Raw genomic sequence first — 57,671 nt, forward strand, 5'->3', positions numbered from 1 at the left:
GTCAAGCAGAGCTTATGCATATTTATCAAAACGCATTTGCTAATTTTAGTTCATTTGTAGCACAAGTTTTACTAACTAAAGATGATTTTGAAATAGAGCAAAGAAAACAAAATACTGAAAACACTTTAAATACTTTATTAAAATACGAAATTATCCCGATAATTAATGCTAATGATACTATTTCAACTTATGAGATTGAATTTAGTGATAATGATAGCCTTTCAGCTAGTGTTGCTTGTCTAATCAAGGCTGATTTGTTAATAATCTTAAGTGATATAGACGCATTTTATACAGCAAATCCTAAGAACAATCCTAATGCAAAAAGAATTTCTTATGTAGAAAAAATCACAGATGAGATTATGCAAATGGGCGGAGATAAAGGTAGTGAGTTTAGTATAGGTGGTATGAAGACAAAATTACAAGCTGCAAGTAATTGTGCTAAAAATGGTGTAAGAATGGCTATTTTAAACGGCTCTAATCCTATGAATATTAGCGAGTTAATTAGTGGTGCTGATATAGGAACTATTTTTGATAAGGAGTAAAAATGATTGATATTTTATGCAAGAATGCAAAAAATGCAAAGACTAAATTAGCTAAGCTTAATTCAAGTATTAAAAAAGAAGTTTTAAATTCTTGTGCTGATGAAATACTTGCAAATATTGATGGTTTATTAAAAGCAAACCTTAAAGATATTAATGATAATTCAAATCTAAAAAGTGCTTTTGTAGATAGATTAAGACTTAATGAAAATAGAATAAATAATATGATAAGCACTTTAAGAAATGTCGCTTTACTTGATGATGTAGTGGGTAGGGTGGTATTTGGAAAGACTTTAGAAAATGGTCTAAAAATGCAGCAAATTAAGGTGCCTTTAGGAGTAGTTGCTATTATTTTTGAATCTCGTCCTAATGTTTGCGTAGATGCTTTTGCACTATGTTTTAAGAGTTCTAATGTAGTGATTTTAAGGGGTGGAAAGGAAGCTTTAAATACTAATTTATTTTTAGTTTCAATTTTTCAAAAGGTATTAAAAAGGTTTGATTTAGATGAGAATTTCGTTCAGATTGTAAGTGATACTAACAGGGATTTAGTAAAAGAGCTTTTAAGGGCGAATGATTATATAGATGTGGTAATTCCAAGGGGTAGTGCTAGTTTGATTAATGAAGTTAAAAATAATAGCCTAATTCCTTGTATTCAAACAGGAGTAGGGAATTGCCATATTTATGTTGATTATAATGCGAAAATAGATGATGCTATAAATATTATAAATAATGCTAAAACTCAAAGACCAGGTGTGTGTAATAGTGTAGAGACTTTACTCATTAATAAAAATATAGCTAGTGAGATTTTGCCTTTATTAGAAAGCAAAATGCCTAATGTAGAACTTAGAGTTTGCACTAAGTGTGAGAAATTTTTAAAAAATTATAAAAAGGCAAACGAGAGTGATTGGGAAGAAGAATTTGAAGATTTAATACTAGCTATTAAAATAGTAGATGATATTAATGAAGCTATACTTCACATTCAAAAATACAGCACAAATCATTCAGAAGCGATAATTTCTCAAGATTATACTAATATTAATAAGTTCTTAGATGAGATTGATTCAGCAGTTTTATATGTAAATGCTAGCACTAGATTTAGCGATGGTGCGGAATTTGGCTATGCGGCTGAAATAGGAATAAGCACTCAAAAACTTCACGCAAGAGGTCCTATGGGATTAAATGAATTAACAACTACAAAATATCAAATCATAGGAAATGCTCATATTAGAAAATAAACTTAAAGCCTAATTTTTAGGCTTTAATATAAGCGTCATTTTAATACCATCTTCATTGCTATAATAATTTTTTAAGATTTTTTCTTCTTTAAATTGAAGTTTTTTATATAAATTAATAGCATTTATATTGCTTACTCTTACTTCTAAAAATATCTTTTCTTTATTTAATACTTTAGCATTATTAATTAGTTCTTCGCATAATTTTGTGCCTATTTTTAAACCCTTAAATTCATCTTTTATCGCTAAAGAATATATTCTAATACTATTTTTATAAGTAAGCTTCATAATATATCCAGCTACTTTTTTATCACATAAAAAAATAAATATATTTTCTTTTTTTATGTGATATAAGAAATTATTTTTACTTAACTTAAAACAATCATTTTTAAAACATTCTTCTTCAATTAGCAAAAGGTCTTTTAAATGAGTTTTAGTAGCTTTTATAATCATAGTTTTTGATATATTGTGTATTTTGGTATGATTTTTTCTGGACGATATGACATTTTAACTTTTTTTAGGTTTTCAAAGCCCATATCATCTCCTACATTTATGTATTTACAATCATATTTTTCTTTTAAAACTTTTGAAAACTCTCTAAATATAAATTGAGCACAACCTAAAGTTTCAAAATCAGTTTTTTCAATCAATACACTTGCTGTATCGCTACATATTTTTTCGCCTATTGTAAAGCCTTTTAATTCATCATCAATATAAATTACTAAGCCATCTAGTCCTAATGTCTCGTAATCTTGTAAGCATTTTTTAATCGCTAATCTTTCTTGATAAATTCCATCTAAAAACGCATCTACTTCAGCTTTAGGAACATATTTAATCCTATCGCTTACCCATTTATCAAAAAGCATTTTTATATCATCGCTATGTTTTTTACAATCTAATGTCTGTAAAAAATAATTTGGATATACTCTTTTAAATTTATTAATTTCGGTTCTTTTAGTGTGATAAGCATTACCCCTAAGCTCTATTAAATCATCGCTTACATATATATAATCTGCTAATTTTTTTTCTATTATATAATTATCTAGTGAGCTAAACATAACTTCACCTTCATTTGTATGGGTAATAAATCCTTCTAAGAAGTTATCACAAACATATTCAATTTTAGAGTAATATGTAGAAGTATTGTTTTCATTCATAATCTTAAAGCATTCTGGTATGCTATCATAACAATCTTGAGGTTTTCCTAGTGGTGGTAATAACATAGATAATTCTCCACCATTCATAACAAATAAGCAAAATGTATTATTGATTATTGAATAAAATCCACTAGCTTTAGAAAGCCAAATATAGTTCGCACAAAATGAATAATCACTGACATTAACATCAAAATCCTTTAAGTATTCTTGCATAATTGGTTTTGTTTTTAAGTCAAATGATTTTAGTGTATGTCCTTGTAGTTTTATCTCTGCCACTTTAATCCTTTTTTTAAAAAAATGTCGCGATTATAGGTTATTAAAGTAACTTATTAGATATAATCAATTAGCTAAATTAATTATTTTCTAAGTGTTTTATAAATAGTTCAAATTAGAGAATTTGTTAATTTTTTACTTTTATATTTTTAGAAATATATGTAGATTTTGAATATGTTAAGTTTTTTATAAATTCTATTGTTGTGATTTAATCATATAAGTATATTTTTAAATTCATAAAATTAACTTTTTAAACATTTATAAATATTTAATGAGTATTTTTTCAATGGAATTCATTGATAAATAATTTTATATTTGTAATTTAATTTATCTTATTTTGAAAAATTTTGTTTTTAAATAAACATTTTAAATAGGTTTTAAGTATGATTTATTTTAAGTCTATATCACGATTATTATAAATTGTAATTTATTTATGAGTTTGGCAAAACTACAATAACTAAAATATTAGGCTATTTAAATACATATTTGTATTATTAATTATTTAAGAATAATGATTTTATTAATTATTTGAAAGTGTTTAATTATGAAATTTATTTTGAGTCTTTAATATATCATTGTCTAAAAGATATTCTAAAGCGTCTTTTGAATAATTTAAGAAGTTTTCTAATTCTTTTTTTTCATCTTCATTAAAATTGTCAAGAACATAATTAATAACTTCATATTTTAAATCAGGTTTTCCAATTCCTAATCTAATTCTTTCATAATCATTACCTATAAAGTTATCTATGGATTTTAATCCATTATGACCACCAGAACTACCACCTTTTTTAATTTTTAGCTTAGAAAAATTTATATCCATTTCATCGTGGCATACAATTATTCTTTCTGGTTTATAAAAATCTACGACTTTCTTTACACTTTCCCCTGAATTATTCATATAGGTTAGTGGTTTAAGTAGTAATATATTTTGTTTTTTATAAAGTTCTCCATTGCAGTTTAAATTTTGTTTAGTGTAAGAAGAGTTAAGTAATTTATCAATTAACATAAAGCCTAGGTTGTGGCGAGTATTTGCATATTTCTCGCCAGGATTTCCTAAGCCTACTACTAAAATCATCTAGCTTTTTCAACTCCAACAACAGCTACACGACCAGCGTCAATAATTTTTACATTATCAGCAACTTTAATATCTCTTACTAATAAAGCATCACCAACATCTAAATCAGTTACATCTAATTCAAAGAAATTAGGTAAATTTTCTGCTTTACATTTTACTTTTAAGCGGCGTTTTGATTGAATTAATACACCTTTATTTTTAAGACCTTTTGCAGTTCCTACAACTTTTACAGGAACCATATAAAAGCTCTCAACACCTTTTAGTGCTATTTTTAAATCAACGTGTTTAATTTCGCTAGTTACAGGATGGTGTTGATAATCAACAATTACAACTTCATAAGTTTTACCATCAACACTAACAGGGAAAATTAATCCGTCTTTTTTACGAACTTCTTTAATAAATTCGTTTGTTTTAAATACCGCATGGATATTTTCAACGCCTTTGCCATAGATATTAGCAATTAGCATACCATCTTGTCTAGCAGCTTTAGCTGACTTTCTACCAATACTCTGTCTAATTTGTCCTTCTAACATAAAATGTCCTTTCAAAAAAAATAAGTGTGAATAATACTATAAAAAGTTTAATAAAAATATTATTCTTCTTGAGAAGCAAGTTTAAATTGAAAACCAGTGCTTACATTAGATGATGATTTTTTTGCTTCTCCAAATTTATAACCATCAATTAATACTTTCAAGTCATTTGCATTACTTGCTTTATCATACGCTTCTTCTTCTGTAATTCTTCCTGATTTATATAGCATTAGCAAATGTTGGTCAAAACTTTGCATTTTCATTGTGCCTTCTTTTAATACATCGCCTATTGAGTTTTCTCTACCTTCTAAAATAAGTCTTTTTATACGCTCATTTCCTCTTAAAACTTCAATAGCAGCTGTTCTTTTTCCATCTGTGGTTTTACATAATCTTTGAGAAATAACAGCCTTTAATACTCCAGAAAATGAACTTCTAATTCTGTTTTGCTCTTCTTTAGGGAACATTCCTAAAACCCTATTTAATGTTTCTTGTGCATTAATTGTGTGAAGTGTGCTTAAAACTAAGTGTCCTGTTTCTGCTGCGTGCATTGCTACTTCAATGGTTTCTAAATCTCTCATCTCACCTACTAGAATAATATCAGGGTCTTCCCTTAAAGCTGCTCTTAGTGCATCTTGAAAGCTTAAAGCATCTTGTCCTATAGCTCTTTGATTTACTATTGATTTTGCAGGTTTATATTTAAATTCAATTGGGTCTTCAATAGTGATAATATGTCTATGGTAGTTTTGATTGATATATTCAATGATTGAAGCAAGTGTAGTCGTTTTACCACTACCAGTTGGTCCAGTAACTAATATTAATCCCCTTGTTTCTGTTGTTGTTATATCTTTAATAACTTCTGGCAGTTTTAATGCTTCAAAACTTGGCATAGTATCAGGGATTGTTCTAAAAACAGCACTAGGTCCATTCATTGTAAAAAATAAATTCACACGAAAAGAGCCTTTGTATTTAAATTTATCTTTATTTTTAGGCTCATAAGAGAAGTCTATATTTTTATTATCTACAAATCTTGTAAAATCTCCCCTTGTTAGGGCTTTACATAAATCTAACATATCTTCTCTTGATATAATATCAGGTGCTATTTCGCTAATTTCTCCATTTACTCTACCTTTTGGATTTAGGTTTGAGCTAAGGTGTAAATCACTTCCACCAACTTCAATTAAGGTATTTAACCAACCATCTAAATTATCTCTTAATTCCCAACGAATATTTTCTAAATCTATTTCCATTAATAACCTTTAAAGACTTTCTAAAATATCTATATATGCTTTTTCAAATTGGATTAATCCATCTTCTAAAAGTTTTTTGCAAGCGGCATTATACTCAATTTCGTTTATAGTTGAGAATATAAAATCTTTTGAATTTGAAATTATTTCTTGATTTAAATTCTTTATAGTTTTACTAGGTTTATAGGCATTTATAGCATTAATTGGAGCTGTATTTATAGTGTTATTAAATTCTAGTTCTTTTAAATAATAATCTTTACTTAAATCATTACTTTTTGTTCCTGTACTTGCAAATAAAGCTCTTATATTTTCATTATCTACTTTAGATGCTGAATAAATTGCGTTTTGAATTCCTATTTTGTTTTTAACGCTAAATCTATTATTTAATAAGCTATCAACTCTGCTTACAAAAATGCTAACTACACCTTTATTAATTATTCCATTAGGATTTTTTGCTTTATATTTTTTCATACCTTGTGCTATTGCATCATTACATTTTTTTGCTTGTTCGTAAGAAAAAATCAGTGTAGCATTTATGCTAATTCCATAACTTGCCAATGTATTCATAACTTCATATCCTGCATTAGTTGCCGGCACTTTTATCATTAAATTTGGCATATTTATCAAATTAGCAATTTTCAAACCTTCTGCAATACTAAGACCTGCATTATTGCTATTTAGTGGATTTATTTCAAAACTAATAAAACCATTATTGTTATCTTTTGCATATAAATAGCTCATTTTAATAGCTGCTTTTTTAATGTCTTCTAAAGCTAGAGTTAAAAATAATTCTTCTTTATTTTTTATATTTAATTGCTTAATTCTTTCTTTATAATATGCTGAAGTAGTAATTGCATTTTTAAATATACTAGGATTACTAGTAGCACCATTTATAGTGCCACTAGCTAGCATTTGTAAAAATTCATTATCTAAAAAACTATTTTCAATAAAATCACACCAAATGCTATATCCACTCATTAAAAATCCCTTTTCATTAAAGCTTCAACTTTTAATATAGTTAAAATACTATTTTCTTGCTTGCCAATTCCATCAATCATACCTTTTTCTTTAAGTAAAGTTTCAGGTGGTTGGTCAATATTACTTTCTTTAATTTTGATAGCTTCTGTTAATTTATCAATAACAAAACCGATATTTCCTTCTTCACCCTTTAAAACTATATATCTTGTATGTTGAGTATGTTTTGAACTACCCAAGCCAAAACGCTTTGCAAGGTCAATTAATGGAATTACATTACCACGCATATTGAATACTCCTAATACATAATCAGGAACGCTAGGAACTCTAGTGTATTCAATAGGCTTTATGATTTCTTGTATGCTTAGAATTGGAATTGCATACTCTTCTTCATCAATCATAAATCCTACTAATTGTCTAATTTGTTCTTCTTTTACATCTCTACCAGAAGCACCTTTAACTTGTTCTTGTTGTCTATTTAAAACTTGATTTAATCTTTCCATTACATTATCCTAATTTTAAATTCTTTCTTACTACATTTTCTAAATATTCATAAGAATAAGGCTTTGTAATATACTCAGTCATTCCTACTTCTACGCCTCTTAATCTATCACTCTTGCTAGTTCTACTTGTAACAGCAATTAGTGGTAGATTTCTATATTTTGCATATTTTCTAATTTCTGCTGCTAGTGTGTAACCATCCATTCTTGGCATTTCAATATCAATTAGCATTCCATCTATTGAATGTTCGCCGCTTTTTACTATATTTAAAGCTTCTACACCATTGCTTGCTTCAATTACTTTAATTCCAAGTGGTTCTAATGCTTTTTTCATAATTCCTCTATCAATTTGAGAATCATCAACAGCTAAAACTACATAATCACTTGGTTTTTCTTTTGAAACTTTAGCACCACTTTCGCTACTTGCTTTAATATCTACTTTAACATCTTTTGCCATATCCATCATTGCACCAACATCAACTATTAATGTAACATTACCATCTCCACGAATGGTCGAGCCTGCAATTCCTGTGATATTTTGTAAATAATATCCCATAGATTTAATTACAACTTCTTCTTGACCTATTAAAGTATCTACTATAATTCCAAGTTTAGAAGCTGCTGCACCGACAACAACTACATAAGCTTGTTCGCTATTTTCAAGTACTTGTTTTACTCCAAATAAATCACTAAGTCTTACAAGTGATAAAACTTCATCTCTAAGTCTTAAAACATTTTTGCCTTCAATTGTATAAATATCATCAATAGCAACTCTTACCGTTTCAAGAACACTAGCAAGTGGAATTGCATAGAATTCTTCTTGAGTTTTTACAAGTAGTGATTGAATGATAGCTAGTGTTAATGGGATTTTTAGTTTTATAACCGTTCCTTTTCCTAACTCGCTATCTACTTCAATAATACCATTTAGCTTATCAATGTTTGTTTTAACAACATCCATTCCAACACCACGACCACTTACATTTGTTACTTGTTTAGCAGTTGAAAATCCTGGTTTAAATATAAGACCATAAGCTTCTTTATCGCTCATATTATCAGCTTCTCTTTCGCTAATAATTCCTTTTTCAATACCTTTAGTTTTTAATACTTCAGCATTAAGTCCTTTACCATCATCAGCTATTTCAATTACTATGTGATTTCCTTCATTGTATGCTTTTAGCTGAACCGTTCCTCTTTCTGGTTTGCCTGCTGCAATTCTATCTTCTGCTGATTCAACTCCGTGATCGCAAGAATTTCTAATCATATGCATAATAGGATCGCCTATTTCTTCTACGATTGATTTATCAAGTTCTGTTTCTTCACCTTCAAGTTCAAGCTCAATTTGTTTTCCTAAATCACGGCTTAAATCTCTAACAACCCTTGGGAATTTGTTAAATACTTTTGCAATTGGTTGCATTCTTGTTTTCATTACAGCTAATTGAATATCAGTTGTTACTACGCTTAATTGATTTACAACTTGATTTAATTCTTCTATGAATTTTTCGCCTTCATATCTTTCTTCAACATCATCATAAATTTTTAAAAGTCTATTTTTACCCAATACAAGTTCGCCTATTAAGTTCATTAGGTTATCAAGTCTTTTTACTTCAACCCTAATAGTTTGCTCCATATTTGATGAGTTGCCTTTATCAGCAGCTACAGGTGCTTGTTTCGCATTTCTAGCTTCTCTTGCATCTTGTTTTTCACTAGCTCTTTCAGAGATTTTTTCTACCGGCTTTTCAACAGGTGTTTCAACTACTTTTTCAACTTTTTTAGTCTCTACCACTGCTTCTTGTTGTTTTTTCTCTTCTCTTCTTGCTTTATCTTCAGCTTTTCTTTGTTTTAATAATCTTTCAATTTCAGCTTCTACTTCATCAGCACTTAAAGAATTTACATCTACTTCTTCTTCATTACTATTTGAATCTTTTTCAATTAATTCTTCAATTTTTTCATTTAAACTTTTTGGCTCAGCCTTAACTTCGCTTAAAATTTTACCCTCGCTAATTGCAGTTAGACGGCTACAAATTGAGCTAATATCCATATTTATTGCTGTATCATTGCCATTATCTTTAATACAATGTAATAAGTCTTTCATCATATCAATTGATTCAAGCACAACATCCATAATATCAGGAGTTATTAGTAATTCGCCGTGACGAGCTTTGTTTAAAACATCTTCCATATGATGAGTTAGTTTTGTTAAAACATCAAAGTTTAAAAAGCTTGAACTTCCTTTAACTGTGTGAGCAACACGGAAAATGCGGTTTAGTAATTCTAAATCTTCAGGATTACTCTCAAGCTCAACTAAATCGTGATCTATTTGTTCAATTAATTCAAAAGCTTCTACTAAGAAGTCTTCTAATATCTCTTGCATATCTTCCATATTTACGCTCCTTACTTATTAATATATGATTCAATTACTCTTGATACTTCTTTGTAAAATACATTAGCATCAAATTTGGTTAAAAAGGCATCTCCACCTACATCTTTACTCTTCAGAGTTGAAAATTCGTTGCTTAAAGATGAGTTGAAGATAATTGGAATACCTTTAAATCTAATATCTTCTCTAACTCTTGAAGCGAAGTGAAATCCGTCCATTTGTGGCATTTCAACATCACTAATAATAACTTTTACTTGATTAGCAATATCGCCTTTGTATGCTTCATAAAGTTCATTCATTTTATTAAGTCCATCTACACCATCTTTTGCTTCAATTACTTTAAAGCCCATTTTATCAAGTGCATCGCGAACTAATTTTCTAGCAGTTGAGCTATCATCTAATACAACTGCTGTTCCTGTCATTTTTTTGATTTCTTTTTCTTCTATATCAATTTTTGGAGAGTAAATTCCAAGCTCTTCAACAATTCTTTCAAGGTCTAAGATTAATAAAACTTCATCATTTTCAATCTTAGCAATTCCTGTTATTTGACTTTTATCAAATCCGCCTGTATTTGTTGAAAAATCAGAACCTCTAATATCACTTGCATTAATTCTTCTAATTCTTTTTGCTTCATGAACTATAAAACCTATCATAATATTTGAAAATTCAGCAATAATAATTCTAGGTTTTAATACCATATCTTTTGGCTCAATTATATTCATCCATTTAGCTAAATTTATTACAGGAATTACAACTCCTCTTAAATCAAATACTCCTTCAATATATTCAGGAACACCTGGTAATTCTGTAAGTGCAGGTATTTTTATGATTTCTTTAACTTTAGCAACATTAACTCCATAAATTCCTTCATAGACTTTATGTTGTCCTTGTTTATAGATACGAAAATCTACAAGTTCCATTTCATTAGAATCAGCCTTTAAGACTTTATCTTCTGCCATATTTACTCCTTTCTGGGTAAGTTATATTTTTTTATAAAGCCATATTCTAGTATAAAAAAACTTCGGTCATTTGCAAAAGCTTCTAAATTCTTGTATTTTATATTTTCTAAGCAATACTCATCTCCTTGATGAAAGTGCCCTTCTATTATATAATCAATATTTACGCCTTTTTTTATAAAAAAACTTTTATATTTTTTAATTCTAAATTCCATTAATTTTTTAAAAAAATCTAATTTTTTATATAGCTTTTTTACCTTTTGTTGATTGCAAATCTTTTGATAAATTTTATCAAAACTTAAAATATTTAATAAATTTAATATAAAAATTACAAAGCTAAATCTTAAAAATCTTAAAGCTATTTGAGTGATGATTGGCAAGAATATATCTCCGTGAGATATAGCAAAAATCTTATTGTTATAAGTTGCTAAAATTGGTTGATTTTTAATGATTTTTACATTGTTAAAAAGCTTAGTTAAATTAAAATCATGATTTCCTTCAAAATAAATAATTTCTATTTTTAAAGCTAAATCATCTAATGCTTTTATAATATCTAAATTATCGTTTTTACAACTTGAAATTCCACCTATTAAAAGATTAAAAATATCTCCTAGAAGTATTACTTGTGGTGGATTAGTCTTTTTTAAAAAATCTATAAAATCTACAAAATCAAGCCTAGTGCTATCATAATGCACATCGGCTATAAAAATTGCTCCTTCTTTTAATACAAGCATTAAATATCAAGCTCTTTATAATAAATTTCAAGTATTTCATAACTAGCTTTACCTTTAGGTAATACTACATTAAACTCATCGCCTTCAACTTTACCTATCATAGCTTTTGCTATAGGTGAGTTTATACTAATATAACCTTTATCTAAATCGCTTTCGCTATTTCCTACTATGCTAAATGTTTTTTCTTCTTCTGTATTTAAATCCATTATCAAAACGGTGCTACCAAATCTTACTTTATCGTGATTAAATTCTGCTGGATTTACTATCTTAGCATTTGCTAAAATTTCGCTAAGTTCTGCAATTTTGCCTTCTAAAAAGCTTTGTTTTTCTCTTGCTGCGTGATATTCAGCATTTTCTTTTAAATCTCCGTGAGATCTTGCAATATCAATTTCTTTTACCACATTAGGACGCTCAACTACCTTTAAATGCTCTAATTCTTTAAATAATTTTTCATATCCTTTTTGTGTCATCATTTCCATATTATTACTCCTTGATTAATTTTGCTAAATTATTTGCTATTTCACCTTTAGTTAATTCTCTTAATTTTTTTGATTTTTCTAAAAATTCATCTTTATTCGCATTTTCAAATGCTTTTAATAACTCTGTCTTATCTAAATTTTGAATGAATTCTTTATGAAATTCGCCCAAATTAAGCTTATCAAAAATAATATTACAAAGTCCAATAAATTTGATTTTTACTAAAGTTTTTGCTATGAAATAATCAATCATTTTAGCCTTATAACATAAACAAAAAGCATTTCCAATAAGCCCTGCTTCAAGACTTGCAGTCCCGCTACAAATATAAGCAAACTCGCATTCTTTTAAAGTAGCCTTAGTATCATATGAGATAGTAAAGCCGCTTAAATCCCCATATAAATCTAATCTATCTTTTAAAAAATTTGGCACACAAACTACGCATTCATAATCTTTAAAATCTTGTTTTAAATTCCTAAAAATCGGCATTAAAGATTTGATTTCGCTTTTTCTTGAACCTGGTAAAAAGGCTATTAATTTTTTAGAATTTGAGTTTTCTTTAAAATAATCTTTCAATGCTTCATTACTTGGATTTCCAAAATAATGAGATTTTTTAAAATACTGATTTTCAAAAGGTAAAATCCCAACTAATTCATCACATAAACTCTCAACTACCTTAATCCTACCTTTTTTCCAAGCCCAAACTTGTGGCAAGATAAAATAAATAATTTTGCCTTTAAAACCTGCTTTTCTTAGGGCTTTTGCAAATGGTATATTAAAAGCAGGAGAATCAATTAATAAAATCTTTTCAATTTTGTCATTAAGTGCTATTTGAACCAAATCTTTTATAGCTTTTTTTGCTTTTAAAATAAGTGGTAAAATCTGCACAAAACCCATAGCATTAAATTCTGTAAAATCACAATAATTATTAGAATTTAAAATAGGAATTTCATTTTTTAAATTAATATCATAAATCCCGTATAATTCTATATTATCTAATTTTTTTAATATATGTTTTAGATGAGAATTTGCAGAATTTTCTAAAGCTATGCTTAATAATTTCATATTTTTTCCTTTAATAAAAATTATTCTTTAAAGAGAATTTAAAGTATATTGATATTATTATAAAACATAATTTTAATATAAGGAGCCACTATGAAAATCAAATATAGTGCCATTTTACTTAGTGTTAATTTATTTGCAGGTGTTGTAAATCCTAATTTTGCTTATCAAGATTATTTAGATTTTGGAAATAATAAAGGCAAATTTAAAGTAGGTAATAATATAGAAGTTACAGATATTTATGGAAAAACTATTGATTTGAAAGTTCCTATGCCAAGTTTTAATGCAGCAAATACTACAGGAGATTTGATGGGTGAGCTTACTAATATAGGTGGCTCTTTTGCAATCACTGCAGCTCATATGATTAGTCCTACATATAGAAAAGATTTAATACAAAAAGATAAAGAATATGAATTTGGCTTAGTAAAATCAAAAGTAGTAGCAAGTGATACAAATTTTAAAGATTATTTTAAATGGAATACATCGTGCGATGAATTAGTTCAAGTTGATGATTTAAAAGATTTTGCTGTAATTAAAATGAGCAAATTAAATATCAATGAAAGTGCAAAGCTAATTGATAAAGAATTTTATTTTAAAACTACAAATGTTAAAGATAACTTAAAAAACGACCAAAATGTAATATATCAAGATAAGTATTTTGCTAAAAATAGCATTTATGAGTGGGATACTAATGCTTATAAAGAATATATTAAAACAAGCGGTGAGAAAGATGATGATAATATAGGAAAAGGTGAAATTTTAAATAATCCAGAAAGATTTAGCGTATATGCAAGAACTGGCAGTGGAATTCAAAAAATTGGTAGTATTGATACAAGTATTTTTCCTAAACAAGTGGCTGGCTCTTCAGAGTTTTTAACCGGTGGAGTTTTATATATTAATGAAGATGAAAGTAAAAGAGAGACTGGATATTTGCATTTAAGTGCAAAGGATTATTATAAAGATATAAGGCTTGATTTTTCAAATACTTCAGCTCCAGGAGATAGCGGAAGTGCTATTTATGTATGGGATAATTTGAAAAAAGAATGGTTAGTGGTAGGAGTAGTTAGTAGAAGTAATTGTGGTGATAATAATACAACTTGCTCTTATACAAAATATGCTCTTATAAATAGTTTTATAATTAATGATTTTAAGAATGATTTTACTGCTACTTTAAGTGGTAATTCTTACAATTCAAATACAATTAATCAAAATATAAAAGATAAATATGGTGCTAATAATAAAGATTTAGTATTTAGTAAAGCTGCAAGTATTGCTCTAGATAAGAATGAAAATTTTGGCTCAAGTGTGTTTTATTTTAAAGATAATTCTACTTTAAATGGCGAAGAAGTTTTATTGGGCGGAGTTGTGGTAGATGATGGTAAGACACTTAATTTTAATGCAAAAACAGCAGCTAATGATAATTTGCATAAAATGGGAAAAGGAACGCTAGAAATTAGCAAAGAAAGTACAGGTGGATTAAGAAGTGGCGAAGGGCTAACGATTTTAAATACAAGTAATAAAGCGTTTAGTTCAATTTATCTTCTAAACAATGCAGGGCTAAAAATCACTAATGCAAATCAAATTAATAATGCTAATTTAGTTTTTAATGGTGGATATTTGGATTTAAATGGAGTTGATTTAAGTTTTGATAAAATTCAAGCAAATGATTTTAGAACTAAGATTATTAATTCAAATTCTAAAAAATCAACTCTAAGTATAAATAACACTAATGATATAGGTATTTATCACGGACAAATTAGCGATAATATTGATTTAAAACTGAATAATTCTAAGACTTTTGTATTTGATGGAGAAATAAAAGCTGATGAATTAAGTGTAAATGGTGGAACTACGATATTACAAGGTCATCCTTTAGAGCATTCTTATTTTCTAAATCAATCTTTAGCTAATTCTTTAGGTGTAAATACTGCTCCTAATACAAATACTCAAGATGAATACGAAAATAGAACAAGCAAAATAAATAATATAAATCTAAGTAATTCAAACTTTAAAATATTAAAACATAGTAATTTAACATCAGGTAATATTACTTTAGATAAATCAAATCTTAGCATAGGAGAGAATTTGATTTATCTTGATAGATACGATGCAAATCATATAAATAGCTCTTTAGTATTTACTTCTTTTGCTAATGAATTTAATTCAATTGCAAAAGATATTGAAGTGACTGCAAATGTGAAATTAAAAAATAATTCAACTCTTAGTATTATGAATAATTCTAATTTTAGTGGTTCTATAATCACAGAAGATGATAATTCTACTTTAAACTTAAATAATGCAAATATTGATGCAAATATAAATGTAGCTAATTTAAATGCTAGCAAGACTAATTTTATGTTTAGTTTAAACAATACTCTAACATCAAGTATAAGCACACTAGGTGGGCAAAATACTTTTATGATTAAACCTGATTTAGCTAATGCTAATAAGTTTTTATTAGCAAGTCTTGTAAATACTAATAACACTATTAATAATGATTATTTAAAAGCACTTGATTATAAAGAAAATATCAGTATTTATACACCTAATGTTGAGTTTGTTAATGAAAATGGCAAAGCTAATTGGTATTTAGTAAAAGTAAATAAAGAAGATATTGAAAATACAACTCCTATTGTGCCAGAAACAAAGCCAGAAACAAAGCCAGAACCTACTAAACCTAACGATGATTTAAATAAGCCTAGTGTTAAAGATTATTTCTTCGTTCAAGAAAATAAAGAAGTTACACAAATGATTGATAGCTCGTTAAATCAAGTATTTTTTAGCTATGTGTTAGAATGGAATAACTTGCAAAAAAGAATGGGGGAATTAAGAAATAACACAGATGCAAATGCTGGAATTTGGTTTAGAGCTTATACAGGTCAAAGCTCTTACGAACACGCAAACAAGACTAAGTTTTATGAAATGCAATTAGGTGCTGATAAATTAAATCAAGGCAATAATTATGTAAATTACACAGGGCTTATTTTTAATGCTAGTAAATATAGTTTAAGTGATAATTTAGATGGCAGTATAAAAGGTTATGGTTTTGGAGCATACTCTAGCACTATATATGATAATGGATTGTATTTTGATGTAATAGCAAAATATATAAATTATAAAAATGATTTTAATTTATATGTTAAAAATCAAAACGAAGTTACAAATTCTTTAAAACCAAATAATTCTTATACTTTTTTAGCTAGTGCTGAGATTGGATATAGAAAAGATTTTAATAATTTTTATTTAGAACCACAAATTGAATTAATAACAGGTTATGTAAGTAAGCAAGAATTAACAAGTAGTGATAAAAAATTATATTTACAATCAGATTCTTTTATCCCACTTAATTTAAAAACAGCTATCTTTACAGGTTTTAATAAAAATGATTTATCACTTAGAGCAGGCGTTGGACTTGCTAGCGATTTGGTAAATAATTCTAAGAAAACTATAAAAGATTTAGATACTATAAGTATTAATAATGGTAAAAGAGATTCAAGAGTATTTGTTAATTTATCAAGCTCTTACAGACTAAATAATCTTTCAAATATAGGCTTAGAATTTGAAAAAACATTCGGTGGTAATCTAAACATAGATTATAGCTTTAACCTAGTATATAGATATAACTTCTAATCTTCTTTCATCACAATAAGATAACAATTATTGTGATGAATTATTTATAAATTTATTATTTTATAAATAAAATTTACTTTTGATTATATTTTTTATTTAATATATTTTTAATTTATAATTAAAGTTAATATCATAAAATCACTGATTAAATCTTAAAAAAGGACTTATTATGCGTATTTTGCTTTTATTGGTGTTTTTTTCAATTTCATTAGTTGCTAATGTTGGAAGTATTGTAAATTATGTAGGAGATGTTGAGGTTTTAAGAAATCAATCAACAATTAATGTAAATCATAAAAATTATGAGCTATTAGAAAACGATATTATTCTTACTAAAAATAATGCAAAAGTTCAAATAAGATTTATAGATAACACTACTCTTACTTTAGGTAAAAACTCAACTTTACAAATAAATAAATATTTAATTAATGGAGCAAATTCTAAAGTGAATTTGAAAGCTAAAAAAGGAAGTTATGATTTAGTAAGTGGAGATATTTCTAAGCTAGCTAGACAAAACTTTACTTTCCAAGCAAATACAGCGACCATTGGCATTCGTGGAACTAGATTTAGTGGAGATGTTAATAATGGTTTTGTTGATTGTGTTTCAGGAGAAATTGAAGTTGGAGTAGGCGGTAAAAAATATAATTTAAAAAAAGGAGAGAGATTACACTATAAAAATTTAGGAATTATCAAATTAGAAAAATTAAAACCAAGTAGTTTTAATGTAATCAAATTATAAAAATAGGAGAAAATATGAACAAAATAGCTTTAATTGTGTTTTTAGCAAGCTCACTTTTCGCAAATATTGGAAAAATAGTTACATTAAGAGGAGATGTTGTAATTTTAAGTGACAACAAAGAAAGAATTGCAAAAACAAATGATATTTTAGAAGAAAATGACAAAATAATCACAAAAAATAATGCAAAATTACAAATTAAATTCATAGATAATACAATAGTTACGCTAGGTAAAAATACAACTTTAAATATTAAAGATTATGTAATTGATGGTAAAAAATCAAAAGTAAGTCTTGAAGTAAATAACGGACATTTTAAAGTAATATCAGGAAATATTTCAAAAATAGCTAGAAAGAATTTTGAATTTCAAGCAAAAACAGCAACGATTGGAATTAGAGGAACCGTGTTTGTTGGAAGTCTTGGAAAGGTTGATAAAGTAGGTTGTTTAGAAGGTGCAATAGATGTTAAAGTAGGTAATAAAACTTCTTTAGTTCAAGCAGGAAATCAATTAAGATTTGATAATGATAAGGTTATTAAGATTGAAAAGATAGTGCCTAAGGAATTTGAAACTATTAATACAGGTAAAGAAAGTCAAGTAAATACTAAACAATCTTATAAAAATAACGAAAGTTTTAATGAGTTTTTAAATTCTAAAGAAGAAATGATAAAAGCAAAACAAGAATATTATCAAAATAAAAATTATCAAGATTATAAAAATAATTATAAATACAATAATGAAAGAATAAAGGATTTAGATACTAATTCAATATCTAAAGATATTATTAAAATATGTAATGGCAATACTTATTGCATACAAAATAAAATAAATTATGCAAATAAGGGATATTTAAATGGTAAAGACTATCAAAATAATAGGCAAAGAAATTCTACTTACGGGGTTCAAAAATGATAAAAAAGATTATTTTATCATTTTTAATAAGCTCTCTTGCTTTTGCTAATTATATAGATGAATTTAATAAGAAAAATTATAAAAAAGCTTTAGAATTAGCTAAAGCTCAATGTGAGATTGATTGTAGTGATGAAAAACTTAACCTAATTTTGGCAAAAAGTGCTGAAAAATTAAAAGATACAAAAGAAGCAATTGCAGCTTACGATAGGGTTTTAATTATTAATGAAAACAATATTGAAGCTAGATTTTCAATAGCTAATTTGTATTATGAAAATAATAATCCAGAGCTTATGAGAGATGAATTAAATTATATGCTAAATAATTTGGATTTAAGTTCTACTCAAAAAGTTAGAATTAATAATATGCTAAATAATTTAGATAATTTTACAAAAGAAGTTGCTAAGCCTTATTTTATAGGACTTAATTTGGGTTTTGCTTATGATACAAACCCGCTTTATGGCAATGATAATTTCACTGATTTTGTTGGTGAGAAGATTAGAAATTTTAAAAATGAAAAAGCAAGTGGTTCTTTAAGTTTTAATTTTAATATAGATGGTGCTTATAATTTAGATTTAGGAAATAATTATTTTGCAGAGCTTTATGCGAGTTTAAATAATAAAAAATATTTAAAAAATAAAAGCGAAAATTATCCTGATTTAAATGTATTAACATTAGCAATTAATCCAAGCTATATAAGGGATAATCACAAAATTACTTTAAATGCTAGTTATGATTTTGTATTACTTAGAAGAGCTGCGTTTTTGCATAGCTTAAATATGGGTATTAATTATGAAAATAATGTAAATGATAATTATTTATATTTAATTTCTTATGATTTATCTAAAGGAATATTTGCTGATAGTATGGATAAAGATTCTAATTTTATTCATCATTCTTTAGGTCTTAATAATGTTTTTGCATATAATGATAATATTTATTATTTTAATTTAAATTATGATTTAGAAAATGCAAAAGATAGTTTTAGTGCTAATTCTGATTTTAAAAATTATGGTATAAAAATCGGGGCTATTATTCCTATATTAAATAAAGTTAGTTTTAAGCCAAGTTTTGGTTATAATCATACAATTTATAAAAAGGTTGATTCATCTTATTATTCAAAAAGAAAAGATAATGAAATAGTTATTTCTAGTATTTTTGATTATAAATTAGATTATAATCAATCTTTGAGTTTCGCTTTGATTTATGATAAGCAAAATTCAAATCATAATTTTTATGATAGTTTAAATTATACAAGTATGATTAATTATAGATATGAGTTTTAAAAGGAAAATAGTATGAGAAATATTTTATTATTAAGCAGTGATAGATATAAAAACTTAGATTCTTTTGATTGGTGTGCTAGTATATTAAATGATTTTTTTGCTAAAACTAAACAAATAGCTCTAGTTCCTTATGCTCAAGTAATTGATGGATTTGATGAATACGAAAAAACTCTTAAAAATAAAATAAACTCAAAAATAGTTTCTATACACAATGACCCTATTAATATATTAAACGATAGCGATGGGATATTAGTAAGTGGCGGTAATTTATTTGTTCTTTTACATAGATTACAAAAGCTAAATTTATTAGATATTTTAAAAGATAAAATAGAAAATTCTATAACCTATGCTGGCTGGGGTGCTGGGGCTAGTGTATTATCAGAAGATATTAAAACTTGTAATGATTTACCTATATTATATCCTAGTAATTTGCAAGCTTTAGGTATTTTAAAATACCAAATAATCACTGAATATATCCCTCAAGATAGGGAATATTCAATGAAGCTTTATGAATATTTTAAGCTAAATCAAAATTCTTCTGTTTTTGCTCTGCCATATGGTTCTGCTCTTAAAATTCATAATGATAGTGCCTTAGTAATGGGTAATGAAGGGGTTTTAAAATTATCTGAATATTATGAGCAATACTTTAAAATTGGTGATTTTATCAAGCTTTAATACATATTTTTAATCAAAAGAATTTAAATTATGGATTAAATTTTTATCTAAAAAGGATTTTTATTATCCGATTTGCTATTTTTAACAACATTTATTAAAAAAAGTTTCGTAATATTTCATAAAGGAAAAAAATGATTAAAATTATGAAAACTAAGGCTATTTTAGACTTTAGCCAAGATGAATTTTTACAAACTAATAAAGCTTTAGTATTTGATGAAGAGATTATTAAAATATGTGATTTTAACAAGGCTTTAAGTGAATACAAAAACGCTCAAATAATTGATAAAAGCGAATATATTTTAAGCCCAGTATTATGTAATTTGCATTCACATTTAGAGTTTTGTCTATCTAAGCTTTATTATGGAGATTTTGCAAAATGGCTTGAGAGCATTATCAAAAATCGTGAAGCGATAAATAAAGATTTATTAAGTAAAGAGATTAATAGACAAATTGAAATTCTAATGCAAAGCGGGGTAGGGTATCTAGGCGAAATTTCAAGTTTTGGAGCGAACCTAGAAATCCTATCAAATAGCAAGATAAAAAGCATTATTTTTCACGAGATTTTAGGTGCTAATGATGAAACTTTAAAAAATAATATTAAGAGTTTTGAAGAGAGATTTTCAAGATTTTCAAACCTTAATAATCATATATCATTGCATAGTCCTTATTCAATTTGTGATAAGACTTATGAATACGCACTTAATTTTGCTAAGAAAAATGATTTATTAATCAGCACACATTTTTTAGAAAGTGCTTATGAAAAGGAGTATTTGCAAGGCAAAAGTAACGCTTTAAGCAATTATTTAGCTAGATTTAATCCTAGTTTAATTACTAAGGATTTTTTAAGTGGATTTGATGATTTAAGAGCTATTTTTACTCATTGTAATTATGTTGATGATTTTAGTATTTTTAAATCTCATCATATAATTACGACTTGTCCTAAATCAAATAGATTTTTAGGCTCTCGTGCAATTAAGCTTAAAAATCTTTTAGCAAATGATTTAAATCTTAGCATAGGCACAGATGGGCTTAGCTCAAATAATAGTTTAAATATGTTTGATGAGCTAAGAGCTTTTATATTTACTCATAACGAATTTGAATTAAACGAATTAGCTTACATAATTTATAAGGCGGCTTGTTTTGATAATTCTCATTTATTTTTAAATGGCTTAAAGCCTTTAAGTAATGGTGCTAAGGCAGATTTTATCTTACTAGATGATTTTGGCTATGATAAGGATAATGTATTAGCTCAAATAATTTTAAGAACGAATAAAATAAAAAATATGTATTTAGATGGAAAGGAAATTATATGAATGTAGTTTTAGCAATGAGTGGTGGGGTTGATAGCTCTTATACAGCTCTTATGCTTAAAGAAAAAGGTTTTAATGTAAGTGGTGTTTATATGAAATTACACAATCGTTTAAACTATCACGAAAAAAATATAGAAAATGGACAAAGAGTGGCTGATTTTTTAGGAATTTCTTATGATATTATTGATTTTACTGATGAATTTAGCAAAGCAGTTTTTAATCCATTTATTAAGACTTATGAAGATGGACTTACTCCAAATCCTTGTGCTTTATGCAATCAAAAAATAAAACTAGGAGCATTATTAGACTATGCTAAAAGCAAAAATGCAAAGTTAGCGACAGGACATTACGCTCAAATAGAAAACAATATGCTTAAAAAAGCCGTAGATTTAAGCAAAGACCAAACATATTTTCTAGCAAATGTAAATAAAGAAAGTTTAAATGATGTGCTTTTTCCACTAGGGGATAAATTTAAAAAAGACATAAAAGAACAAGCACTAAAAATCCCTATGTTAAAATCAATCAGCGAACAAAAAGAAAGCTCTGAAATATGTTTTGTAACCACAAATTACACCGATATTTTAAAAGATTATGTAAAAGTTAATCAAAAAGGCTTAGTAAAAAATACTAAGGGCGAAGTTGTAGGAGAGCACGAAGGCTATATGCATTATACTATCGGTAAAAGGCGTGGTTTTAGTGTAAAAGGTGCATTAACTCCACATTATGTATTAGAAATTGATGCGAAAGAAAATGTAATAATAGTAGGTTCAAAAGAAGAATTATTTGTAAAAGAATTTCAATTAAAAAATGTAAATGCTTTTTGTGATTTTGATGAGATTGATTGTAAGGTAAAAATCAGATATAACACTAAAGAAGTGCCTTGTAAATTGCTAAAAAATGAAAAAAAGGTTTTATTAGAAGAAAGCGTATATGCTTTAGCAAAAGGACAATTAGCAGTATTTTATCAAGGTGATTTAGTAGTAGCAAGTGGTTTTATAAATTAAGGATAATTAATGAAGAAGGAATTGGTTTTTAATAGAGAATTATCGTGGCTTAAGTTTAATTCAAGGGTGCTTGATCAGTGCAATAAAAAAATACCCTTATTAGAAAAATTAAGATTTATTAGTATATATTGCACGAATTTAGATGAGTTTTATATGATTAGAGTTGCTGGACTTAAGCAACTTTTTGCAGCAGGAGTAGTGCCACAAAATGAACTACCACCATTAGAGCAATTAAACGCTATTCGTGAATATTTACACGCAGAAAAAGACACTTTAGAACAAAATTATTTTTCTATAATGAGCGAATTAGCAAAAGTGGGTGTGGAGCTTAAAACTTATAATGATTTAACAAGAAATCAAAAAGGCAAAGCTAAAGAATATTTCTTTAGCACCATAATGCCAGTAATTGTTCCTATTGCAGTAGATTCAACGCACCCATTTCCGCCACTTAATAATCTATCTTTCTCACTAGCTGTTAAGTTAAAAAGCGAAGATGAAAAGCACGATAAATTCGCTATGGTTAGAATTCCTAGAGTATTGCCTAGATTTTTTGAAGCTGATAGGGGGCTTTTTGTTCCTATTGAAAGCGTGGTAAAAGAGCATTTAGAAGATATTTTCCCAGGTTTTACTATGGTAGAAAGTGCAGCTTTTAGAGTAACTAGGAATGCTGATATTATAATTGAGGAAGAAGAAGCAGATGATTTTATGATGCTACTTGAGCAAGGCTTAAAACTTAGAAGAAAAGGTGCTTATGTTAGAATTCAAATTGAAAGTGGTGCTAGCGAAGAGATTAAAAACTTTTTAAGCATACATTTAAAAGTATTTAATAAAGATATTTACGAATACAAAACCCCATTAGCCCTATCATCAATGCTACAAATCGTAAATAATAAGCAATTAAGTCATTTATGCAATGCTTCTTATGTGCCTAAGATTTTGCCACCATTTGATGAGAATGTAAGTGTATTTGAAGTAATTGATAAGCAAGATATTTTATGCTATCAGCCTTATGAGAGTTTTGACCCAGTTGCAAGTTTTATCAAAGAAGCTAGTAAGGATTCAAAAGTAATATCAATTAGAATGACCCTATATCGCTTAGAAAAAAACTCGCAAATTATTAAGGCTTTAATGGACGCAGCTAATGATGGAAAGCAAGTTACGGTTATGGTTGAATTAAAGGCTCGTTTTGATGAAGAAAATAACCTTTATTGGGCAAAAGAATTAGAAAACGCAGGAGCTCATGTAGTATATGGAATAGCAGGGTTTAAAGTGCATGCAAAAATTACTCAAGTAATTCGCCAATTAGACGATGGCACGCTTAAATTTTACGCACATTTAGGCACGGGTAATTATAACGCCGCTACTGCTAAAGTATATACTGATATTAGCTTTTTTACATCTAATTTTGATATAGCAAATACTGATATTACAGCGTTTTTTAACATACTTACAGGCTATTGCAAAAATAAACGCTTAAAAACTCTATCAATGAGCCCATTTCAGATAAAAGAGCAGATTTTAAAAATGATAAAAACTGAAAGCCTAGCAGGTAAAAAGGGCGAAATTATTATGAAGATGAACTCGCTTGTTGATGAAGACATTATAAAAGCACTTTATGAAGTGTCAAACAAAGGTGTAAGCATTGATTTAATAGTTCGTGGGATTTGCTGTCTTAAACCAAATCTTAAAGGATTTAGCGAAAATATAAGAGTAAGAAGTATAGTTGGAAAATATCTTGAACACGCTAGGATTTTTTATTTTAAACACGCAACTCCGCAATATTATATAAGCAGTGCTGATATGATGCCAAGAAATCTTGAGCGTAGGCTTGAACTAATGACACCTATATTAAATGAGAGTTTGCACGCTAAATTAGCAGAGATTTTAAGACTTCAATTAAGTGATAATCAATTAGCTTACACGCTTGATGAAAATGGAATTTATACCAAGATAGAAAAAGATGAAAAGGCTCTTGATTCTCAAGAAACTTTTGAAAACTATGTAAGTGGAATTTATAAAAGCTTTAAAAAAGGTCGTGATAAAGCAAAAGCCAATCAAATGGCACAAAAATTCTTTAGAGAGAATTAAATATTTTAGGAATTTAAATTCCTAAAATATATTTTTACTAAAATTTATAAAAATTAATTTTATTTTAAGTTTAAAATATTATTATTTACAGATTTTTTTGAACTTCGCTTATACAATCCCCTTTATTTAAAATTGTTTTCTAATGGCGGTTAGGCCTTACTCTCGTGGGAGAAGGACAATGCGTGATTATTTAACAACTAAAAATCTTAGCAATGATGATTTTTATACGCTTATAAAAAAAGCTTTGTATTACAAACAACACGATGGCTTTTTTAAAAATTATGAAAATCAAATCATAGCTAATTTATTTTTTGAAGATTCTACAAGAACAAGGACAAGTTTTGAAGTTGCTGAGCTTAAGCTTGGCTTTAGAGTGCTTAATTTTTCTGCTAGTAGTTCAAGTGTAAATAAAGGCGAGAGTTTATATGATACTTGTAAGACTTTTGAAAGTCTTGGAACTAGCGTTTTAGTAATTAGACATAAACAAAATAATTATTTTGATGATTTAGTAGGACTGAATGCTAAAGTGGTTAATGCAGGTGATGGAAGTGGAGCACACCCATCTCAATGTTTGCTTGATTTAGTAACGATTTATGAGCATTTTAATACTTTTAATGGTTTAAAAATAGCAATAGTTGGAGATATAAAAAATTCTCGTGTAGCAAAATCAAATAAAGATGCGCTTGAAAGACTTGGAGCTAAAGTATTTTTAGCTGCACCTCCTATTTATCAAGATAATTCTTATAATGAATACTATAAATTAGATGAAATTATAGATGAGGTTGATGTTTGTATGCTTTTACGCATTCAACACGAAAGACACGATAAAAACGAATTAGATTTAGAAAAATATAGAAAATCTTTTGCACTTACAACTAATAATTATAAAAGATTAAAAAATGATGCAATCATAATGCATCCAGCCCCAATTAATCGTGGAGTAGAGATTGATAGTTGTTTGGTTGAATGTGAAAAATCAAAGATTTTTACCCAAATGAGTAATGGTGTATTTGCTAGAATGGCAATACTTGATTATGTATATGAAAGGATTTAAAATGCTTCTTAAAAATTGTAATGCATTTATAGATAATAAATTTGTTAAAACTGATATTTTAATTGAAGGTAAAAAAATAGTAAAAATAGCTCCTAATATTGATTATAGTGGAGAAATAATTGATGTTAAAGGTAAGCTTGTTAGTGCGGGTTTTGTTGATATTCATCAGCATTTAAGAGAGCCAGGATATTCACACAAAGAGAGCATAAAAACAGGCTCAATGGCGAATGCAAAAGGTGGAATTACTACAGCTTGTGCTATGCCAAATCTAAAACCTGTGCCTGATACTTTAGAGAATTTAAAACTTGAATTAGATTTAATTCAAAAAGATTCTTGTATGAAAGTTCTTCCTTATGGAGCTATTACTATGGAAGAAAAAGGTCAAAGCTTAGTTAATTTTAGCCAATTAGCTCCTTTTGTTTTTGCGTTTAGCGATGATGGAAGAGGTGTTGCAAATGCAAAAATTATGAAAGACGCAATGAAAGAATGTGCGAAATTAAATAAATATGTAATTGCACATTGCGAAGATTTAGACCTAGTTGAAGGCGGTCATATGCACGATGGAGTTCAGTCTAAAAAATTAGGAATTAAAGGAATTTCAAGTTCAAGCGAGAGCGTGCAAGTTGCAAGAGATATGCTGCTTTGTAAAGAATGCAATTCAAATTATCATGTATGCCATATAAGTGCTAAAGAAAGTGTTGCGATGGTTGAGTTTGGCAAAAAACTTGGAGTAAATATAAGTTGTGAAGTAACTCCACATCATTTAATTTCTTGTGATGAAGATATTAAAGAAGATAATGGAATGTGGAAGATGAACCCGCCTTTAAGAAGCAAAGCTGATAGAGATTATTTAATAAATGCTTTAAATGAAGGCATAATTGAAGTAATAGCAACAGATCATGCACCACATTCAAAAGACGAAAAGCAAGGTGGATTTAATAAGGCTTATTTTGGAATTATAGGAAGTGAGTTTGCGTTTTCATTGCTTTATACAAAATTAGTAAAAACTAATTTAGTAAAACTTGAGACAATTCTAAACGCTTTTAGCACTAATCCTAAAAAAATATTTAATTTAGAAAATGCAGGGGAGCTTAAAGTTGGTTCGATAGCTGATATTGTAGTAATTGATTTAGATAAAACTTGGGAATTAAAAGAAGATGAAATCGTTAGTTTAGGCAAGAATACGCCTTATTTAGGAAGTGTATTAAGCTCAAAAGTAGAGCTTACAATTTGTGATGGAAAAATTATTTTTAAAGGAGAATAAAATGCAAGATGTAAATAAAATTTTAGTTATAGGAAGTGGTCCTATTATAATTGGTCAAGCAGCAGAGTTTGATTATGCAGGAACTCAAGCTTGTTTATCGCTTAAAGAAGAAGGTAAATATGTAATATTAATCAATTCAAACCCAGCTACTATTATGACTGATAAAAATATTGCTGATGAGATTTATATAGAGCCAATTACTTTAGAATTTGTAACAAAGGTTATTAAAAAAACTCGCCCTGATGCAATCTTGGCTACCTTAGGCGGACAAGTTGCTTTAAATATGGCAATAGAATTAGATAAAGCAGGGATTTTAAAAGAATATAATATAAAAGTATTAGGTTCTAGCTTAGATACTATTAATAAGGCTGAAGATAGAGAATTATTTAGGGCATTAATGAATGAATTAAATGAACCTGTTCCACCAAGTGTTATTGTAAATAATACAAAGAGTGCAATTTCTTTTGCTAATGAATGTGGTTATCCTGTTGTTGTTCGTCCAGCATTTACTATGGGTGGAACTGGCGGCGGAATTTGTGAAAATGAAGCTGAACTTAAAAAAATAGCTAGCGAAGGCTTAATTTATTCTCCTACTAGACAATGTTTAATTGAAAAATCAATAGCAGGATTTATAGAACTTGAATATGAAGTTATAAGAGATAGAGCTGATAATGCTATATTAATTTGCGATATGGAAAATATTGACCCTGTTGGAATTCATACAGGTGATTCATTGGTTGTTGCACCAACTCAAACACTTGAGCCAAAAATCAAACAACAAATGATAGATGTTGCTATTAAATTAATAAGAGCATTAAAAATTGAAGGTGGTTGTAATGTTCAAATAGCTTTAAACCCAATTACAAAAGAATATTTTATTATTGAAGTAAATCCTAGAGTTTCACGCTCAAGTGCTTTAGCTAGTAAAGCAACTTCATTTCCTATAGCAAAAATCGCAGCAAAAATCGCAATAGGCAAAACTTTAGATGAGATTAAAAATGAAGCAAGTGGTTTAAGCTATCTTGAGTATAAACCAAATCTTGATTATATAGTTACTAAAGCTCCTAGATTTGCATTTGATAAGTTTAAAGATGCTAATCGTTATCTAGGCACTCAAATGAAAGCAACGGGTGAAGTAATGGGCTTAGGAACTAGCCTAGCTGAAAGTATTTTAAAAGCTATTAAATCACTTGAATATGGAATTTGTCATCTAGGTCTTAAAAACGGCGAAACATACACAGATGAAAAAATCAAAAAGCGTTTAATTAAAGCTGGAGATGAAAGAATATTTTTCATAGGAGAAGCTTTAAGGCGTGGAATTAGTGTTGATGAGATTATGAATCTTACTAAAATGCAAAGATTATTTATAGACACATTTAAGCAAATCATTGATACAGAACACGAATTAAAAGAGAAAAAATTTGATATTCAAGCACTTACAAAAGCTAAGCAAATAGGACTAGCTGATAAAATTATCGCACATCGTTGGGAATGCAAGCAAAAAGAAGTGTATGAACTAAGAGCTAAAAATAATATAAGACCTATTTATAAATGCGTTCAGCCGATGGATTATAAAAATCTAATTCCAAGTTTTTATTCAACTTATAATAAAGAATTTAAAGACACAAATGAAATTAGCAATAAGCAAAAAATCATAGTTTTAGGAAGTGGCCCTATTAGAATTGGTCAAGGAATTGAGTTTGATTATTCTAGCGTGCATGCTATTTGGGCTATTAAAGAAATGGGCTATGAAGCAATAATAATTAATAACAATCCTGAAACATTATCAACTGATTATAGCGTAGCTAATAAGCTTTATTTTGAGCCTTTAAGCAATGAAGAAGTTTTAGAAATTATTAATATTGAAAAACCTTTAGGAGTAATTGTTAGTTTTGGTGGTCAAACTGCTATTAATTTAGCCGAGTTTTTAGAAGCAAATGGAGTTAAGATTTTAGGCACAAGTTTAGATAGCATAAATACTGCTGAAGATAGAAAATTATTTGAAAAATTAATGAGTGATTTAGGCTTAAATCAACCTAAAGGAATTACTGCAATTAGTGTTGATGAAGCTATCAAAAATGCTAATTTAATAGGCTATCCTGTATTAGTTCGTCCATCGTTTGTTTTAGGTGGTAGAGCTATGCAAGTTGTATTTAACGATGAAGAACTTAAAAAATATATGCAAGAAGCAACAGAAGTAAGCCTTGATAAACCTATATTAATTGATAAATATTTATGCGGAAAAGAGCTTGAAGTAGACGCTATTTGTGATGGAGAAAATGTTTATATACCAAGTATTTTAGAGCATATTGAAAGAGCAGGTGTACATAGTGGAGATAGCACAGCAATAACTCCTAGCGTTAGTATAAGTGATGAGGTAAAAGAAGAAATTATTAATTACACTAAAAAACTTGCACTTGCTTTAAAAATTAAAGGACTTTTAAATATACAATTTGTATATTTTGAAAATAAACTTTATGTATTAGAAGTAAATCCAAGAGCTTCAAGAACATTGCCGTTTTTAAGTAAAGTAATTAATAAAAACCTAGCAAATATAGCTTTAAAAGCTGCTTTAGGAATAAGCTTAAAAGAGCAAGGAATTACTAAAGAATTTGAAGAAATACAAGGAATGTATTATGTAAAAGTTCCTGTATTTAGCTTCTCAAAATTATCTTTAGTGGATACAGTTTTAGGGCCTGAGATGAAAAGTACTGGAGAAGTTATGGGAACTAGCACAAGTGCTAATAAAGCACTTTATAAAGGTCTTGTTGCAAGTGGCGTTAGGATAGAAGAATTTGGCGGAGTATTATTTAGTATTGATGATAAAAATAAGGCTGATTCACTTGAGCTTGCTCGTGGATTTATGAACTTAGGTTATAAAATCTTAGCTACTAAAAATACAGCAATTTATTTTAATAATCACGGAATTAATGCAATTAGTGTTAATAAATTAGGCGATGAAGATGACATAATTTCAAAAATTGTTAATGGAGAAATTACATTAGTAATTAATACTCCAAGAGATGCAAAAAATAGCCTTAGTGATGGATTTAAAATAAGACGTGCAGCAAGTGAGAGTAAGGTTGCAAGCTTTACAAATCTTGATATTGCAAAAGCTTATTTAAAGGCTTTAGAAGAAATATCATTAAGCGTGTATTCTTTATAATTTTTAAGAATTTAAACTCATTTTTTGAGTTTAAATTCCTTTTTAATTTTAGTATAAAATAAATATTTTTTAAACTCCTAATCAAGAATGATTATTGCTTAGTCTATGTATTAAATAAAAAAAGTTAAGATTTAAATAAAAATATTTTAAGGAAAACAATGTTATTTACAAGAGCTAGTGAATATGCTTTAATTAGTTTAATTTACATTGCAAAACATAAAAGTCCAATAGATGTAGATACTTTAGCAAGTGAATTAAATATACCAAGAAGCTTTTTAGCAAAAATATTACAAAATTTAGCAAGAGCGCATATTTTAAAATCTTATAAAGGTATTAATGGTGGTTTTATTCTGGCAAAAGAACCAAATTTAATAAATATAAAAGATGTCATAATATCTGCTGAAAAAAAAGAGCCTTTAGTTTTTGAATGCACAGGAGATGATAAATGTCCTAGTAATAGGCACGATACTTGTAAAATATATCCTATAATTACCAACTTACAAGATAAAATAAATTCTTTTTTAACTGATATTACCTTAGAGCAGATTTTAAAATAATGGCAAAACAAAAAAATACTATGCTAAGCCTAGTAGCTCCTTATTTAGAGCCACTTGTAAAATTTAAAAGTCTTTCTATGGTAGGTTTAATAGTTGCTATTTTAGCAATTATTATCGTTCCTTTACCATCTGGAATACTTGATTTTTGCTTAGCACTTAGTATTGCTATATCGGTTTTGATGATTTTAATAGCTATGTATATTCCAAAACCGACTGATTTGACTACTTTTCCAACATTAATTTTAATAATTACTCTTTTTAGACTAAGCCTTAATATCGCAACCACTAGAATGATTTTAAGCAAAGGGCATGAAGGTCCTGCTGCGGTTAGTGATATAATTGCTAGTTTTGGAGAATTTGTTGTAGGCGGAAATTATGTAATAGGGGTTGTTGTATTTTGTATCTTAGTATTAATTAATTTTATGGTTGTTACAAAGGGTTCAACTCGTGTTAGTGAAGTTCAAGCTAGATTTACGCTAGATGCAATGCCAGGAAAACAAATGGCAATTGATGCTGATTTAAATGCAGGGCTTATTACTGAAGAGCAAGCTAGAGAAAGGCGTCAAGAAATAATAGGCGAAGCGAACTTTTATGGAGCTATGGATGGTTCTTCTAAATTTATTAAAGGTGATGCAGTTGCAGGTATAATCATCACTATTATTAATATAGTTGGCGGACTTTTAATAGGTATGTTTCAGCACGATTTAGAATTAAATGCTGCTGCTTCTAGTTATACTATTTTAACTATAGGAGATGGACTTGTATCTCAAATCCCAGGATTAATCACTTCAACAGCAACAGCTATAATTATTACTCGTGCAAGTAAAGAAGAAAAACCATTTGCTGAAAAATCTTTAGAGCAATTATTTGGAGATTATAAAACTTTATTTATAGTTGGATTTATTTTGTTCGTATTTGCTTTAGTTCCTGGTCTTCCTACTATTTCACTAGGTTTTATGGCTTTTGTATTTGGTGGGCTTGGCTTTTTACTTATGAAGACTAAAGATGAAGATTTATTAAGTCCTAAACCAAAGCAAAAAGGAGCAGCTCAACAGCCAAATACAAGTGGAACAGCACCAGCTCAAAGCACAACACCACCTAGAAAAAGTGAAGCTGAAATTGCAGCAGAGCGTAAAAAGAAAAACGAAGAAAGCTTAAATCTTGAAATGCTTGAATTACAAATCGGATATTCTTTAGTAAAAGTTGCTGAAAGTGATTTAATAGATAGAATTCCAACAATGCGTCAAACAATAGCTAAAAATCTAGGCTTTTTAATGCAAGATATTAGAATAATTGACAATATTCAGTTAGACCCTAATGAATATGATTTTAGAATTAAAGGAATTTCAATTGCAAAAAATATTATATATCCTGATAAATTTTTAGCAATTGATAATGGTTTTGATGAAACCGATGAAATAGAAGGAATAGAAGTAATAGAACCTGCTTTTGGTTCAAAAGCTATTTGGATTGACCCAAGTGAAAAAAATAAAGCTACAATGAGTGGTTATGTAGTGGTTCATCCTGGTGCAGTAATTAGCACGCATTTAAGTGAATTGGTTAAAGAACACGCAGCCGAACTTTTAACTAGGCAAGAAGTAAATTCTTTATTAGATAGATTAAAGCTTACTCAAAGTGTATTGGTTGAAGAAGTATTGAAAATCACTTCAATAGGTCTTATACAAAAGGTATTAAAAGAATTATTAAAAGAGCAAATTCCAATAAAAGATATGATAAGTATATTAGAAACAATATCTGATTTAGTGCCTTATACTCAAGATATTGATACAATAACAGATCATGTAAGAGCTAGTCTTAATAGAGTAATTACTAATATGTATTTAGATGATAATAACAAACTACAATTTTATGCACTATCAATGCAAGTGAATAGGCGTTTATTGGAAATGCTAGTAACTAATAAGAACGGCACAACAACCCTAGCAATCAATACAGAGCAAACCCACGCTTTATATACAGCAATTAGCGATAAAGTAAAAGAGCATTATAATATGCATTCAAATACTTTTATATTATTAGTAGAACCTAGTCTTAGAAGAAAGATAAAAGAGATTTGTGAAAGATTTGGATTAAAACAAGTTGTTGTTCTTGCTTATAGCGAGATTGCAAATAACGCTGATTTTGATAATATAGGTAATGTTGATGCAGCAATTTAGAAAGGAAAATAATGAAAATATATCACCTAAGCCACACTGATTTAGATGGATATGGTTGCCAATATGTGGTAGCTAATTATTTTAAGGATTGTGAATTTTATAATTCTAATTATGGCAAAGAAATTGAAGAAAAATTTGAAGAAATTATGATAAAAGTAGAAGCAAATCCTGATGAATTTGCTCTTATTTTAATAACTGATGTAAATCCTATTGAAAGTGTTTGCGAAGAATTTACTTCTAGGGTTGCAAGGCTAAATCACGCAAAATTATTATTGCTTGACCATCATCAAACAGGCAAAGCTTGTATGGAAAAATATCCTTGGTATTTTTTAGATAGTTCAAGGTGTGCTACTAAGATTACTTATGATTTTTTTAGTAAAATTTTTGGAGAAAATAAAGAGCTAAGCCTAATGGTAGATATTATAAATAGCATTGATATTTGGCTAAGTGATAGCAAATATTTTGAATTAGGCAAAATCTTAATGCAAATAATTGCTAGTAGTAAGGAGATAAATAGAACTATGTTTGCTAAGCAAAATCACGCTTATATGTTCTTTTTATTAAACAAAGCTAGAGAATATTTTCATCTTGAAAATCCAAATATTGCTTTAGAAGATGCAACTCATAGTATTAAAAAAGAGTTTTTTAAAAATGACAAAAACGATACTTTGTGTAATTTAATAAGCGATTATTTAGTAAGGATTTTAAGCGAAAACAAGCAAGATTATACGATTTATTATAAAGATAAAAAAGGCTTATTGGTCTATGATATAGGAAATGTTAGCGTTATAGGAAATGATTTTTTAGTAAAAAATCCTGAATATGATTTCTTTTTAGAAATTAATCCTGGCAAGAAAATCTCTCTTAGGGCTAATAATAAAATTGATGTTAGCTTATTTGCAAAAACGGCTTTTAATGGTGGCGGTCACGCAAATGCTAGTGGTGGGATATTTACAAGTTATAAAGATAGTAGTGTATATTCTAAGATTTACGAACAAACTAAAACTTATTTGGAGAAATTTAATGAAAAATGAAGAAATTGAAGATTTAATGTATGAGATTGCTTTAATGCACAAAGCTGCTTTGTATTATGCAGGAGTTAAGAAAAATTGCTTAGAAAAGGCTGCATTTACTTATCTTGAGCTAATTGATGAAGCTAAGAGTGAAGATGATTTTGAGCTTATTTTAGAAACTATGGCTTTATTAAAAGACAAACACCCTGAGTTTTTTAACTAAAATATAAATATAATTAGTCTAATTTAAATTCTTAGAATTTAAATTAGAAAGATATTTTATAAGCGTTCTAATTATTTAAATTAATCAAAACCTTACCGATTTTATTGTTATTTTTTACACTTTTTAAAGCTTGGTTTATATCATTTAGGCTAAAAATCTCACCGACTGATGGGCGGTATTTTATATTATCTAGCATAGAAGATATTTGCTTAAGCTCTTCGCCGTTTTTATTAACAAACATAAAATGATACTCACAGCCTACTTTTTTAGCTGCATTGTTTAGCTTAAGTCCTGCAAAATAAAATAAAATCTGCTTTAGTTTTGAAAGCTTCAAGCTTTTAGCAAATTTCATATCAGGCATACCCTTTAAAGATACTAGCTTTCCGCCTTTATTTAGGATTTTAAACTGCTTAAAAGTTTCATTTCCACCAATGCAATCTATTACAAAATCTACTTTAATTTTTGTATAATCATCGCTTTTTGTAAAATACTCGCAAACGCCTAATTCTAAGGCTTTTTGCTTAAAATTAGCATTTCCGCTAGCATATATTTTAAACTCTTTTGCAAGTGGCAAAGCAAGATTTTAAAAACTCCCACTAGCTCCAGAAATAAATATTGAGTTTTCATTTTTAGCATTCATTAATTTAATAGCTTGTAAAAATGTTAAAGAGGCTAGTGGCACGCAAGCTGCTTCATCATCTTTTAAATATTCAGGCACTTTTGCTATATACTTATGATTTATCGTTACATATTCAGCAAATGCTTTTTCACACATTGCATAAACTCTATCCCCAACTTTAAATTCTTTTACATTTTTACCTATGCTAGTTATAACTCCTACTAATTCATTGCCTAAAATTAGTGGTAATTTATAAGGAGTTATTATATTTAGTGCGCCATCTTTTATAAGATTATCTAGTGGATTTACGGCTGCATAAGTTACTTTAATTAAAACTTCATCATCTGTTATTTTTGGAATATCAATTTCTTTTATTTCTAAATCACTTTTAAAATTATTTAAAACTGCTGCTTTCATAATTTTCCTTTAAATTTAATTATTTTTTTGTGCAATTATATATACATAGCCATTAAAATCTTGCATTACAAATTCTTTAGTGTCATAGCTGCCTTTAGATTTGCTAGAAACGAAAACTCTTATTTAATCCTATTTATATCTTGTAGCATTATCTAGGCATTTTCACTTGAAAAAAAGTTTTTTAATCTCTTATTTTTGCTCTATGCAAAACCCAAGCTTTTCATAAAACAAAATTGATTTATTTACGCTCGTTACAAATAAAAATGTTTTTGTGTTTTTAACACACTTTTTATAAAGCTAATTTTATTTTTAACTAAGCAAAAATATTCTTACTTAGTTAAATTTATATATAGAAATTACATTAAATCACTATTTTTATATAGATTTTTTAGTTAAAAATAATTAAATCTATTTATTTAAGTTGCATAGCATTCTCACAACCTATATTGTTGCCTAAATCACAAGCTTTATTGAAAAAATGTTTAGCTATTTGAGTATCTTGCTTTATACCTTGTCCTTTAAAATACATAAACCCTAAATTGATACAACCTATTGCATTATTTTTCTCACAAGCTTTATGATAGAATATTACAGCCTTAACAAAATCTTGTTTTTCACCTTCACCTTTTTGGTATAAAGTTCCTAAATTACTACAAGCACTCGCATAGTTTTTATCGCAAGCTTTTGTATAAAATTGAATTGCTTTTGTATAATCTTGCTTTACACCCACTCCAACATTATATAAAAATCCCAAATTATAACAGCTAACAGCATACTCATCACCACAAGTTTTAGTATAAAGCTTTACTGCTTTTGCATAGTCTTGTTTTGTGCCATTTCCGCTAACATATAAACCAGCTAAATTATTACAACTATAAATAAACCCACCTTCGCAAGATTTTTTATAAAGATTAAATGCTTTAGTGTAATCTTGCTCTACTCCTTGTGCGTTTTCATATAAAACTCCTAAATGATAGCAAGCTTCAAAATCTTCATCATTACAAGCTTTTGTAGCTAGTTGTGCAGCCTTTTGATAACCATAATTATCTTTATAATTAGAGCCTAAGAGAACACAAGCAATGTAATCATCTTGATCGCATTTGATTTTTTCTAGCATATTTGTTTTAGAACAACCGATAATGCAAATGCTTAAAAGTATAAAACACAATAACTTTTTCAATTTATCTCCTTTTTTGGAAGTAAATTATACTAATTTGTTATTTTAAATTATTATTTTAAGCATTTATTATTTTGTTTAGAATTTGATTTTCGTATTCTTTTAGGTATTTTTGCGTATTGCTTTTTTTATAAAAATCATAACAATCAATGGTTTTAAAGATATTTATTCTAGCTAATAGGTTTGCTTTATGAGAGCTTACACTTAGCTAATCAGTTTAAACCATGTAAGAAAAATCTATTTTAGTTTTGAAAGCTTTAAGTCTTATCTAACTTTAAAAAATACTAGCAAACGCCTAATTCTAAAGCTTTTTTAAAATTTTTATACAACTTATTTTATGTTACTTAACTAGCATTTTATACTTAATAAGGACTTATTAAAAATCTATGTTTTAAATTCTTTTACTTTTATCTAAGTTAGTTATAAAATTAAAAGATTATTTAGTGGATAAAGTCTTATAGTTTATTTTATAAATTCTTTATCCACTAGAATTTAAATATTAATTTTTTAGCTAATTTTTGATAATTCCTTTATTTTCTCTATAGCTTCATTATTTAAACCAAATCTTCTTGAATACTTATTCACACAAGAATCATCTAAAAATTCTAAAACTATTTCTTTTGCACTTACATTTTGACTTAAATTTTCTTTAATCAATCTTGTGATTTCTTGCAAAATCTCTGCACTGATATTTAATAAATCAATTTGTATGAATTCTCCTTCAAAGGCTTTTGGGTTTTGCGTGAATTCTTCTTTATTTTCTTTAGAATATTGCCTTCTTGGTTTTGCTATTCGTTTTTCAAATACCACATAACCTAATGAGTTTTTATTCTCACTTGGCTCTTTTATAAGCCCGTTAGTAATTAAGAAAAAATCATCAATAAATACCCCAACTCCATTCTCATCAGCCCTTAAACTAACTTCAAATCCATATAAATTCTCTTCTTTTTCTTTACTAAAAAACTCATTTTCTAGCTTTTTATACACTTCATCATTAAAGCATAAAATATCAAATTCTCCACCTTCATCAACCACTTTAAGCTTAGCAAAGGCTTTATTTTTTTTGCTTACTTTAAATTCTGCTTCAGTTACTATTCCTAAGCAAAAAGCATTGTAATCTCCATAATCAGCCTTGTTAAAATCGCTACTTTTTAAGTATTCAATATTTTGAGTTAGATGAGAAAATCTTTTAATATCACCTTTAATTTTTTTACCACCCTTTTTGCTAAACACTTCATATCCAAGAGCATTTTTATCATCAGTATTTACACCTATTTCACTAGCATTTACTTCTATTAAATTATTTAAAAATAAAGTATTTTTTGCATTATCTCTTTTAAGATTTAAAATAAATGCGTAAAGAGATTTTTTGGTTTTTACATCTTGAGCTGCTAGGTTCATTGCTTTATATTTTGATGCTAAAACATCTATTAAATCAGGGTTAAAACACAAAATATTAAAATTTGAATAATAATCAAGTGCTTTAATGTTTGCATAGCTTTTACCGCTTTTGCTTTGTTTAAAATCAACTTCTTCAATAATTCCTAAGCAAAATGCTTGATATTCCCCATCATCTAAATTCTCAAAATCACTACTTTTATAATGCTCAATTGATTTAATTTCTTTTTTAAACTCATCTAGCGGGTGTGAGCCAAGATATATTCCTAAATATTCTTTATCAAACTCGGCTAATTCTGCTACGCTAAATTCTTCTTGGTTTGTAATATCAATACTACTATGATATTCTGTTTCAAATTGAGAGAATAAACTCTCTTGCAATCTTTTATCATGCTCTTTTTTTGCTTTAAACTCATTAATAATATAATCAATTGCATTTAAAGCACTTTTTCTATTAATCCCAATACATTCAAAACAACCCGTCTTAGCTAAAGCTTCTAAGCCTTTTTTATTCATATAAGCAGCATCAGCCCTTGCAATAAAGTCTTTCATATCGCTAAATGGCTTATTTCCCCTAGCTTTTGCAAGCCCTTCAGCACTAGGAATTCCAAAGCTCTTAATTGAGCCAAGTCCATAGACAATAGCAGCTTTTCCATCTTTTATAGTAACGTTAAATTCCCTTGTGCCATCGTTTATATTAGGTGGTAAAAGCTCTATTCCTAATCTATCTAGCTCATCTTTATATTTTTCAATTTTTTCAACTTTTCCTTCTTCGCTAGTTAGTAGTGCTGCCATAAATTCTGTTTCATAATATTTTTTAAGATAAGCAGTCTGAAAGGCTACTAGAGCATAGGCTGCTGAGTGAGATTTGTTAAAGCCGTATTCAGCAAATTTTAAGATAAGCTCCCATAAATCATCAGCCTTTTTCTCATCAAAGCCTTGTTTTATAGCACCTTCTAGGTATTCTCCTTTTAATTTTACCATTTCTTCAAGCTTTTTCTTACCCATAGCACGACGAACCAAATCAGCTCCACCTAAGCTAAATCCACCAATGGTTTGAACTACTTGCATAACTTGCTCTTGATATACAATAACCCCATAAGTTGGCTCTAAAATAGGCTTTAATTCAGGGAAAGCATATACAGCTGGTTTTCTTCCGTGCTTAATATCTATAAAATCATCAACCATTCCACTATCAAGTGGCCCTGGGCGATAAAGTGCTAAAACAGCGATTAAGTCTTCAAAGCAAGTTGGCTTAAGCCTAGCATTTAAATCCTGCATTCCCGAGCTTTCTATTTGGAAAATCCCAAGAGTATTTCCTGTTTGAATTAAATCATAAACGCCTTTATCATTTACATCAATTTTGTTCCAGTCTATATCTATATTATGGCGTTTTTTAATGAGTTTTATAGCATTATCAATAACGGTTAAAGTTTTAAGTCCTAAGAAGTCAAACTTAATCAAATCAACATCTTCAAGATAATCTTTCATATATTGAGTTACTAATGCGTCTGATTTTGGTTGTTTAAACAATGGGGTTTTTTTCCATAATTCTTCGTTTGAAATTACCACTCCAGCAGCGTGCATTCCTGCGTTTCTATTAAGTCCTTCAAGTGCTAATGAATACTCCCAAACTCTAGTTCCGATTTTGCTTTTGCCCCTTACATCATCAGGGTGGCAAACTATATTTTTATACTCTGCACGATTGTCTAAATCTTCAATGAAAGCCTTAATATCAGGGTTTTTTTCGTAAGCATCTTTTAGAGTGATTTTTAGCTCATCAGGGACTAATTTTGCTAAAGTATCAGCATCTTTTATGCGTAAATCACAAACCCTTGCAACATCACGAATAACACCTTTTGCAAGTAATTTACCAAAGGTAATTACTTGGGCTACGTTATAGCGACCATATTTTTTTACAACATAATCAATTACTTCTTCACGCCTATTTTGACAAAAATCCACATCAATATCAGGCATAGATACACGCTCAGGATTTAAAAAACGCTCAAAAAGTAGATTATAAGGAAGTGGGTCTAAATCAGTTATTTCTAAACAAAACGATACCAATGAACCTGCAGCAGAGCCCCTACCAGGTCCAACAGGAATACCCATATCCTTAGCAGCTTTTATAAAATCATGAACGATTAGCATATAACCACTAAAACGCATATTTTTAATAATATTTATTTCAGTTCTTAAACGCTCTTTATAGGTTTCGTGTTTGCTCCCATCAATATATACTAAACGCTTATTAAGCCCATCCCAGCAAAGCCTTTCAAACAATACATCATCATTGCTAAAGCTAAACATATCTTGACTAGGCAATTCTAAGCCAATTTTTTCAGCGTATTCAAGAGCGAATTTAAAATTTGGTGGAGTAGGGTTTCCTAAGTTTAGCTCTAAATTGCATTTATCAACTATTTCTTGAGTGTTTTGCACAACTTCAGGCACATCAAGGAATAATTCGTGCATTTCTTCAGCGCTTTTTACATAGATTTCACTCATTGTGTGTCTTAAGCCATTGTCTTTTTTGGCTTCATCACTTTCAGGATCAACCCCTACAATATCTCCTGTGCTAATTGCCATAAAGATATTTTGAGCTTGAGCCCTATCTTTATAAGTATAATGCGAATCATTTGTAGCTATTACTTTTATGCCTAATTCTCTTCCTAATTTAAGTATATTTGTATCTATATTTAATTGAGAATTTATACCCATTCTCATAATTTCAAGATAAAAATCATCTCCAAAAACTTCTTTATACCAAAGTGCGGCTGCTTTTGCACCTTCATAGCCTTTAGCACCCATATCAGCATTTGTTTTTCCATTGCGACGAACTTCTTTATCATTTAAATGCCAATTAATCTCACCTGCAAGACAAGCAGAGCTACAAATTATACCTTCGCTATATTCTTTTAATAATTTTTTATTAATTCTAGGGCGATAATAAAAACCATCTATATGAGCTCTTGAAGTAAGATACATAAGGTTTTCATAGCCTTTTTGATTTTTAGCAAATAAACATATATGCCAACGGCGATTGGTTGCAGTGCTGCTTAAATCATCATCATCGTGCAAATAGCCTTCAAATCCAATAATAGGCTTAATTCCGTGCTTTTTCATACTTTTATAAAAATGAATTGCTCCAAACATAACCCCGTGATCAGTTATTGCACAAGATTTAAAATTTAACTCTTTTAATCTTTTTGCTAATTCATCAATTTTATTTGCGCCATCTAAAAGCGAATATTCTGTATGTAAATGTAAATGTGTAAAATCCATAATTTATCCTTTAGGGCTATTTTAGTCGTTTTATCTAAAGACTTTTTAAACACAAATTCCTATTTAAAATTTGTATTAAAATTTAGACAATTCTAAAATATATTTTTTATTTTTTAAACCATATAATATAAAACAATTTTTATTTAAGTAAACTTATATTAATAATTAATATTATATTAATATTAGAAAATACATAAGATAAACTTACTTGATATAGTTTTTAATTTTATTTTTAACAAATTTAAGAATAATTAAATACTTTTATTAAATTTTATTAATAAATTTCGTATATTTTCCCGTTTATAAGCTCTGTTTATATACCCTGGATGATAAAATGAATTATCATCAAAATTATCACTATAAATAGATTTAAGACTTTTTGAAGTTTTTGTAAAAATATCTTTTGCTTTATTATACAACACATCATTACGAAAAATCGCTTGACTAAAACCAAAATAAACACTTTTGTTGTAAAAATCAATATCATCGCTAAATAAAAACCTACTTTTAATCGTGTTTAAATCATATATAGCTTGATTTAAATTTTGATTTTTTAGATTAAATAAATTAAATATTTGAATAACTCCATTTAGTTCTTTTGGTTTGCCTATATACGAGCCATTAAACATTTTTTCAACCTGTCTCATTGTGCTATCTGAAGAAAAAAATTTCCAGTTACCTAAGTCTATTTGTTTTTTATCTTTATAAAAATTACTAATTTTTTCTAAATCAGCTACATTATCATTAGGTGTTGCAGAGCCAGGGTTTAACATAACAATACTACCTATCAATTCGCTACTTGTCCCAAAACATAGTAATGTATTTAATCTAAATTCGTTGCCATTATCATTAAAAAATTGTGCATAAACTTTCATATATTATCCTTTGATTTATACTATATAATATTTAGTTTTTATATTCTATTCACATTTATTTTCTAAGTAATCTGTGTAAAATCTAGGTAGTTTCTCTAAGCTCTTACACTCTTTAAACATATCTACAATATCTTTTACATTAGAAGTATCAAATTCGATCTTTTGATTAAAACTTTTACAATAATAAAACATATTTTCCATATTTTCTACATTTTTTGTATCAAATTCAAGCTCTTGATTAAAATTAAAACAATATGCAAACATTGCATTCATATCTTTTACATTAGAAGTATCAAATGCAAGTTTTTGATTAAACTTTTCACAACAAGAAAACATAACACTCATGTCTTCTACATTGCTTGTGTTAAACTTAAGTAATTGATTAAAATCTAAGCAACCTGCAAACATACCTCTCATATCTTTTACATTAGAAGTATCAAAATCAAGTTTTTGATTAAAATCACATATAAAAAACATAAATTTCATATCCTTTACATTACTTGTATTAAATGAAAGTTTATTGTTAAAATTACTATCAGCAAACATAAAACTCATATCAACTACATTAGAAGTATCAAAACTAAGCTCTTCATTAAAATAATAACAATGAGCAAACATCCCACTCATATTAAGCACTTTGCTAGTGTCCCACTCGTTAATCCCACTAAAATCACTTCGCTTACAATCATAAAAAAGCCAACTCATATCGGTAATTAAACTTGTATCAATATCACCTAGATAAATGCTTTCATCATTTACTAGCTCTTTTAATTCTTCTTTTGTAGTTGGTTTTAGATTGTTTTTATTTGAAATTTTACTTTGAACTAAAGGCTTTGTAGGGCTTAAGACAAATATTTTAAACTCATCTTCTATGTTTTGGTCAAAAAACACTACACCTTCTTCTAGTCTATTGTATATATTATTCATCGTTTCAACATATTCATAAAAGTTGCAGTCTTGCGGTAAATTTGTATATATAATACAACCATTTTCTACATTTATTGCATCGTAATTATCATATGCTTTCAATACTCCGCATTTAATATTTTCTAACATTTGAGAAAGTTGAAAAAAGGTATATTCGTGAATACCACAGCCTTTGACATCTTTTAATAATATATTATAAATAATCTTTAAAACAACGCCTTCTTCTATAAATAAACCTTCTTCGCTATATGCTAAAGTTATTTTATCACCATATATCTTTTCTATTAATTTTAACATTTTTACTTCTTTGATTTTAGCGATTGTATCATAATCAAGTGCCTGATTATGTCCATATGTGATTTTTCTAAAAAATTTTTTTTAGAATTTTAATTAGGAATTTCATTTTAATTTTATATTTGGTTTAAGAACTTCACTCTCGCAAAATTATTTAATTTAGATTAAAGATACACGAAACAAATTCATCTCGTGTATTTGAATTTATTTTATGTATTTTCAAATGATTTTTGTAAGACTTTTAGCATTGCATCTTGGTGGGCTATTACCTTTTCTTCATCCCAATTGTCATTTTCAAATACCTTAAAAAGCTTAAGGCTCATAATATCATTATTTTTAAACCAGTCTTTTTTGGCTATAAAAGAATTGTTACTTAAGCTTGAATTTTCACTAGAGCTAATTAATGCTAAATTACCAAAACTATGCAAAATTTCATCTTTAAATCCATCACCGTAAGCGATATTTTGAGCGTGAATGTGCTCTATTGAATTAATATATCTAAAACGATAATTTTTTTGATAGTTTGAATATTCATTATTATCTTCATCCTTATTGATTAACAAATAATATTCCAAACGATGAAACCAGTAAGTAAGATTTACTTTATAATTTCCACGATTGTTATAGTTTAAAAAACTAAATTTATCTTCATTTATATTACTTAAATCATCTTTTATTGAAATTGTATCGCCAAAATTTATTGCATTAATTTCATCAATTAAATTTGGTTTATTGTTTAAAGTATCATTTGCCATATTAAATTGTTTGATTGCCAAAAAGTCATCAATATTTTTTAGGTAGTCTTTAAGTTTGTCAGCATTGTTTTTTAATATTTCCAAACAATTTTCATTAGTTATTTCTTTTTGCTCTTCTATGATTTTATTTTTACAAAATTCTAAATAATGTGTTAAAAAGTGGTGGTAGTTGATATTATCCCCACGCCTTGCTACTCTTAGATAGTTTTGAATAGTTTCTAAAGCCTTTAAATTATTTTTGAAATTCTCATCTTTATTTAATTCTTCATCTTTTATATTGTTAAATTTATAATAAGCCTTATCGCCATCTTCTAATTTTTTCTTTATCACAAATGCATCAAAGATGATTCTATAATCTTTTAAAGCTTTTATGATTATTTTTGCTTGTTCTGCTTCCAAATTAACATTTAATTTATCCCAAGTGTTTTCAAGGAATTTGTCTTTTTTTATTAATATTTGTGTTCCTTCTTTGAAAATCTTTTTACTAGGTTCTTCTTTTAATTCTTGCCTTGATAAAATCTTAAAAACATGCAAAACAAAGGTAGGAAAATCAATTATACTCTCAAATTCTGCTCGGTTATTATCATTATTTGAATAATTTTGTATTTTTTTTGCATTATCAATTATATTGTTAATAGTTGGAGCTTCCCCACTTGTATTCTCATAATTTTTAGAAAAATCAGAAAAATAATTCATCTGCGAACATTCATCAAATATCCTAGCGTATTCTGTAACTTGGCTGTTATCATTATCACTTATTAGTTTTAATAACCTTGCCTTTAAAATATCTGTGCCATCAAGCTGAACGCCTGTATTATTCATCCTTACGAAGTATTTATTTATCTCGACTTGATCGCCTAAAATCACTAGATTAAGCTTAACATTAGTAAAGATAAAATTACAAAAGCTTTTTAGCTCATTGTCTTCAAAATACTCATCAAAATAATCAAAAGCTAATTTAATATTTGCATTTGTTTTTTCAAAATCATAATCCCAAATAGCATTTTCATCATCTTCTCTAATAGGCATATGAATTCTGCATTTTTCTTCTTTACCTTTTTGAACAAAAGCAAATTTATAAGCTTTTTCAAAATCTCCTTTTGCTTCTTGCATTTTGTTATTTTTAAAGCACATATACACACATAAGAAAAATATCGTGCTAAGCCTTTGCTGACCATCTACAAGCTCAAAATTATCTTCGTTGTTAGCCACCACAACATTTCCTATAAAATGAGATTTGTTATTATCATTCATACAATTCTTAAAATCATCTAAAAGAGCTTTTATTTGCTCATCTTTCCAAGCATAAAGCCTTTGATAAGGCGGAATTATAAATATTTTATTAAATTCATTATTTGATAAAATTTCACCTAAACTACAAATCTGCGAAGTTGTTTCTTTATATTGTTTCATTTTATTATCCTACATAATGACCTAAAACCCCATATTTTTTAAATTCTTCATTTAAATAATCTTTACATAGCTCTTTATAGTCTTTACGCTTTCCACCATCGATTGGATTTTCTGCGATCTTTTCTTGCTCATACGCATAACACTCCCTAGCTATCTCATCAAGACTTTCATAAATCTTGCTCTCATAATTATTTAAGAATATAGTTTTTATGATTTTTTCACTACTACCCATCGTGCTTTCCCATCGCACACTTTTATAGATAAGTCTATTTATATAAATAATCCTTGTAGTAAATCTTATCATCTTGTTAAAATTACCACTTTTAAACCTATCCATAAACACCACCATACACATACATAATGCGTTTTGCAAATATCCTGTCCCATCTAAGTGATTTAACTTTTGATAAAAATCTGCTTGCTTTATGATTTTTATCATTTCATAAAATTTTCTAAAATATTCAAAAAACTCAACCCCATTTGCAAAATCGCTAATAATTCCATAATCACACGAACTTGGCCCTGATAAATTTTCTTTACAAAACTCATCAAATATCAAATCATCACTCCACCACTTGGTTCTTTCGTGCTCTTGTTTGATGATTTTCCTAGTAAAATTTAGTATTTGATTTAAAAATTTATTGATATTATCTTTATCGGCATTTATAACGCTCTCAAAATATCTAGCATTAGCATTTTGCAAATCTTTATGATGCTCTTGCATGGCTTGTAAATGAAAAGCTTTTATTAAATCATAGTTTTCTAGCTTTTTGCCTTTTGAGTTGGTATTGTCAAAAAAGATAAAAGCATCATCGGCTTTTGTTGTAGCTACTATTATAAATTGAGTTTTTTCTAGATTTTCTAAAAAATCTTTAGCCTTATCTTTATTACTCAAATAGTTTTTAATATACTCGTAATTAGTCTTGATATTATCTTGAGAAATTTTATGAAAAAAGCTTACATTACTTAGGTAGTTACTATATCCATTGTGATTTTCCATAACAATTTTATATTCACTTAACACCATCAGAATAAGCTTAATCGTAGTTAGTCTTTGCTGTCCGTCTATTACTTCATAAATTGTTTTATCATCTCGCTTGATTTCGTGTAAAATAATAGAGCCAAGCAAAGCTCCACTTTCACTATTTTCAATATCTTTTAAAAGCATTTTTATTTGTTTTAATTCCCATACATAAGGGCGTTGATAATCAGGTATGCTAAGATTTCGTTCGGTTAATTTATCAAAAGTTAATATGCTTGAGCTTACATTATCCATAAAAATCCTTTAGATTATAAAATTACAATTTCATTAACTCATTTTTAGCTTTTTCTAAATCATCAAGATTTAATAATAAATCAAATTCCTTAGGTTTTTTATAGACCTTATCATAATAATTGACTAAAAGTATTTTTGCTACACTTTTTAAATCCTTATTATTATAAGCAGTGCTTAGCTCATAAACTAAGGCATTTCCTAAATAAGGCTTTAATCTCTCAAGACAAAAATAAAAAAACTCCGAGCTAATGTTTTGATAATCATTCACACAATTTTGCACTCTAATATCCAAACTAGCTTCGCAAAACACCTTAATACCGCTATTCATTTGCTCGTAAAAATTATTAAATAAAGTTATAGTTCCTATGTTTTTGCTCTCTGCTTCTATGAATACTTTTGCATCTTTTAATACTTTTAATTCATTTATTAGATTTATATCAAATTGTTGTTGGCTAGGTTGTAAAAACCCACGAGAGCCAAAAGTTGAGCCGAAATGATGGGCTAATTTTTCTAAATCTATTTTATTATCAAGTAATTTTAAAAGCCTTGTTTTACCACAAGCTGTATTTCCTGCTAGGCTTACAAAATTAGGATTTTGATAGCTATTAAGATATGAAATCATCTCGTTTCTAAGTTCTTTAAAACCACCTTCGCATTTATAGACTTTAAATCCAATCTCACTTAAAATATGACCTATCGCGCCACTTCGCTGACCGCCCCTAGCACAATAAATATATATTTCATCTTTATGTGGATTTGCTATATTTTGTATTTTTTTAAGATGAATGCTTGTGTTTTTACAAATAAAACTAGCTCCTAATAACTTTGCGTTAAATTTATTAGTAGCATATTTTGTCCCTACTAATTTATGCTCTTCGTTATTTAAAGCAAAAAAGTTTAAGGCTTTTTTTAAATGTGCTTTTTTGTATTCATTTGGACTTCTTGCGTCTATTAAAATATTTTTATTAATATTTAAAAATTCTTTAGCACTAATTAGCTGCATTGTAGTTTTTAAAGCTCTCTTTTATCTTTAAATATAATTCATCTAGGCTAGTCCCTATAACTCTAGTATCACAAATAGTGGTTATAAAATTAGTATCCTTATGCCATCTTGGTAAGACATGTAAATGCAAGTGTTTTGCTATACCAGCACCTGCTGCATCGCCTAAATTAAGTCCGATATTTACTCCTTGTGCGTGCAAGGTTGTTCTCATAATATTTTCAGCAAATCTAGCTATTTTTGCCATTCTAAGCCAAATTATCTCATCTAAATCGTTTAAAAACTCAACATGCTTTCTAGGAGTTATTAGAATATGTCCTGGAGAATAAGGATATTTATTCATTAAAACCCTACATAACTCATCTTCATAAACTAGCACTTCACTATCTTCGCAAAAAGGACATAAACTTCTATCTTCTTTAAAATATTTATCACGCCAAGGTGCTTTTAGGTGTTGCATTAAGAATTCCTTTATATTTAGTATTTGGAACATTTTTTAATAATTTATCGTTAGCAATAAAAATATCAAATTGTTTTATGGTAGCTTTAAATAAATCTATATTATTTTTAGCTAAAAATCCTAAGCTAAAACCACAATTTTTTGCAAGATTTAATAAATCATTATTAGCAATTTTATCCAAAATAATCCCATCAGCTCCGTAAATACTAGCTTTGATTAATTCATCTTCGCTTAAGTTTTTTGAATAATAAAATAAATGTTTTTTAACATAACGCCTAGCATAACCTAGCTCATCAAAATCACTGGTAATAAAAGCATCATTTAAATCATTTAAGTCATAGCTAAATTTAATTATTTCATTTTTAAATTCACTTAAATCTCTTGGATAAAACAGATTAAATCCAAGGCTTTTTATTAGAATTTCTTTGCTTAATTCTTGCATTTATTTATCCTTTGATTATGTAGTTTTATTTCATCTTCATTTAAAACATCTTCGTTTTGTAATACTTTTTGCATAGTTTCTTGTGCGTTTTTGCAATCATTTATTAAATAATATCCCCAAGCTAAAGTATCAAGAAAATAAGCATTATCAGGTTCTTGTTCTAAAGCTTTTTGTATTAGTTTTATACCTTTTGCAATATCAATTTTTTCATCAATTATTGTATAAGCATATATATTTAGCATATTAGGAGCAACGCCACCTTTAGCTACTAATTCATCTAATTTGAAATAATCAAATTCTTTAGGATTATCTAGCATTTCGTATATATATGATTCTATTAAATAACTATTATTATTTTCTTTAATTGCTTTTTGATATAAAAATTCACTAAGTTTTTTATATTCTTTTAAATTAAAATATACTTTATAAGCTAATTCATCATCTAAATTAGCTATTTCATAAAGTTCTTTTTTCTTGTTAAATTCCAATAATTTCTTAGTTATTGTGTATAAAATATCTTTATTATTTGTAAATTCATAAAGCTTCATTCCTAATCTAAAAATCTCATTAATATCTGAAGAATTATTAAGTTCATAAAGCGCTTCTAATCTATACAACAAAAACAATGAATAATCAGGATTTATAGGCACTAATTTAGTATATTCTTTGATATTTTTATAATCTTTTTCTTTAAATAATTTTAATATTTGTTCTGAATAGCCTTTAGGGTCTAATCTAATCGTTTTCTCCCACATATTAAGAGCTTTTAAAGCATTTAAACGCATTAATAAAAAAGGAGCTAATTCTGTATCTACTTTATTATTTTCTTCTGCGGTTTTATTAAATTCTTCTGTTAGTTTTACTACATCTTTATATTTTTCGTTAGCCATAAGCATTTCAATATATAAATATAATGAGTATAAATTGCTATATTTTTTATAATAATCTTTAGATATTTGTAAGGCTTCTTTTTTTAATCCTTGATTAAACAGCTCCTTACTCATAGCATTAGCTAGTGTAAAATCTTCGTTTTTTGATATGAATTTGTAATATTCTTTTTTTGCTTGTTTATAATTTTTTTGTTCTACTAATTTAACAATGTCTAGTTTTTTGATTAAATTATTATCTTTATCAATATCTCTTAAAGTATTTACTGCTTTATCCATATTTAAATTAGCAATAAAACCTTGTTTTATTCCATTTTCTAAATAAGCTTTTAATTTTGTTTCATCATATAATTTTAAATATGATTCGCTAGATAATTTAGCATTATTATTTTCGTTTAACATTGCATTTAAACGCAAATCATCAATACTATCAGCAAAAGTAATACTAGCTAATAAGATTAGTATTAATTTACTCCAATACATTCTTTTTTAAGCTCCTTTAGGTTATTTTTAAAATATTCCCAAAACGGAAATGTTCTACATTGCATAGGTCTTGCTTCATATACTCCACAATTTTTATTAATTTCATCAAAAAATATACAAGCAAAACCATTGTTATATGGTTTTTCAATTAGGCTAAACCTAACGCCTACTTTAATGCAATATTTATTAACAAAATCATTAAAAGTTGTATTTTTTATCTTAGCTAGTTGGATAATTTCATCGCTAGTTAAAAATATATAACCACTCTCACCCGTGCAACACTTACCGCCACACTCACTGCATTTACTCTCATCAAATGAATATGAGTAATCTTTATTGTAAATCATAACTTTGAACCTTGATATTTTGATAAATTGAATTAAATTCTTTTGTTGTGCCATTACTATCGTTACATATTAAAGGTGGCAAAATCAGCACATCGCTTTTGCTTAATTTTCTTGCTTTAATTAATACTAAATTTGATGGTTTTTCTGCTTTTGTGTGAATAAATCTTATTATTTCGCATTTTAAATTCGTATTTTTTAAGGTTTCAAATATTAAATCAATTTTTTTAGCATCATAACAAAAATATAAAAAACCTTTTGGTTTTAATAATTTATCAGCACTTTTTAGCAATATTTCAAGTGGCAAAAAATCAATATGTCTTGAAATATTTAAATGCTTATTTTGTGCTTGCATTTTAGAATAAAATGGTGGATTAGAGATTATAAAATCATAATAATTATAAACTTTATAATCTTTAATATCACCTAAAATTACTTTATAATCAAGATTATTTTTTTCATAATTTTTTTTGCATAGTTTTACATTTTCTTCTTGAATATCAATTGCATCTATTTTTATATTTTTATTTTCGCTTAATAATAGGCTTAAAATTCCACTCCCAGCACCAATATCAAGTCCTATTCCTTTAAGCTTATCTTTATTTATAAAATCATATAAAATTATGCTATCACTATTGTAGCGATAGCCGTTTTTATATTGATAAATTATCATTTATAAACTCTTAAAATAAAGCCTTTTTTATTGTCTTTTGAGTATTCAGGCTCTAAACTTGAGCTAATTAGTGCATTAGGAATTTTTGATTTTATATAACTTGCAGCACTTTTTGTTCTATCTTTTGATAATCCAAAATTAGCTAAGCGAGTTAATCTTTGCACTTCTTTGCTAGCCATATGAACTCCATCAATAGCACTTAAACTCTTAAAGCCACTATCATCAATTATAGGAGTTATCTCATATAAATAATTTTGATTATATTTTGCTAAGAATTTATCAAGTTCAAGCGAGCAAGTTTTACTAAGTCCAATTACTCCTGATTTTATATCATCACAAACAAAAGTATCTTGTAGTTTTAAACTATTTGTATTTAACGAACTTCCTTTTTGAGCTAATTCAAGTTTTTTTTCTAATTCTTGAATTTTTTCTTTTTTTGCTATTAGTTCGCTATTTTCTTGATTATAGTTATTTAAAGTTTTGATATTTATTTCATTTAGTTGTTTTAATAGCTTATCTTTTTCTTCTTCTAAGGCTAAAACTCTTTCAGAATTTGTATCCTTACTAATAGTTAATTTTAGTTGTTCAATCTCATCTAAAAGTGTTTTGTTTTCTTGTTTTGCTTTATTATTATCTAGTTCTTTAGCCGCATATTCTTCTTTTAAAGCAATATATTTTACATTTAGCTCATCATAAGCTTTTGAACTTTCGTAAAGCTTATTATTTAAGTCTTTAACATCGTTTTGTTTGTTACTTAAGCTATCGTTTTTATAGTTTAAAAACTCATTATTAATTTTATTTAATTGCGTGGTTAATTCTATTTTTTCTTTTTGTAAATTATCTAATTTTGTTTTTAAATCCATATTATTTGCACTACTTGCTTTTAATTGCTCATCAATTTTTTGAAGTTTTGCTATTGTTTCACTTAAATCTTTTTCTTTTTTCTTTGAGTCTAATTCTAGTTCTTTATTTTTTAGTTGCATATCTTTTAATGCTATTTCATTTTTTGTATTTTTATCTTGTAATTTAGCATTAGATTCATTAACTTTATTTAGCTCTTTTGTAAGATTATCAAGTGAATTTTGGCTTTTATCACTTAAATCCTTAATCACTTTAGTTTGTTCGTTTTTAGATTTTTCAAGTTCTAGTTTTGCTTGAAAAACTTCATTTTTTAATTCATCTCTTTGTTTTTCAATATTTTTTAAATTATCTAATTTTTGTTCCAAATCATTTTTAACTTGATTTAGTTTTAATATTGAAGTTTTGGCATCATCTAATTTTGCTTGGAGATTTTTATTATCCAAATTAAGCTTTACAAAATCAGAATTATTATTACTTTTTAATTCATCATTTAGCTTGCTTGCTGCTTTTATTTCTTTACTTAATTCAAGATTTTTTAAGTTAAGTTCATTATTTACTTTACTTAATTCAGCATTTACACTTTCTAAATTCCCTAGATTTTTTACTCTTTGTTTTAAAATATCATTTTCTTTAACCACATCTGTGTAATTTTTTTGATTTGCTATGATTTTTGCATTTGCTTTATCTAATTCATCTTGCAATTTTCTTGCTAAATTATCGTGTTCAAATTCGTCCATTTGTTTTTGATTACTAAGAGTTCCTAGTAAAGAATTTAGATTTTTAACAGCGTTTTCTTTATCATTTAAGCTTAATTTTAAACTATCGTTTTCGCTTTTATAATTTGCTAAATCTTCATTTAGCTTATCTATCATTTGCTGATATGAGTTTTTGCTATTTTCATTTACTAATAAACTTTCGTTATTTAAACGATGAACTAATTCATTATTCTTAGTTTCTAATTGTTCGTTTTGTATTTTTAATTTTTCAATTTCTTGATATAGATTTTCTATTTCATTGGCTTTGGTATTGCTATTTTTTAAGCTTTCTATTTGCTTTGTAAGCTTTACAATTCTATCATTTAATATCTTATAGTTTTGTTCTTCAAGTTTTGGCAATTGCACTTGTTTTGTTTGTTGTTTTTGCTCTATTTTTACTTGTGGTTTTATTGGTGTTTGGTTTGTTTTTGTGTCTTTAGATGGAATTACAAAATAAATTCCACCTAAAATAACAGCACAAGCACCTAAGCTATATAGTGTTAAATTCTTCTTAGCCAAGCTTAACCCTTAATAATATAATCAGCAATTTTTTTAGCGTGATTTAAAGCAGTTATTATGCTTTCTCCATTTTTACTAGCAATATCTCCTGCTACGAAAATATTTTTAACATTACTTTGCATATTTGTATCAAAAGTAGGAACGCCTTTATCATCAATTTCTATTCCACTATTTGTTAGAAAATCAACTGGAGTAGAGCCACCAATTCCATAAATTATCCTATCAAAAATCTCTTTTTCACCATTAGTATAAGTAACTTCAGGTTTGTTATCTACTTCATTTACTTCGCTAATATCAGTTGCTAATTTTAAAGTAAGTTTTGCTTCATATACATTTTTATGATTTATTTCATTAATTCTACTAAATTCAGCTCTTCTATAGCATAATGTAACATTTGCTTTTTTACTTAAATCAACAGCGTATTCAACAGCACTATTACCACCACCAACTACTAAGATTTTTTCATTTTCTTTAGCGTCGTTTGCGTTAAAATTGATAACTTTACTTAATTTTGAAGGTAGTTTATAACTTGGTTTATTTGGTTTTCCCATTCTACCTATTGAAATTACTGCATTTTTTGTTTTAAATTCGCCTTTACTTGAATATACAACTAAATTTCCATCAACTTGCTTGATTTTCTCAACTTCATTTGAAAACATTACTTCAAAAGAACCATCGCAAAGGCTTGTAAATAATTCTAATGAGCTTTCTTTTGTTCCATCTTCAAAAGGTATATTTCCTAAGTTTGGAATATCAATTTTATTATAAACTTTATCAACTCTTTTTCCATCTTTATAATAAGTTCTAAAAGTTTGACAATTCTCTACTGCTTTTTCTATTAATAAAACATTTTTTAAACCATTTTTATGTGCTTCATAAGCACTTGCAATTCCTGCTGGACCTGCACCTATTACTACTAAATCATATAGCATTTAAGCTCCTTTATTAATTTTTTTGCTCTATATTAAGCATAAATTTTAAATTACAAGTAAAGATATGGAGAACAAATGAGAATTTTTACAGGACTTCAGCCAAGTGGGGATTTGCATATAGGCAATTATTTTGGAGCAATAGCTCCAATGATGAAAAGACAAAATGATAATGAAATGATAATGTTTATTGCAAATTATCACGCTATGACAAGTATTTTAAAGGATAAAAAAACAGCTAGTAATTTTAAAGATAATATTAACAAAGCAGCAGCTGCATTTTTAGCTTTAGGATTAAATCCAAATAAAAGTATATTTTATTTACAAAGTGATGTTAAAGAAGTCTTAGAACTTTATTGGATACTATCGCAATTTACTCCTATGGGATTACTTGAAAGAGCACATTCATACAAGGATAAAATAGCAAAAGGTCTTAGTGCAAATCACGGCTTATTTTCATATCCTGTTTTAATGGCGGCTGATATTTTATTGTTTGATGCACCATTAGTTCCTGTTGGAAAAGACCAAATTCAACACCTAGAAATTACAAGAGATATTGCAATTAAATTTAATAATGAATTTGGAAATGTATTTACTATCCCTGAAGCATTAGTTGATGAAAATACTCAAACAATAGTAGGCACAGATGGTGCTAAAATGAGTAAAAGTTATGGCAATACTATTGATATTTTCACAAGTTATAAACAACTTAAAAAACAAGTAAATAAAATAGTAAGCGATAGCACTCCTATTGAAGAGCCTAAGGATTGGAAAAATTGTAATATATATAAAATTGCTGAATTATTTTTAGATGAAAATGATTTAGCAAGTCTTCGTGCAAGGTATGAAAAAGGTGGAGAAGGATACGGACATTTTAAATTGTATTTATGTGATGTTATTTGGGAGTATTTTGACAAGGCTAGAAGTGAGTATGAAAGATTATTGCAAGGTAAAGAAATTGCTGATATATTAAACGATGGTGCAAAAAAAGCTAGTATATTAGCGCAAAATAAAATGCAACAAGTTTATAAAGCTTTAAGTTTATAAGGAGAAATTATGATAGATTTAAGAAAAATTGAAGAAAATTATGAAGTTTTTAATCAAAAATTAAAAGCAAAAAAAGTAGATGATGGAGTTTTAAAAAGTTTATTAGATAGCTACAATGATACAAAAGCGTTAAAAATAGAATTAGAAAACGCTCAAAGTTTTCAAAACAAATTCTCAAAAGAAATGGGACTTAAAGCAAAATCAGGAGAAGATATAAGTGAGCTTAAAAAGTCTTTAGATGAAAATAAGAAAAAAATAGCTGAATTAAACGAAAAAGTAAGCGTAAGTGAAGCTAAATTAAATGAAATTGCAGCTTGTATTCCAAATTTAATAGCTGATTGTGTGCCTATTGGAAATGATGAAGAAGAAAATGTAGAGATTAAAAAGGTATTAACTCCACCAACATTTAATTTCACTCCAAAAGACCATCATGATTTAGGCGTGGCACTTGGTTGGCTTGATTTTGAGCGTGGTGTAAAAGTTGCTAAAAGTCGTTTTGTAGCTTTACGCGGTGAAGGTGCAAGACTTGAAAGAGCATTATATAATTATATGATAGATTTTAACCGCTCAAGAGGATTTGAGTTTGTAAATACTCCTTATATTGTAAATGCTAATACTATGTTTGGCACAGGACAATTACCTAAATTTAAAGATGATTTATTCAAAATTGATGGCGAAGAATTGTATTTAATCCCTACAAGTGAAGTTAGTGTAACAAATCTATATAATGATGAAATTATAGCTTTAAATGAATTGCCTATCAAAATGACTTGCTATTCACCTTGTTTTAGAAAAGAAGCAGGAAGTGCAGGGCGTGATACAAAAGGAATTATCCGCCAACACCAATTCGGAAAAGTTGAACTTGTAAGCATTAGTACTCAAGAAGATAGTGATAAAGTATTTGAAGATATGCTTAGTTGCGCAAGTGATTTATTAACAAGCTTAGGTTTAGCTCATAGACATTTAATGCTTTGTAGTGGGGATTTGGGCTTTAGTGCAGGAAAAACCGTTGATTTAGAAGTGTGGCTACCAGCACAAAATAAATATCGTGAAATTAGCTCTGTTAGTAATTGCTATGATTTTCAAGCAAGACGCGCAAAAATAAGATATAAAGATGAAAATGGTAAAAACAAATTAGCTCATACACTAAATGGTTCAAGCCTTGCAGTAGGTAGGACTTTAGTAGCTATTATGGAAAATTATCAAAGAGAAGATGGCACAATAGCAATACCTGAAGTATTACAAAAATATATGTAAGATAAAGTATGGCAGAAGAACAAGTAATTGTTATTGAAGAAGGAAATACTCTTCCAGTAAAACAAAGTAAGTTCAGCAAAAAAAGTATAATTTTAATCGCTGGACTTTCTTTACTTATTATTATTTTATTAGTAGTTTTGCTTTTTTTAATTTTTACTCAAGATAAGTCAAAAGAAATTAAAGTTGAGCAAAATGAGCTAATAGAGCCAAAAATAAGCATTCAACAATTTAAAAGCCAAAAATTAGATTTAATGGTGGCAAAAGCCAATGCTTTATACGAGAGTGGAAACAAAAGTGAAGCTTTAAAAATATATGAAAATATAGCTAAATATAATGAGAGTTTTTCGCATTATAATTTAGGAGTTTCAAGAATGAAACAAGCAAACTATAAAGGAGCTTTAGAGAGTTTTCAAAAGGCTTTAGAAAATAATGAAAATAACACGGTGGCTGCTTTAAATGCTGCTGTTTGTGCTTTAAAATTACAAAAAGATAAAGAATTTAAATATTATATAGATTTAGCATATTCTTATTTAAGTAATGAAAAAAACTCAAGCCTTTATTATTATTATTTAGGTTTAGTGAATTTTTATAAAGGATTTTATCCTGAAGCTTTACAAGCATTAAATAAACAAATCCATCCACTTTATCAAAACGACGCAAGATATTTAAGAGCAAAAATATTAAGCTCATTTAATAAAAGTTCTGATTCTATAAGAGAGATTAATTTACAAGATTCTTATGATAAAAATTTATCTTTAGGATTGCTTTATGCAAGAAATGCTGAATATAACAAAGCAAGATTTTATTTAAAAAATGCACTTGAAAAAAGAATAAAACCAAAAGAGACAAAATTAGCTTTAGCTTTAGTTGATATAAAATTAGCAGAATATCAAGAAGCTTCAAGGTTTTTAAAAGAATTAGAGAAAAATGATTTAGAGTGGCTTAAGTCAAGCTATAATGTAAAAACAACCATAGATGATAGGATATTTGATATAAATTACGCTCAACATACTTATGAAAAAACCTTTATAGATTCAAAGCAACAAAAATATGATTTGATATTTTATTTTTCGCCTTTTAAGGTATTTGATGCGACAAGTGCGACTAAGATGATAAATAAGGCAAATGTTAATATTTACTTAGATGATTTAGATAAAAGTTCAAATTATCTTAAAAATAGTCAAACTTTATCAAAGATAAATATACAAATTACAAAAGCTTTAAATTATGCTTTTAGTTATGATATAAAGAGTGCTAGTGAATTATTAGAAGAATTAGTAAAACTTTATCCGCAGCATAGTATTTTGCAATATGATTTAGGTTTAGCATATGCACTATTAGGCAAATATGATTTAGCAAAAA

47 protein-coding genes and 1 pseudogene (2 of these 48 cut by a window edge) are annotated in these 57,671 nt (G+C 27.6%); 20 read left to right on the plus strand and 28 right to left on the minus strand.

The genetic code is table 11. The annotated features are described in order from the left end of the window. Both proB and AVBRAN12642_RS02705 read left to right on the plus strand, forming a co-directional pair. Positions 1-542, plus strand: partial view of a glutamate 5-kinase gene (proB, locus tag AVBRAN12642_RS02700; RefSeq protein WP_214116606.1) — the 3' portion only. It extends 259 nt beyond the left edge of the window; only the last 542 of its 801 coding nucleotides appear in the window; its start codon lies off the left edge, out of view; the stop codon is at positions 540-542. Between the two features lie 2 nt (positions 543-544). Then, a complete protein-coding gene (locus tag AVBRAN12642_RS02705; protein ID WP_214120358.1) occupies positions 545-1,774 on the plus strand; it encodes a glutamate-5-semialdehyde dehydrogenase in 1,230 nt (409 codons plus the stop codon). Between the two features lie 9 nt (positions 1,775-1,783). Here the strand turns inward: AVBRAN12642_RS02705 and rimI are convergent, their stop codons facing one another. The 12 genes from rimI to AVBRAN12642_RS02765 all read right to left on the minus strand — a co-directional run bounded on the left by rimI (position 1,784) and on the right by AVBRAN12642_RS02765 (position 13,131). Next, the gene (rimI, locus tag AVBRAN12642_RS02710; protein WP_214116611.1) at positions 1,784-2,224 is read right to left on the minus strand and encodes a ribosomal protein S18-alanine N-acetyltransferase; all 441 of its coding nucleotides are present in this window, start codon (positions 2,222-2,224) and stop codon (positions 1,784-1,786) included. Then, positions 2,221-3,204 (minus strand): DUF2156 domain-containing protein, encoded by a 984-nt coding sequence (locus AVBRAN12642_RS02715; RefSeq protein WP_336606890.1) that lies wholly within the window; start codon positions 3,202-3,204, stop codon positions 2,221-2,223. Before AVBRAN12642_RS02715 ends, rimI begins: the two co-directional genes overlap by 4 nt. 535 nt (positions 3,205-3,739) lie before the next feature. Beyond that, positions 3,740-4,276, minus strand: coding sequence for an aminoacyl-tRNA hydrolase (pth, locus tag AVBRAN12642_RS02720; RefSeq protein ID WP_336606891.1), 537 nt, complete (start codon positions 4,274-4,276; stop codon positions 3,740-3,742). Further along, the gene (locus AVBRAN12642_RS02725; protein ID WP_214116615.1) at positions 4,273-4,809 is read right to left on the minus strand and encodes a 50S ribosomal protein L25/general stress protein Ctc; all 537 of its coding nucleotides are present in this window, start codon (positions 4,807-4,809) and stop codon (positions 4,273-4,275) included. Before AVBRAN12642_RS02725 ends, pth begins: the two co-directional genes overlap by 4 nt. A 59-nt stretch (positions 4,810-4,868) precedes the next feature. Beyond that, the gene (locus tag AVBRAN12642_RS02730) at positions 4,869-6,053 is read right to left on the minus strand and encodes a type IV pilus twitching motility protein PilT (RefSeq protein WP_214116621.1); all 1,185 of its coding nucleotides are present in this window, start codon (positions 6,051-6,053) and stop codon (positions 4,869-4,871) included. A gap of 9 nt (positions 6,054-6,062) precedes the next feature. Then, complete coding sequence (locus AVBRAN12642_RS02735) at positions 6,063-7,028, minus strand: transaldolase (protein ID WP_336606892.1); 966 nt, start codon at positions 7,026-7,028, stop codon at positions 6,063-6,065. After that, entirely contained in the window at positions 7,028-7,528 is a 501-nt protein-coding gene (locus AVBRAN12642_RS02740; protein ID WP_214116625.1) for a chemotaxis protein CheW, read from the minus strand. The genes AVBRAN12642_RS02735 and AVBRAN12642_RS02740 overlap by 1 nt, the downstream gene beginning before the upstream one ends. A 4-nt stretch (positions 7,529-7,532) precedes the next feature. Further along, positions 7,533-9,905 carry a hybrid sensor histidine kinase/response regulator gene (locus AVBRAN12642_RS02745; protein WP_336606893.1) on the minus strand — a complete coding sequence of 791 codons (2,373 nt, stop codon included), beginning with the start codon at positions 9,903-9,905 and terminating at the stop codon, positions 7,533-7,535. An 11-nt stretch (positions 9,906-9,916) separates the two neighbouring features. Next, positions 9,917-10,861 carry a chemotaxis protein gene (locus AVBRAN12642_RS02750; RefSeq protein WP_214116629.1) on the minus strand — a complete coding sequence of 315 codons (945 nt, stop codon included), beginning with the start codon at positions 10,859-10,861 and terminating at the stop codon, positions 9,917-9,919. A 2-nt stretch (positions 10,862-10,863) separates the two neighbouring features. After that, positions 10,864-11,592, minus strand: a complete 729-nt coding sequence (locus AVBRAN12642_RS02755) for a UDP-2,3-diacylglucosamine diphosphatase (RefSeq protein ID WP_336607906.1) — start codon at positions 11,590-11,592, stop codon at positions 10,864-10,866. Beyond that, a complete protein-coding gene (gene greA / locus AVBRAN12642_RS02760) occupies positions 11,592-12,071 on the minus strand; it encodes a transcription elongation factor GreA (RefSeq protein WP_239802743.1) in 480 nt (159 codons plus the stop codon). Before greA ends, AVBRAN12642_RS02755 begins: the two co-directional genes overlap by 1 nt. A gap of 4 nt (positions 12,072-12,075) precedes the next feature. Then, on the minus strand, positions 12,076-13,131 hold the full coding sequence (locus AVBRAN12642_RS02765) for a lipid-A-disaccharide synthase (protein WP_336607907.1): 1,056 nt from the start codon (positions 13,129-13,131) through the stop codon (positions 12,076-12,078). A gap of 90 nt (positions 13,132-13,221) precedes the next feature. Between AVBRAN12642_RS02765 and AVBRAN12642_RS02770 the strand changes: the two genes are divergently transcribed. From AVBRAN12642_RS02770 to AVBRAN12642_RS02840, 15 genes are all read left to right on the plus strand, one after another. Continuing rightward, positions 13,222-16,758 (plus strand): autotransporter outer membrane beta-barrel domain-containing protein, encoded by a 3,537-nt coding sequence (locus AVBRAN12642_RS02770; protein ID WP_336607908.1) that lies wholly within the window; start codon positions 13,222-13,224, stop codon positions 16,756-16,758. A gap of 169 nt (positions 16,759-16,927) precedes the next feature. Then, complete coding sequence (locus AVBRAN12642_RS02775; RefSeq protein WP_336607909.1) at positions 16,928-17,494, plus strand: FecR family protein; 567 nt, start codon at positions 16,928-16,930, stop codon at positions 17,492-17,494. A 14-nt stretch (positions 17,495-17,508) separates the two neighbouring features. Continuing rightward, positions 17,509-18,402: a FecR family protein gene (locus tag AVBRAN12642_RS02780; protein ID WP_336607910.1), complete on the plus strand. Its 894-nt coding sequence runs from the start codon at positions 17,509-17,511 to the stop codon at positions 18,400-18,402. Continuing rightward, a complete protein-coding gene (locus tag AVBRAN12642_RS02785; RefSeq protein ID WP_336607911.1) occupies positions 18,399-19,685 on the plus strand; it encodes a porin family protein in 1,287 nt (428 codons plus the stop codon). Before AVBRAN12642_RS02780 ends, AVBRAN12642_RS02785 begins: the two co-directional genes overlap by 4 nt. 12 nt (positions 19,686-19,697) lie before the next feature. Continuing rightward, positions 19,698-20,360, plus strand: coding sequence for a Type 1 glutamine amidotransferase-like domain-containing protein (locus AVBRAN12642_RS02790; protein WP_214116644.1), 663 nt, complete (start codon positions 19,698-19,700; stop codon positions 20,358-20,360). 131 nt (positions 20,361-20,491) lie between these two features. After that, a complete protein-coding gene (mqnF, locus tag AVBRAN12642_RS02795; RefSeq protein WP_336607912.1) occupies positions 20,492-21,673 on the plus strand; it encodes an aminofutalosine deaminase family hydrolase in 1,182 nt (393 codons plus the stop codon). Next, complete coding sequence (gene mnmA, locus AVBRAN12642_RS02800) at positions 21,670-22,674, plus strand: tRNA 2-thiouridine(34) synthase MnmA (RefSeq protein ID WP_214149728.1); 1,005 nt, start codon at positions 21,670-21,672, stop codon at positions 22,672-22,674. Before mqnF ends, mnmA begins: the two co-directional genes overlap by 4 nt. Positions 22,675-22,683: 9 nt before the next feature. Beyond that, entirely contained in the window at positions 22,684-24,762 is a 2,079-nt protein-coding gene (locus tag AVBRAN12642_RS02805; protein WP_336607913.1) for an RNA degradosome polyphosphate kinase, read from the plus strand. 178 nt (positions 24,763-24,940) lie between these two features. Next, on the plus strand, positions 24,941-25,816 hold the full coding sequence (locus AVBRAN12642_RS02810; RefSeq protein ID WP_214120028.1) for an aspartate carbamoyltransferase catalytic subunit: 876 nt from the start codon (positions 24,941-24,943) through the stop codon (positions 25,814-25,816). A gap of 1 nt (position 25,817) precedes the next feature. After that, the gene (locus AVBRAN12642_RS02815; RefSeq protein WP_214149730.1) at positions 25,818-27,080 is read left to right on the plus strand and encodes a dihydroorotase; all 1,263 of its coding nucleotides are present in this window, start codon (positions 25,818-25,820) and stop codon (positions 27,078-27,080) included. Between the two features lies 1 nt (position 27,081). Next, a complete protein-coding gene (carB, locus tag AVBRAN12642_RS02820; protein ID WP_214116655.1) occupies positions 27,082-30,246 on the plus strand; it encodes a carbamoyl-phosphate synthase large subunit in 3,165 nt (1,054 codons plus the stop codon). Between the two features lie 158 nt (positions 30,247-30,404). After that, positions 30,405-30,803 (plus strand): Rrf2 family transcriptional regulator, encoded by a 399-nt coding sequence (locus tag AVBRAN12642_RS02825; protein ID WP_214116657.1) that lies wholly within the window; start codon positions 30,405-30,407, stop codon positions 30,801-30,803. After that, positions 30,803-32,980 (plus strand): flagellar biosynthesis protein FlhA, encoded by a 2,178-nt coding sequence (flhA, locus tag AVBRAN12642_RS02830; protein ID WP_336607914.1) that lies wholly within the window; start codon positions 30,803-30,805, stop codon positions 32,978-32,980. The genes AVBRAN12642_RS02825 and flhA overlap by 1 nt, the downstream gene beginning before the upstream one ends. Before the next feature lie 11 nt (positions 32,981-32,991). Then, a complete protein-coding gene (locus tag AVBRAN12642_RS02835; protein WP_214116662.1) occupies positions 32,992-34,014 on the plus strand; it encodes a DHH family phosphoesterase in 1,023 nt (340 codons plus the stop codon). Then, entirely contained in the window at positions 34,004-34,216 is a 213-nt protein-coding gene (locus AVBRAN12642_RS02840; RefSeq protein ID WP_214116664.1) for a hypothetical protein, read from the plus strand. Before AVBRAN12642_RS02835 ends, AVBRAN12642_RS02840 begins: the two co-directional genes overlap by 11 nt. 67 nt (positions 34,217-34,283) lie before the next feature. On the opposite strand, the gene AVBRAN12642_RS02845 is transcribed toward AVBRAN12642_RS02840, so the two are convergent. From AVBRAN12642_RS02845 to AVBRAN12642_RS02920, 16 genes and pseudogenes are all read right to left on the minus strand, one after another. Beyond that, entirely contained in the window at positions 34,284-34,790 is a 507-nt protein-coding gene (locus AVBRAN12642_RS02845) for a zinc-binding dehydrogenase (protein WP_336607915.1), read from the minus strand. Positions 34,791-34,799: 9 nt separating this feature from the next. Continuing rightward, on the minus strand, positions 34,800-35,252 hold the full coding sequence (locus tag AVBRAN12642_RS02850; protein ID WP_336607916.1) for an alcohol dehydrogenase catalytic domain-containing protein: 453 nt from the start codon (positions 35,250-35,252) through the stop codon (positions 34,800-34,802). Positions 35,253-35,664: 412 nt separating this feature from the next. After that, a complete protein-coding gene (locus tag AVBRAN12642_RS02855; protein ID WP_336607917.1) occupies positions 35,665-36,432 on the minus strand; it encodes a tetratricopeptide repeat protein in 768 nt (255 codons plus the stop codon). Positions 36,433-37,749: 1,317 nt separating this feature from the next. Continuing rightward, positions 37,750-41,115 (minus strand): annotated as a pseudogene (gene dnaE / locus AVBRAN12642_RS02860) (DNA polymerase III subunit alpha); the annotation flags it as partial. A gap of 248 nt (positions 41,116-41,363) precedes the next feature. Next, entirely contained in the window at positions 41,364-41,987 is a 624-nt protein-coding gene (locus AVBRAN12642_RS02865; protein ID WP_336606907.1) for a hypothetical protein, read from the minus strand. 45 nt (positions 41,988-42,032) lie between these two features. After that, the gene (locus tag AVBRAN12642_RS02870) at positions 42,033-43,211 is read right to left on the minus strand and encodes a BspA family leucine-rich repeat surface protein (protein WP_336606908.1); all 1,179 of its coding nucleotides are present in this window, start codon (positions 43,209-43,211) and stop codon (positions 42,033-42,035) included. 206 nt (positions 43,212-43,417) lie between these two features. Next, positions 43,418-45,376, minus strand: a complete 1,959-nt coding sequence (locus AVBRAN12642_RS02875; RefSeq protein WP_336607918.1) for a DUF262 domain-containing protein — start codon at positions 45,374-45,376, stop codon at positions 43,418-43,420. Between the two features lie 4 nt (positions 45,377-45,380). After that, positions 45,381-46,652, minus strand: a complete 1,272-nt coding sequence (locus tag AVBRAN12642_RS02880; RefSeq protein WP_336606910.1) for a DUF262 domain-containing protein — start codon at positions 46,650-46,652, stop codon at positions 45,381-45,383. A 22-nt stretch (positions 46,653-46,674) separates the two neighbouring features. Next, positions 46,675-47,655, minus strand: coding sequence for a tRNA 2-selenouridine(34) synthase MnmH (mnmH, locus tag AVBRAN12642_RS02885; protein ID WP_336606911.1), 981 nt, complete (start codon positions 47,653-47,655; stop codon positions 46,675-46,677). After that, positions 47,642-48,112: an HIT family protein gene (locus AVBRAN12642_RS02890; protein ID WP_336606912.1), complete on the minus strand. Its 471-nt coding sequence runs from the start codon at positions 48,110-48,112 to the stop codon at positions 47,642-47,644. The genes mnmH and AVBRAN12642_RS02890 overlap by 14 nt, the downstream gene beginning before the upstream one ends. Continuing rightward, entirely contained in the window at positions 48,084-48,554 is a 471-nt protein-coding gene (locus AVBRAN12642_RS02895) for a hypothetical protein (protein ID WP_336606913.1), read from the minus strand. Before AVBRAN12642_RS02895 ends, AVBRAN12642_RS02890 begins: the two co-directional genes overlap by 29 nt. Beyond that, complete coding sequence (locus AVBRAN12642_RS02900; protein WP_336607919.1) at positions 48,542-49,924, minus strand: hypothetical protein; 1,383 nt, start codon at positions 49,922-49,924, stop codon at positions 48,542-48,544. Before AVBRAN12642_RS02900 ends, AVBRAN12642_RS02895 begins: the two co-directional genes overlap by 13 nt. Then, positions 49,906-50,271, minus strand: a complete 366-nt coding sequence (locus AVBRAN12642_RS02905) for a YkgJ family cysteine cluster protein (protein WP_214116687.1) — start codon at positions 50,269-50,271, stop codon at positions 49,906-49,908. The genes AVBRAN12642_RS02900 and AVBRAN12642_RS02905 overlap by 19 nt, the downstream gene beginning before the upstream one ends. Next, on the minus strand, positions 50,258-50,941 hold the full coding sequence (locus tag AVBRAN12642_RS02910; protein ID WP_214120057.1) for a tRNA1(Val) (adenine(37)-N6)-methyltransferase: 684 nt from the start codon (positions 50,939-50,941) through the stop codon (positions 50,258-50,260). The genes AVBRAN12642_RS02905 and AVBRAN12642_RS02910 overlap by 14 nt, the downstream gene beginning before the upstream one ends. Beyond that, positions 50,938-53,076 carry a hypothetical protein gene (locus AVBRAN12642_RS02915; protein ID WP_214116691.1) on the minus strand — a complete coding sequence of 713 codons (2,139 nt, stop codon included), beginning with the start codon at positions 53,074-53,076 and terminating at the stop codon, positions 50,938-50,940. The genes AVBRAN12642_RS02910 and AVBRAN12642_RS02915 overlap by 4 nt, the downstream gene beginning before the upstream one ends. A 2-nt stretch (positions 53,077-53,078) precedes the next feature. Then, positions 53,079-54,008: an NAD(P)-binding domain-containing protein gene (locus AVBRAN12642_RS02920; protein WP_336607920.1), complete on the minus strand. Its 930-nt coding sequence runs from the start codon at positions 54,006-54,008 to the stop codon at positions 53,079-53,081. A gap of 75 nt (positions 54,009-54,083) precedes the next feature. Between AVBRAN12642_RS02920 and trpS the strand changes: the two genes are divergently transcribed. The 3 genes in view from trpS to AVBRAN12642_RS02935 are tightly spaced (at most 9 nt apart) and all read left to right on the plus strand, a layout consistent with a single transcriptional unit that may run on beyond the window. Beyond that, positions 54,084-55,052 (plus strand): tryptophan--tRNA ligase, encoded by a 969-nt coding sequence (trpS, locus tag AVBRAN12642_RS02925; protein ID WP_214116695.1) that lies wholly within the window; start codon positions 54,084-54,086, stop codon positions 55,050-55,052. Positions 55,053-55,061: 9 nt separating this feature from the next. Then, entirely contained in the window at positions 55,062-56,309 is a 1,248-nt protein-coding gene (serS, locus tag AVBRAN12642_RS02930) for a serine--tRNA ligase (RefSeq protein ID WP_214120055.1), read from the plus strand. Between the two features lie 8 nt (positions 56,310-56,317). Further along, on the plus strand, positions 56,318-57,671 hold the 5' portion of the coding sequence (locus AVBRAN12642_RS02935) for a tetratricopeptide repeat protein (protein ID WP_214120054.1). 899 nt of this gene lie beyond the right edge of the window; only the first 1,354 of its 2,253 coding nucleotides appear in the window; the start codon lies at positions 56,318-56,320; its stop codon lies beyond the right edge, outside the window.

Source organism: Campylobacter sp. RM12642, assembly GCF_020137635.1.
Classification (GTDB): Bacteria; Campylobacterota; Campylobacteria; order Campylobacterales; family Campylobacteraceae; genus Campylobacter_E.

Excerpts from the sequence above, each read along its gene's own strand:
- AVBRAN12642_RS02705 (WP_214120358.1), top strand. The coding sequence starts at position 545 with ATGATTGATATTTTATGCAAGAATGCAAAAAATGCAAAGACTAAATTA.
- rimI (WP_214116611.1), bottom strand. The coding sequence starts at position 2,224 with ATGATTATAAAAGCTACTAAAACTCATTTAAAAGACCTTTTGCTAATT.
- pth (WP_336606891.1), bottom strand. The coding sequence starts at position 4,276 with ATGATTTTAGTAGTAGGCTTAGGAAATCCTGGCGAGAAATATGCAAAT.
- AVBRAN12642_RS02725 (WP_214116615.1), bottom strand. The coding sequence starts at position 4,809 with ATGTTAGAAGGACAAATTAGACAGAGTATTGGTAGAAAGTCAGCTAAA.
- AVBRAN12642_RS02730 (WP_214116621.1), bottom strand. The coding sequence starts at position 6,053 with ATGGAAATAGATTTAGAAAATATTCGTTGGGAATTAAGAGATAATTTA.
- AVBRAN12642_RS02735 (WP_336606892.1), bottom strand. The coding sequence starts at position 7,028 with ATGAGTGGATATAGCATTTGGTGTGATTTTATTGAAAATAGTTTTTTA.
- AVBRAN12642_RS02740 (WP_214116625.1), bottom strand. The coding sequence starts at position 7,528 with ATGGAAAGATTAAATCAAGTTTTAAATAGACAACAAGAACAAGTTAAA.
- AVBRAN12642_RS02745 (WP_336606893.1), bottom strand. The coding sequence starts at position 9,905 with ATGGAAGATATGCAAGAGATATTAGAAGACTTCTTAGTAGAAGCTTTT.
- AVBRAN12642_RS02750 (WP_214116629.1), bottom strand. The coding sequence starts at position 10,861 with ATGGCAGAAGATAAAGTCTTAAAGGCTGATTCTAATGAAATGGAACTT.
- AVBRAN12642_RS02755 (WP_336607906.1), bottom strand. The coding sequence starts at position 11,592 with ATGCTTGTATTAAAAGAAGGAGCAATTTTTATAGCCGATGTGCATTAT.
- greA (WP_239802743.1), bottom strand. The coding sequence starts at position 12,071 with ATGGAAATGATGACACAAAAAGGATATGAAAAATTATTTAAAGAATTA.
- AVBRAN12642_RS02765 (WP_336607907.1), bottom strand. The coding sequence starts at position 13,131 with ATGAAATTATTAAGCATAGCTTTAGAAAATTCTGCAAATTCTCATCTA.
- AVBRAN12642_RS02770 (WP_336607908.1), top strand. The coding sequence starts at position 13,222 with ATGAAAATCAAATATAGTGCCATTTTACTTAGTGTTAATTTATTTGCA.
- AVBRAN12642_RS02775 (WP_336607909.1), top strand. The coding sequence starts at position 16,928 with ATGCGTATTTTGCTTTTATTGGTGTTTTTTTCAATTTCATTAGTTGCT.
- AVBRAN12642_RS02780 (WP_336607910.1), top strand. The coding sequence starts at position 17,509 with ATGAACAAAATAGCTTTAATTGTGTTTTTAGCAAGCTCACTTTTCGCA.
- AVBRAN12642_RS02785 (WP_336607911.1), top strand. The coding sequence starts at position 18,399 with ATGATAAAAAAGATTATTTTATCATTTTTAATAAGCTCTCTTGCTTTT.
- AVBRAN12642_RS02790 (WP_214116644.1), top strand. The coding sequence starts at position 19,698 with ATGAGAAATATTTTATTATTAAGCAGTGATAGATATAAAAACTTAGAT.
- mqnF (WP_336607912.1), top strand. The coding sequence starts at position 20,492 with ATGATTAAAATTATGAAAACTAAGGCTATTTTAGACTTTAGCCAAGAT.
- mnmA (WP_214149728.1), top strand. The coding sequence starts at position 21,670 with ATGAATGTAGTTTTAGCAATGAGTGGTGGGGTTGATAGCTCTTATACA.
- AVBRAN12642_RS02805 (WP_336607913.1), top strand. The coding sequence starts at position 22,684 with ATGAAGAAGGAATTGGTTTTTAATAGAGAATTATCGTGGCTTAAGTTT.
- AVBRAN12642_RS02810 (WP_214120028.1), top strand. The coding sequence starts at position 24,941 with ATGCGTGATTATTTAACAACTAAAAATCTTAGCAATGATGATTTTTAT.
- AVBRAN12642_RS02815 (WP_214149730.1), top strand. The coding sequence starts at position 25,818 with ATGCTTCTTAAAAATTGTAATGCATTTATAGATAATAAATTTGTTAAA.
- carB (WP_214116655.1), top strand. The coding sequence starts at position 27,082 with ATGCAAGATGTAAATAAAATTTTAGTTATAGGAAGTGGTCCTATTATA.
- AVBRAN12642_RS02825 (WP_214116657.1), top strand. The coding sequence starts at position 30,405 with ATGTTATTTACAAGAGCTAGTGAATATGCTTTAATTAGTTTAATTTAC.
- flhA (WP_336607914.1), top strand. The coding sequence starts at position 30,803 with ATGGCAAAACAAAAAAATACTATGCTAAGCCTAGTAGCTCCTTATTTA.
- AVBRAN12642_RS02835 (WP_214116662.1), top strand. The coding sequence starts at position 32,992 with ATGAAAATATATCACCTAAGCCACACTGATTTAGATGGATATGGTTGC.
- AVBRAN12642_RS02840 (WP_214116664.1), top strand. The coding sequence starts at position 34,004 with ATGAAAAATGAAGAAATTGAAGATTTAATGTATGAGATTGCTTTAATG.
- AVBRAN12642_RS02850 (WP_336607916.1), bottom strand. The coding sequence starts at position 35,252 with ATGAAAGCAGCAGTTTTAAATAATTTTAAAAGTGATTTAGAAATAAAA.
- AVBRAN12642_RS02865 (WP_336606907.1), bottom strand. The coding sequence starts at position 41,987 with ATGAAAGTTTATGCACAATTTTTTAATGATAATGGCAACGAATTTAGA.
- AVBRAN12642_RS02870 (WP_336606908.1), bottom strand. The coding sequence starts at position 43,211 with ATGTTAAAATTAATAGAAAAGATATATGGTGATAAAATAACTTTAGCA.
- AVBRAN12642_RS02875 (WP_336607918.1), bottom strand. The coding sequence starts at position 45,376 with ATGAAACAATATAAAGAAACAACTTCGCAGATTTGTAGTTTAGGTGAA.
- AVBRAN12642_RS02880 (WP_336606910.1), bottom strand. The coding sequence starts at position 46,652 with ATGGATAATGTAAGCTCAAGCATATTAACTTTTGATAAATTAACCGAA.
- mnmH (WP_336606911.1), bottom strand. The coding sequence starts at position 47,655 with ATGCAGCTAATTAGTGCTAAAGAATTTTTAAATATTAATAAAAATATT.
- AVBRAN12642_RS02890 (WP_336606912.1), bottom strand. The coding sequence starts at position 48,112 with ATGCAACACCTAAAAGCACCTTGGCGTGATAAATATTTTAAAGAAGAT.
- AVBRAN12642_RS02895 (WP_336606913.1), bottom strand. The coding sequence starts at position 48,554 with ATGCAAGAATTAAGCAAAGAAATTCTAATAAAAAGCCTTGGATTTAAT.
- AVBRAN12642_RS02900 (WP_336607919.1), bottom strand. The coding sequence starts at position 49,924 with ATGTATTGGAGTAAATTAATACTAATCTTATTAGCTAGTATTACTTTT.
- AVBRAN12642_RS02905 (WP_214116687.1), bottom strand. The coding sequence starts at position 50,271 with ATGATTTACAATAAAGATTACTCATATTCATTTGATGAGAGTAAATGC.
- AVBRAN12642_RS02910 (WP_214120057.1), bottom strand. The coding sequence starts at position 50,941 with ATGATAATTTATCAATATAAAAACGGCTATCGCTACAATAGTGATAGC.
- AVBRAN12642_RS02920 (WP_336607920.1), bottom strand. The coding sequence starts at position 54,008 with ATGCTATATGATTTAGTAGTAATAGGTGCAGGTCCAGCAGGAATTGCA.
- trpS (WP_214116695.1), top strand. The coding sequence starts at position 54,084 with ATGAGAATTTTTACAGGACTTCAGCCAAGTGGGGATTTGCATATAGGC.
- serS (WP_214120055.1), top strand. The coding sequence starts at position 55,062 with ATGATAGATTTAAGAAAAATTGAAGAAAATTATGAAGTTTTTAATCAA.